We start from the raw sequence: 57,671 nt of genomic DNA on the forward strand, positions 1-57,671 counted from the left end.
CGAGCCGGTCGACGAACACGCGGTAGCCGCGGTCGGTCGGCACACGCCCGGCAGACGTGTGAGGCTGGTAGATGAGCCCGGCTTCCTCAAGCACCGCCATGTCGTTGCGGATCGTCGCCGAGGAGACACCGAGCCCCCCGGCGGCAATCGCCTTGGACCCGACGGGCTCGCGGGTGGCCACGTACTGGGTGACGATGGCACGCAGGACGTCAAGGCGGCGGTCCTGTGCACTCGTGCGTGTCATGCCGTCTCCCTCCCTGCTTGGCACTCATGCTTCCTGAGTGCCAATGCTACCCCCGGTCCTTCGCGAGAGGCGAGCGTAGTGCGCAACGACTCGTGCGCCCTGCGCGAACCTTCACGCGGGGCAGTCGCCATCACATCGCAGGGCGCCCCTTACTGCGCCCAGGGCACCGTCACGAAGTCGATGAGTTCCTCCACTCTGCCCAGCAACGCGGGTTCAAGGTCGCGATAGGTGCGCACGGTCGACAGGATCCGCTTCCACCCCATCGCAATGTCACGCTGGTCGGCATGCGGCCAGCCAAGGGCGTCAAGCGTCCCATGCTTGATATCGGTACCGCGCGGAATATCCGGCCAACGCTCAAGGCCCACACGGGCCGGCTTGACGGCCTGCCAAATGTCGACGAAAGGATGACCGAGGACGAGAACCGCGCCCGGCCAGCGAGCTGACACGGCCTCGGCGATGCGAGACTCCTTCGACCCGGGGACCATATGGTCGACGAGAACACCCGCACGCGCCGTATCAGTCGGCCCGAAGACCTCCAAGACCGCTTCGAGGTTGTCAACGCCTTCGAGCAGCTGAACGGCAATCCCGGCCTCTGCCAGGTCCTCGCCCCACACGTGCTGCACGAGCTCTGCGTCATGACGACCCTCCACCCAGATGCGCGAGCGCTTGGCAACCTTGGGGCCACTCGACGCGGGGGCGAACGAACCGGAGTTCGTGATGCGGCGTCCCGACGCACTCACCTGCGGGCCGGACGAGGCCTGGGCAGGAGTAGGGCGCGGCGGTAATGCCTCGACTGGGCGCCCCTCAAGCCAAAAACCAGGGCCGAGAGGGAAAGAACGACGCACACCACGCCGGTCCTCCAGCTCCACGAGGTGAATACCACCGGACTTTTCCACACGCGTCACAGCGCCGACCCAACCGGAGGCAACATCCTCCAGCACCATGCCGATCTCAACATGGACGGCCTGCGAACGCGGACGCCTCGCCCCCGGCCCGTCGCGGTGCGGGTCATGGGCGAAAATATTGCGGCCGTAGGGATCTGAGCTATTCACCCGGCTTACTCTAGCGGCACAACCGCTCAGTGCAGGCTCACGGCGTGAATGAGCATCGACACGAGGGCGGCCAGAATCCACGAGGACACCGAACCAATGAGAAACTCCTCAGCCTTCTCCCCTGTCGAATCCTGCGAGATCTCAGGGAAACGAATCACACCCTTGGCCGCGACAACCGCCGCAATCGCTACCTCTGCGCCAGCCCCAGCCAAGACGATGATCAGCAGACGCTCAAGCGGGCCGATCCAGCGGCCACCACGCAGTGCCGTCACTTCGCCCTCATCCTCTGTGCGACCGGCGACGATGGGCAACGCACCCGAGATCAGGGGAGGCTCGACGGCGTCCGATTCCTCGCGCGCTCCCTCATCATCCTCCGGCGCCGACGCGGGCATCGCCGGCAGGACGGGCGCATTAATCCACCCGGGAACCGGATCGGACCCACGCCCACGCGCGCACTGCAAAATGGCGGTGATGAGGTGATTGACCGGACCCGTCACGAGGAAGAGCACCGCGATGATCAGGTCGATCGGACGTCCGGAGCGCAGCGAGAGCATCGGAAACTCGGTCGGTTCCGCACTCAGGAGCGCGACGAAACCGACGGAGGCCAACGCCCAGCGGGCGATCACACCCCGCGCGGAGGGGTCAACAAGGTCCCACGCGAACCATATGATCGCGAGCGTCGCGCCGAGCGCATTTGCTAGCGCGCTGACGCCGAGGATGAACCACGCGTAGCAGATCACAGCGAGGAGCAGCGTCAGAAAGAGCGACAGGCGCCGCGACCAACGTCGAGGGTCTGACGTGAGGAGGACGGTCAGCTCCGAGGCAGCGATGCCCAGGAGAAGGACTTCATGCACGTGCGGCCTCCGCAATGATGAGTGACGACTGGATCAACCCCACCCCCGTGCCCCGGGCGAAGTCAGAAATGGCCTGCTGCGAGAGCTTCTCAGCCCGAGCGATCTCCACCTGGGTCTTGCCGAGAAGCAGCGCAGCGGTGATGCGGCGATGACGCGCGGAGAGCTTGAGGATCGCATGGTCACGCAGGCTCAGCAGCGCATTGATGCAGGTCTGGCAATGGCTCGGGAAGGACGACTCGACAGAGGCATGCGCCATGAACCAGGTGCGGATGAACGGATTCGAGGAATCTTGCACGTCATGCGCACGGTTGATCGCAGCGCGGGCCGCCCACCAAGCTGAGCCATCCTGAAGCTGCGCCGGCTCCGTACCACGCAACCGCGCCGGAGCCTGACGATGAACACCCGAGGAGAACTCCTCAATTCGTCCCGCACCAATTCCAAAGCGAAGCTGAAGCTGTGAGGGAAGCAGAAGCTGCGCGCGCAGCGTCAGGAGAAGAGCATCCTCCAGCGTGTACGCCGCAGCCTGGAATTCGTCACCGACCGTCGGGTAAGGTGCCTGCAGTAGCGCGAGCCCCTCACTCGCATCCCCAAGAGCAGCCTCATAGATTCTCTGAGCCTCTGCACGATTGGTCAGCGTACGAGAGCCCACGATGTCAGCAATGACGGCGTAACGAAGAGTCACAGTACCACACTTTTCCTTGTATACGGCTCTTCACAAGCCCCCTCATGGAGGAACCCTGCAAATTACTCAGCTTCACATGACACATCTAGGCAAACATATTTCAACCATGATGTCAACAGTATTGCGACGTAATGCTAGCTTGTCACATCGCACACGCCAACCAGGTGTCAAACAGCAGATAACCATTTCCACAGATTGACTTGTATCATGCGATGTACAAGTTCCATCGTGGATCACGGGGTTGCGCAATAATGTTTACCACCAGACGCATATTCCGCCACACAGGCAGTAAATGACCGTCAATAGCCCATAATTTCGCGGGTCACGTAATCCGCGAGGAGACGGCCGCGCAGCGTGAGGACAACGCGCCCGGAGAGAGCGCAAGCCCCATCGATCAGTCCATCCGCAATGAGTGCAGCGATACGCCCATCGGAGGAGCCACGCGCTCCATCGGGCAGTGACAGACCCGGCAGTCCTTCGATCTCAATGCCTTCGGACGTACGTACGCCCAGCATGACGCGCTCCAGCTCGCGTGCATCTGCGTCAAGAACCTCACCTGCGTAAGCGGGAGACTGTCCAGCATTCAGACGCCCCGCGTAGGCTCCCGGGTTCTTCACGTTCCACCAGCGCGTGCGCCCCATATGGGAGTGTGCCCCCGGCCCGAAGCCCCACCAATCCCAGTCCCGCCAGTAGGCCAGGTTATGGGCGGAGGCATGCTCATAGAAAGTCGATGGCCGTCCCGAGGCACGATCGGTCTCGGTGACGCGCGCGAAGTTCGAAATCTCGTACCATGCGTACCCAGCCCCGCCGAGCAGATCATCGGCGAGCTCGTACTTGGCAGCCTCGTCGTCAGGATCCGGGGTTGGTAGCTCGCCCCTGGCCACCTGCGCCCCCATCTTGGTCCCCTCCTCGACAACAAGCGCGTAGGCGCTGATGTGGTCGGTCTCGTACGACAGGGCAGCACGCAGGGATGCTTCCCAGTCCGCCAGGCTCTCCCCGGGTGTTCCGTAGATAAGATCCACCGAGGTCGACAGGCCAGCCTCCTTCGCCAACTCAACGACGAGGGGCACACGCTCGGGAGTATGCGTGCGATCCAGGGTCGCAAGAATCTCGGGCACCGCAGACTGCATACCGAACGACACCCGCGTAAACCCAGCGTCAGCCAGTTGCGCGAGTCCATCACGCGTCACCGTATCGGGGTTGGCTTCGAGGGTCACCTCCGCGCCCGGCGCAATACCGATGCGATCACGTAGGCCCGTCAGGATCTCAGTCAACTCGGCAACATCCAACATCGTCGGAGTACCGCCACCGAAAAACACCGTCCGCGCCTGGCGCGTGGGGAGCCCAGCCTCGGACATGACCCGAGACGCCAGAGCAGCCTCGGCGAGAACGGAGGGCGCATAATCCCCCACCTGCGCGCCCGGACCGAAACCGACCGTGTACGTGTTGAAATCGCAGTATCCGCAGCGCACGCGACAGAAAGGGACGTGAACGTACAGGGAGAGGGGACGACCGCGATCCGCCTCGACGAGGCCGGGGTCAAGCGATCCGTCGGCCGACCAGCGCTCACCCTCGGGCTGGGCGGGGCTCACCGACGCACTCCACGTCTCACGGCGTCAGCCACGCGGACGACGAATGCCGACGATGTCATGGGCGTGGCGGCCCGCATCGATGCCTCGGGTCTCAAAGTGCGTGACGACGCGCCCTGAGAAGCGCGGGGCGAATCCCCCACGCTCAGGCTGCGGATCCTGCGGGTCCGGACGTTCCCCGGCGTACGGGTTGTCAAACAGCTCGCAGGCTTCGACCACATCGCGCATCTGCCAGGCGTAGTCATCCCAGTCGGTGGCCAGGCGCCACGCTCCGCGATCGCGCAACAGGCGCGCCACCTCGAGGGCAAACGAATCGGAGACGAGGCGACGCTTACGATGCCGGGCCTTGCGCCACGGATCGGGGAAGAACGTCCAGACCTCGTCCAGGCACGCGTCCCCCAGCATGATGGGAAGCGCCTGGGCTGCGTCGGCCTCGATCACGCGGATGTTGTCCACCCCTGCGTCGACCGCCTTGGAGACGAGCTTCGCGATACCCGGAACCCACACCTCAAGGGCCAGGAAGTCGCGCTCAGGATGGGCGGCCGCAGCCGCGACGATCTGTTCGCCCGTGCCCGAGCCGATTTCGAGCGTCACGGGAGCGCGGCGTCCGAACAGCTCAGCCAGATCGAGCGTGAAATCCTGCGCGACCGTCGTGTAGCCAACGCCGCGACGCGGCTCAACCACATAGAGGTGCGCGTGCGCCTCCCATGTGCGCGCAAGGTTCGCGGGTAGTTCGCGCGTGCGCCGCGTGAAAGACTTCGTACGGCTCATGAAGACCGTGCCCTCGGGAGCCTCACCCGGACGACGACCCCCGGCCTCGTTCATCCGATCCTCGCTCACTTTTTACCCGTCGGAACGTCGGAAGTCAGCGCAGCGATAAAGGCTTCCTGCGGCACGTCAACGCGGCCGATGGACTTCATGCGCTTCTTGCCTTCCTTCTGCTTCTCGAGCAGCTTGCGCTTACGGCTAATGTCACCGCCATAGCACTTGGCGAGCATGTCCTTACGCAGCGCCTTGATCGTCTCGCGGGCGATCACGCGCGCACCCACCGCCGCCTGGACCGGGATCTCGAACTGCTGGCGAGGAATCAGTTCCTTGAGGCGCTTCGTCATGCGTTGACCGTAGTTGTAAGCCGCGTCGCGGTGCACGATCGCACTGAACGCGTCCACGCGATCACCGTTGAGCAGGATGTCAACCTTGACGAGGTCGGCACTCTGCTCGCCGCTCTCCTGGTAATCCAGGGAGGCGTAGCCGCGCGTGCGGGACTTGAGCTGATCGAAAAAGTCGAAGACGATCTCGGCCAGGGGCAGCTGGTAGTGCAGCTCCACGCGGTCCTCGCTCAGGTAGTCCATGCCCCGCATCGAGCCGCGACGCTCCTGACACAGCTCCATGATGGTGCCCGTAAACTCGGTGGGCGTCAGAATCGTCGCGTTGACGACAGGCTCGCGCACCTCAGAGATCTTGCCTTCGGGGAACTCGCTCGGGTTGTCGACGCGCACCTCGGTGCCGTCCTCAGTAATGACGCGATACACGACGTTTGGGGCCGTCGCGATGAGGTCGAGGTTGAACTCGCGCTCCAGACGCTCACGGATGATCTCGAGATGAAGTAGTCCCAGGAAGCCACAGCGGAAGCCAAACCCGAGGGCCGCCGAGGACTCCGGCTCAAAGGTCAGCGCTGCGTCGTTGAGCTGAAGACGCTCGAGGGCGTCGCGCAGGTCCGGGAAGTCAGAGCCGTCGACCGGGTAGATGCCGGAGAACACCATGGGGTTGGGGTCACGGTAGCCCTCGAGTGCCTCGGTAGCGCCTCGTACCTGGCTCGTCACCGTGTCACCGACACGGGACTGGCGCACGTCCTTCACGCCCGTAATCAGGTAACCCACCTCGCCAGCGCCGATGCCCTCTTCGGGCTTCGGCTCCGGCGAAATCACTCCCAACTCGAGGAGCTCGTGGGTGGCGCCCGTGGACATCATGCGCACGCGCTGGCGGGTGGAGAGCACGCCGTCGACGACACGCACGTAGGTGACGACGCCGCGGTACGTGTCGTACACGGAATCGAAAATCATCGCGCGCGTGGGTGCCTCGGGGTCGCCCTCGGGGGCGGGGACAGCCTCGACGATGCGGTCGAGCAGCTCCTCGACACCCTCACCGGTCTTGCCGGAGACCTTGAGAACTTCGTCCTCGTCACAGCCGATCAGCTGGGCAACCTCATGGGCGTACTTCTCGGGCTGAGCACCCGGCAGGTCGATCTTGTTGAGGACCGGGATGATCGCGAGGTCATTCTCGAGGGCCAGGTACAGGTTCGCGAGTGTCTGCGCCTCGATGCCCTGCGCGGCATCGATGAGGAGGACCGCACCCTCACATGCCGCGAGAGAACGAGAAACCTCGTACGTGAAGTCCACGTGCCCAGGCGTATCGATCATGTTGAGCGCGTAGGGGGTTCCCTCGTACGCCCACGGCATGCGTACGGCCTGGCTCTTGATCGTAATGCCACGCTCGCGCTCGATGTCCATGCGATCGAGGTACTGGTCGCGCATCTCGCGGGCCTCGACGACACCGGTCAGCTGGAGCATGCGGTCCGCGAGCGTCGACTTCCCATGATCGATATGGGCGATGATGCAGAAGTTACGGATCTGCCCCTGCGGGGTGTGGGCCGGGCGAATCTGCGCCTGCTGCGCGGGCGTGGGGATGGGCACGTGAACCTCCGTGAAGTCGTTAACCTCCTTATCGTCCCATTGTCGCAGGCGTTTGTGCCAGTTCAGGCGCGGGAAGTCGCGCACAGTGGCCACGGCTCACAGCCCTGACGCGCCTCCCATTTCCCCCTGAGCAACGATGGAAATCGCCTCGGTGAAGTCGCAGTCTTCCCAGTCATCGGGATGATCATCGCGAAGTTTGCGCGCGATGGCCTCGGCACGTTGGTCGTCACCGCGCATCGTGGCCAAGGTGAGCAAAATGGTGCGGATACGCGCCGTAAGCGGATCCCGATCCCCCAGGTATCGGCGGCAGTCTTCTGCCAGAACCGTCCACAGATCCTCGCCGGCATCCCGATCGCCTCCCATCCAGGTATTGCGAGCGATCTCGTTGCGCAGGCGCAACACCCGCCAGTCACCGCGTTCAACGACCGTCAGCAGCGCGTCCATGTTGTGCTCGTAGAGCGCGATCGCCTCGTCGTAGTGTCGATCGGCTGAAAGAACCTCAGCGAGGTTGTCGCGTACCGTCAGCAGCGTCATGTCGGCCTCGTCGCGAGTTTCTTCCATGTCCGCGAGGAGCTCACGGTAGACGCGGGCCGCCCTGTTCCACTTCCCCGTGTTCTTCCACGGCATCGCCGAATTATTGCGAATCGCGAACGCAATCTGAGGGTCGAGGCCTCGGCAGGCCTTTACATCAGCGACGAGCGCCCCGAAGCGGCGGGCCGCCATATCGTTGAACCCCAGAACCGACAGCCAGTAGGCTTCCGAGTTCCTCAGCATGAGGACAAGGGGATGGTCACGCTCCAAAGCCCTCGCTCCGAGCCGCGCGGCATCACCCGCCACGCGTCGGCACCGGTCGTAGGATCCCCGCGCGCTATGCCAGTCGACACAGAGTTTGGCCGCTTCGAGACGCAGCTCGATCGCAACCTCCTCGTCCTGGTACACCCCCGTCGCACATTCAAGGGCTCGCTCCAACGCGCCGCCAGCGGCGCTGCTCAATGCATCAGCCAGGCACGCGCGCGCCCGGGCGTCGGGTGAGTCAGGGGTGGAGGAGGCCAGGCCGAAAGCATCGAGGGATACAATCGGACCGTGAATCGTTGCAGTGGACATCGTCGTCACCTTTCATCGTTGAGGGTTCATCTGCGAACACATCCAGAATGAAACAGACAACCGCGCACTGTCACGCAGAGAAACGACCCCTGTGGATAACCTGGCCGCGCGCAGAACCCCTGTGGATAAAATCGGGCGAATCCTCCCCTGCCGTATGCTGGTCCCATGAATTCATTCGTCAGGGGCCTGTTCAACTTCCTCATCAGCGTCATCTCCGGCACCGCCGAGGAATCACAGTCGAACACCACCAAGCCATCGCAGCGTCAGCCGACCAACAAAACGACACCAAAGCCGCGCTCATCGGCGTCGCCCAGCGCACATACCGGCTCCCACCACCGCTACGAGGACCCGGCTACGTCGGGCCGTCCCCAGACGTCCATCCGCGAAGCGAGCATCGCCGACGCGCTCGCCAATGCCTCGTACACACCCATCATGGATGGGGACGCCGACCCCGGTGAAGTCGTGTGGACCTGGGTTCCCTATCAGGAGGACACCTCCGTCGGAAAGGACCGCCCCGCCGTCGTCATCGGCGCGCAGGGCGAGGGCGTATATATCCTGCAGCTGACGAGTAAGGACCACACACGCGATGCCGCCCAGGAGGCGGCCGCCGGACGCTACTGGTTCAACATCGGCTCAGGCGAATGGGATTCAAAGGGCCGCCCCTCCGAGGTCCGACTCGACCGCGCTCTGTGGGTGAAGGCCACCGACGTGCGGCGCGAGGGCTCCATCCTGCCCAAGTCGACCTGGCAGCTCATCGTCGACGCACTCGAGGAGCACTACCGCACGCACGGAGAATGACCCCGCGACACGTGACCGACCTTACGACGCCGGACAAGCACCAGGAATATGACGACAAGGCCCTGCCCTGGTATGATCGGTCGTTGGACTCCCGGCCTGGTCGGGCAGGGGGTCTGGTTAGGACCGTTTGCGGGTGTCCCCACGCCTAAGTCCCGGTCTTGACACAGCCCTCACCGACCCTGTCAGACATACATCAAGGAGAAATCCGACTGTGGCAAACATTAAGTCCCAGAAGAAGCGCATCCTCACCAACGAGAAGCGCCGCGTTCGTAACCAGTCCGTGAAGTCCGAGCTGAAGACCCTGGTCCGTCACACGCGCGAGGCCGTTGAGGCCGGCGACAAGGACAAGGCTCTCGCCGCTCTGCGCATCGCTTCGCGCAAGCTGGACGTCGCCGTCTCCAAGGGCGTCATCCACAAGAACCAGGCCGCGAACCGCAAGTCCAAGCTTGCTCGTCGCGTCGCCTCGATCGCTGACTGATCAAACGCACGTTTGACATGAAGCGGGTCGCCCACTGGGCGGCCCGCTTTCGTATACCCACTCCCCCGTGCTTGCCCATGGTCGAGGCATGCCCCGACCCGTTCCACACTCGGGCACGTCACGCGCATAGCTGAGCCCCGACCTCGTTGAAACGAGGCCGGGGCAATACTGCGACCCACCAGCGCTTACTCGAGCTCGAATGCGCCCGTGTACAGCTGGTAGTACACGCCCTTCTGCGCGATCAGGTCGTCGTGGCTGCCGCGCTCGATGATGCGACCGTGGTCGAGGACCATGATCGCGTCCGAGTTACGCACCGTCGACAGGCGGTGGGCGATCACGAAGACCGTGCGCCCCTCCATGAGGTTATCCATGCCCTGCTGCACGTGGGCCTCGGTGCGCGTATCAATCGAGGAGGTTGCCTCGTCCAGGATCATCGCAGGCGGGTCGGCCACGGCGGCACGCGCGATCGACAAGAGCTGGGCCTGGCCCTGCGAGAGGTTCGAGCCGTTGCCCGTCAGCATCGTGTCGTAGCCCTCGGGCAGGCGTCGGATGAAGGAGTCCGCATTGGCCAGCTTCGCGGCGGCAATGCATTCCTCGTCCGTGGCGTCCAGACGGCCGTAGCGGATGTTCTCCATGACCGTGCCCGTGAACAGCTTGACGTCCTGCAGGACGACGCCGAGCGAGCGACGCAGGTCCGGCTTGTGGATCTTGTTGATGTTGATGCCGTCGTAGCGGATCTTGCCGTCGGCGATGTCGTAGAAGCGGTTGATCAGGTTGGTGATCGTCGTCTTTCCAGCACCCGTAGCGCCCACAAAGGCGATCTTCTGGCCGGGCTTGGCCCACAGGGAGATATCGTGCAGGATCTGCTTCTCGCCGTCGTAGGAGAAGTCGACGTCCTCCATGACCAGCTCGCCGCGCAGGCGCGTGTAGGTGACGGAGCCGTCGGCCTTGTGGGGGTGACGCCACGCCCAGATTCCCGTGCGTTCCTCGGTCGGCTCGAGCGAGCCATCGGGCAGCTCGCGCGCACGCACGAGGGTCACGTAGCCCTCATCCTCCTCGGGCTTCTGGTCGATGAGCGCGAACACGCGGCCCGCACCCGCCATGCCCAGGGCAATCATGGGGACCTGCATCGACATCTGGCCGATCGTCTGCGAGAAGTTACGGACCATACCCAGGAAGGAGACAACCACGCCGACCGTGATGACATCGACGCCGACAAGGTGAATGTTCGGCGTCTGTTCCAGGATCATGACGCCGCCGACGATGGCGATGACGACGTACATGATGTTACCGATGTTGCCCAGGGCAGGCATCAGCACGTTGCCGTAGATGTTCGCCTTCTGCGAGGACTCGAAGAGCTTCTGGTTGAACTCCACGAATTCATCCTTGGCATCCTGCTCGTGATTGAAGACCTGGACAACCTTCTGGCCGTCCATCATCTCTTCGATGAAGCCTTCTTCGTCAGCGAGAGCCGCCTGCTGCGCCTTCATGAAGCGGCCCGACAGGCCTCCAAGCTTGCCGGTCAGGAAGGCCATGAGCGCACCCACGAGGAGCACAACGAGGAACAGCCACACGGAGTAGTAGAGCATCGTGCCAACCAGCACGATGATGGTCAGGCCCGACTGGATGAGCGTCGGGATCGACTGGCCGATCAGCTGGCGGATCGCGTCCGTATCGTTCGTGTAGGTCGACATGATCGCGCCGTGCGGGTGCGTGTCGAAGAATCGCAGGGGCAGGCGCTCCATCGAGTCGAACATGTCGTCACGCATATGCTTGAGTGTCCCCTGCGTCACGATCGCCATGGCACGCGTGTAGATGAAGCTGCCAATAACGCCGGCACCGAAGATGACAGCCATCGTGACGACGAGGCGTACCAGGGTTCCTCGCACCGCATCGAAGCCGCTCTCCAGGCCCGGGGTCACGACGTTGTCGACGATCTGCTGCATGAAGATTGAGCCGACGGCCGAGGCCACGGATGCGAGGATGATGCACACAATCGTCAGGCAGATGCGCACCGGATAGTGCCGGAAGACGTAGGCCATCAAGCGGCCGAAGGGACGCTCAATACCCTCGAGCTTGTCAGCGTCGTCGATTCGGGAGTTGCGCGTGCGTGCCATGTCAGGCCACCTCGCTTTCGCTCGCGGCGTTCTGGGAATCGTAGATCTCTCGGTACTCGCCGCCCGCTGCCATCAGCTCCTCGTGAGTCCCACGTTCCGTGATACGACCGTCGTCCAGGACGATGATCTGATCGGCATGGCTCACCGACGAGAGGCGCTGGGCGATGATGATCGTCGTCGTGCCCGGGATCTCGGTCTCAAAAGCATTGCGAATCAGCGAGTCGGTCTTCGTATCCACCGCGGAGGTCGAGTCGTCCAGGATGAGGATCTTGGGGTTCTTCAGCAGTGCACGGGCAATGCATAGGCGCTGCTTCTGGCCACCCGACACGTTGCTGCCGCCTCGGGAGATCACGTAGTCGTAGCCCCCGGGCAGCTGCTGGATGAACTCGTCGGCCTGCGCGAGCTTGCACGCATGCTCGATCTGTTCGTCGGTGGCCTCGGGGTTACCCCAGCGCATGTTGTCTTTAATCGTGCCGGAGAACAGAACGTTCTTCTGCAGGACGACGGCGACCGCGTCACGCAGGGCGCTCAGATCGTAGTCGCGCACGTCGCGACCGCCAACCTTCACGGATCCCTCGGAGACCTCGTAAAGGCGACAGATCAGCTGGATCAGCGAGGTCTTGGAGGAGCCCGTGCCGCCCACGACGCCGAGCGTCGATCCGGATTCGATGCGCAGATTGATGTCAGACAGGGCGTTCTCTTCGGCGCTCGCCGAATACTTGAAGAACACGTCCTCGAAGACGACGGAACCATCCGCAACGTCGGTCGCGCCGTTCTCGGGTGACGTGAGCGACGGCTCGTGGTTGAGAACCTCGGCGATACGGTGCGCGGACTCTGCGGCCATCGTCGTCATGACGAAGATGAAGGCGAGCATCAGCATATGTGTCAGGATCTGGATGCCGTAGGTGATGAGGGCGGTAAGCCCGCCCTTCGTCAGCTCGGTCGCACCCGAGTTGATGATGATCGAAGCGCCAACGTAGTCGACGGCCACGATCGCTGCGAAGACAAAGAACATCATGACGGGACTGTTGAGCGCGATGAGCTTTTCAGCGTTCGTGAAGTCCTTGCGTACGTCCTGCGATGCCGCGCGGAACTTCGTGGTCTCGTAGTCCTCGGTCACGAAGGACTTCACCACGCGGATCGCCGCGACGTTCTCCTGCACGGAGTTGTTCAGGGCATCGTACTTCTTGAAAATACGACGGAAGATCGGGAAGGCGATGAGCACGATGGCTGCCAGGATGATGGCGAGCACCGGCACCATGCCGAGGAAGATGAGGGCCATCTGGACGTTGATACGCCACGCCATGACGATGGAGAAGACGATCATGAGGGGCACGCGCACAGCGATGCGGATGAGCATGCCGAAGGCGTTTTGCACGTTGGTGACGTCCGTGGTCATGCGAGTGACCAGAGAGGACGTCGAGAAGCGGTCGATGTCCGCAAACGAGAAGTCCTGCACCTTAAAGAAGAGGTCCTGGCGCAGGTTCTTTGCCAGGCCCACCGAGGCGGTCGCGGCGAAGCGCGCAGAGAGGATACCGCAGGCCAGCGAGGCGAAGGCCAGCCCGGTCAGGATCAGGCCCAGGCGCATGACGGGGCTCAGGGACACGCCGTCGAGCGCATCCACGAGCGAGACCATGGTCAGCGGGATCAAGCACTCGAGGATCACTTCACCGATGATGAACAGCGGGGTCAGGATCGAGGCGGTCTTAAACTCGCGTAGCCTCCCCACCAGCGTGCGGATGGTTTTCATATATCTCTTCTTCACTCCCTACGGGCGTCCGATAGACGAGGCCGGGGCGCGCATTCAGCGCCCGTGCAGCCTGCAGATGGTAATAATTGCTCTTTCGATGGCGCGCTCGGGGTCCCGCGACGCGCCCTTTGTTTCGGCGTCTGCCGTGGCGATGGCACCGAAGGCTCCCGCCAGCGACGCATCGGACCAGCCACGCAGCTCGCGCCTCGCACGGTCCACCTGCCAGGGCGCCATCTTCAGGGTGGACGCCGAGCCACCAATCGATACTTTCGCCATGGCGCGGAACTTCATGGCCAGAGCGCTGACGAGCAACTGCGGGGCAATGCCGGTCGCGAACGCGTGCCGGGCGAGCGTGAGCGCCTTCGCCGAGTTCCCCGCGACGGCCGCGTCGGCGACGTCGTATCCCGTGGCCTCAACGCGTCCCGCCTGGTAACGCCGCACGTCCTCCAGGGTGATGCGTCCGCTCACGTCGGAGAGAAGCTGCGCCAGTGCGCCCGCCATCGCGCGAGGGTCGTTACCTAGCGCGTCCACGAGGGCTTGCTGGGCCTCGGTGTCCATCTGCCGACGCGCGGCCCGCACATCGGAGGCAATGAGGGCCAGCTTGTCACGGTCATTTTTCAGCGGATCGGCGGGGATCACGGGCCATTTGGCCTTGGTGATCGTGTCGATGACTTTCTTGCCCCGAGCGTTTCCACCGGGATGGGCTAGGAACATCCACACGTCGGGGGCGGGTGCCGCGCAGTAGGCGATGAGGTCGCTGGCGAGTGCGTCGCTCATGGTCTCGAGGTCTCGGATGATGACCATGCGAGATTCGCCAAAGAGCGAGGGCGAGGCGATCACGTCGAGCTGTCCGGCCTGGTAGGTGGCCGCGTTGATGTCGGTGCGTTCGAGGTTGGGGTCGGCCTCGTGGGCGAGGGCGCGTAGCCGGTCGAGGGCACGGTCGACGAGGAGGCCTTCGGGGCCTTTGATCAACACGATGGGTGCCAGCGTTATCTCGGCTGGGGCCGCCGGGCGCGAACCGCGTGCTGCCACGTCTTCCTGCCTTTCCGCTGTGATAGTAACTCCCTAAGTCTGCCACTCGGAGGGCCCATCTGCGTCCCTCTTTGCCCACGGCGGACAATAGTCGTGGCAGGTGTCACGACGGTTTGACGGCACCCCCATAGTGGCGTCTTACTCCTGCCCTGACGTTTCACTCTCGTCAATGAGCTCGCTCTCGTCGATGAGCGGAGTTCCCCACCGCACCCACGCCCGCCAGGCAAGCCATCCGGCGCAGCCGCACGCATATATGCTCACAACGGTCGCTGCCCCGCCGGGCACGGCCACCCCATTTCCCGGTAGATCCGAGCACAACCGAGCAACACCCGCGATCCACGCCGTCGCCCACGAGGAAACGCGCGCACATGCCGAGGCGACTGGGATGCTCAGCGGGGCGAGGAGAGCGCCCGCAATCCCCGCGATCGTCGCGATGGGAACGGCGGGCTCGGCGACGACGTTAGCGATAATTCCCCACACCGGCACGGTTGACGAGAGTGACACGATGAGGGGCGCGGTCGCGAGTTCCGCGAGGGCGGGCACGCAGACCATCTCCACGAGACGACGCAGCGTCCGCCCCGCGCGCGTGTCTGCGCGAATGCGTCGGCGCGAGCGACGGATGAGCGCAGACGACGGGCCGACGACCGCGAGCGCGGCGAGCGCGGAAAGTGCGAAGCCGTAGGAGCATGATGCCCAGGGGTCGATGAGGAGCGTGGCGATGACGACGGCGCTCAGGGCGGCGATTGATTGGCCGTCGCGTCCGAGGATGAGTCCGAGTGCGGCGACAGCTGCGACGCAGACGGAGCGCACCACTGAGGCTTCGGGGCCGACGAGGATGAGGATTGTGCCCAGGACGAGGATGGTTGCCCCTAGGCGCAGGGGTTTTCGTGCGGGGACCACGAGGGTGACGGTGGCGAGGATGATGACGATGTGGGATCCGGAGACGGCGGTGAGGTGGGTGAGGGAGGTCGTTCTCATGGCTTGGGCGAGGTCTGCGGGCATGCCTCGGTCGTCCCCGATCGCCATCCCGGGCACGAGGGCGCGCGCGTCCCTGGGCAGGGAGGAGCATGCGCGCGCGAAGGTTTCGTGGGTGGTGCGCCTCCAGCCCGCTAGACCGTCGGGCCGCTCGATCAGGCGGGATCGTCTGACGCGGATCGCACCCACCGACGGCGCGTCTGACGCGAAGGTGGCGTCCAGGCTCCCCCAGACCTCGTAGATGTCACCGCGCGCGCCGCTGCCCCACCCGGAAGCGTTCACGAGCGCGGTCGCATGTGAGGGTATCCATTCCTTCCCCGCTGCGACGGCCTCGATGCGGGCGTGGGCGCGGCGTGTGGTGGAGAAGCCTGACGAGGCCGGGGCTGGGTCGGTCTGCAGGCGTACGCGCGCGTGGATGGGTCCGGAGTCGCGGCGGGCGGGGTCCCAGTCGTATTGCTTGCGCGCGACGGACCCAACCGCGAGCGCGCAGGACATGCACGCGAGGAGCAGTGCGAGGCCGAGCCGGAGTGATCCGGGTGGGGTGAGGGCATGCCGGGGGGCGCGTCGGCCTCGTCGCGAGCACGCGTAGGAGGCCGCGCAGGCGAGGGCGAGGATGGCGCACGCACTCATGGCCTCCCAGTGCACGCGATGACCTGTCGCCCACCACGTGGCAGCCCAGGTGGCGGCGGCTGCAGGCGCGAGGCGCAGGTCGATCATGCGGGGAGCGCATTGTGTGTCGTTCATCCGCATACCCCGGGTCGTATCTTCTCGATGAGTGAGGGGCCGATGCCGGGGACGTCGTCGAGTTCGTCGACGGATGTCAGGCGCGGGTGCGTGGATCTGTAGGTGACGATGCGCTTGGCGAGGGCGGGGCCGATGCCGGGTAGCGTCTGGAGTTCTGTCTCGGTGGCGGTGTTCAGGCGGACGCAGGCTCCGGCGGACGTGTTTCCTTCGGGTGATGAGGGCGGGGGTGACTCCCCTGCGACGCCGACCCGTATCTGTTCCCCATCAACGAGGATGCGTGCGAGGTTGATCGACTCCAGATCGGCCTCGGGCAGAGCTCCTCCCGCTGCGGTGATGGCGTCGATGACTCGGGAGGAGGCGGGAAGGGTGAGTACTCCGGGAGAGGCAACCGCTCCGGAGACGTAGACAACGACATCTGTGGCTTGGTCCCCCACCGACACGGACGGAGGTGCGGACGCGGCTGGGGGCGCAGTAGCTGCCGTGGCGCCGCTCTCCTGTCGCTCTGGGGAGGATTGCGCGAGGCTGTCGGCGCGTTCCTGCGTGGCGGCGTGTCTCCATACGCCCACGGCTGCGATGAGCACGACCACGACGATGAGGGCGGCGACGCTCGCTCCTCCGGGGAGGAAGCGGGCGACGCTCGGTTCGGCGGGTTCGTCATCCTCGCTCAGGGCACTGTCGTATACGGCTTTCGTCAGCGCCGCCATGCGCCGACGCGCCAACCATCGTGACACGTTCATGCATGCACGCTAACCCCGACGCATGGGCTCAGAACACGCGAAATGACACCCCTGTGGATAACTGCAGTGGGCACACGGGGGCTGTGGACAAATCACACACCCACTCCACTCACGAATAACTCGCAGGGGACCGCAGTCCCAAGGGATACTGTTCCGGTAACGTCGAAGTACAGTGGCGCACCGCGCCCAGAGCCGAAAGACCACACCATGAGCGAGAACATCGAGGATCTGAAGGCGCAGCTCGCCGCAGCGGAAGCCGCGGCAAAGGCCGCCGAGGCTGAGGCCGCCCGCGCGAAGGCAGAAGCCCTGCGCCTCCAGCTCGAAGCCGCCGGATCCGCGGCCGCGCAGGAACCCGCCGTGCAGGCCGAGGCTGAGGCCGCTCAGGCCGCAGATGCGCGCGCCACAGCCGACGCGCTGCGCAGCCAGGTGGAGGCCGCGCAGGCCACCCCCGCCACCGACGCTCCCGCCGCCGAAGCACCCGAGGCCGCCCCGGCCTCGTCCCCCGCACCGAGCGGCGAACTGTCGGCCTTCGCCGCCCAGATCCAGGGTGCCTACTCCTGGGACGTCCCCACGGTCACGATCGGCACGCTCATCGATGGTGGTGCGCGCGTTCCCGGCGTGGCCGCCAAGATGCCGCTGCCCATGTTCAACCGCCACCTCCTGGTCGCCGGAGCGACGGGCACCGGCAAGACACGTACTCTCCAGCTCCTGGCCGAGGGCCTGTCCGCGAACGGTTCCTCCGTGCTCCTGTGCGACGTCAAGGGCGACCTGACGGGCCTGGCCGAGGCCGGGGCCAGCTCCGAGAAGCTCCTGAGCCGTACCTCGGCCAACGGTCAGGACTGGGCACCCGCCTCATTCCCGACCGAGCTGCTGAGTCTGGGTGGGGCGGATTCGCAGTTCCCGGGCGTGCCCGTTCGCGCCCAGGTCTCCGACTTCGGCCCGATCCTGCTGGCCCGAGCCCTCTCGCTCAACACGACGCAGGAGCAGGCACTCCAGCTGATTTTCGCGTGGGCGGACGGCCAGGGCCTCGAGCTCGTGGATCTGCCCGACCTGCGCGCCGTTATTTCCTTCTTGACCTCGGACGAGGGCAAGGACGAGCTGGCGACGATCGGCGGCGTCTCCAAGGCCACCGCCGGCGTCATCCTGCGCGCCCTGACCGCGCTCGAGTCCCAGGGCGGCGGCCAGTTCTTCGGAGCCCCCGGCTTCGACACGGCTGACCTCATGCGCATGGATTCGACGGGCCGCGGCATCATCTCACTGCTCGGCGTCGGGGACATTTCCTCGCGCCCGGCCCTGGTCAGCGCGGTCATTATGTTCCTGCTCGCCAACCTCTTCTCCACCCTGCCCGAGGTCGGCGACGTCGAGCGTCCCAAGCTCGTGTTCTTCTTCGACGAGGCACACCTGCTGTTTGCGGACGCCACCAAGGAGTTCGAACGTCAGGTCGTCCAGACCGTGCGCCTCATCCGTTCCAAGGGCGTGGGCGTCGTCTTCGTGACGCAGACCCCCAAGGACGTCCCCTCCGACGTCCTGGCCCAGCTCGGTTCGCGCGTCCAGCACGGCCTGCGCGCCTCCACGCCGGATGACTTCAAGAAGCTCAAGGCCACGGTCCAGACCTTCCCGAAGACGTCCCTGGAGCTCGACGAGGTCCTCACGACCCTGGGTACCGGCGAGGCCGTCGTCACCGTCTTGGATCCGAAGGGTAACCCCACCCCGGTCACGCCCGTCGGCATCTGGGCACCCGCCTCCGTCATGGGCCCCGCATCCGCCGACACGATCGCGCGCATCAACCAGTCCAGCGTCATCATGGGCCGCTACCGCGACGCCGTGAACCCGGACTCGGCCGAGGAGAAACTCGAGCGCCGCGCCGCCGAGGCCCAGGCCGCTCGCGAGGAAGCCATCGCGCAGGAGGAGGCCGCCAAGGAGGCCGAACGCGCGCGGAAGGAAGCTGAGAAGGAAGCCGAGCGCGCCGCCAAGGAGGCCGAGAAGGCCGCGGCCAAGGAAGAGGCTGCACGCGTCAAGGAAATGGAGCGGCTGCGCCGCCAGGTTGAGAAGCAGCAGGAGAAGGAGGAGGCCGCCCGCCAGCGCGCCGCCGAACGCCGCACCCGCCAGGTCGAAAACGTCCTCGGGTCCGTCCTGCGCACCGCCGGCCGCGAGATTACGCGCTCCATCTTCGGCACGCGCAAGCGCTGACACCCACGATGTCGGCACGAGGCCGGGGCGCCGAACTCCTTGCGGGAGACCACGCCCCGGCCTCGTCTCACAGTGCGACCACTACACCAAGAAACGGCAAAGCGGAGTAGACTGCATCGCAATTAACCAATTCCTCGTGGGAGACCCTGATGCGTATCGGATTCATCGGAACGGGAGCCATGGCCCAGGCCATTGCTCGCGGTGCCGTCGCGTCCGGCGTCGATCCCGCGACACTGGTCTTCTCCAACCGCACGGCTGCGAAGGCCTGCGATTTCGCCGACGAACTCGGCGCGACCGCCGCTTCCTCGAATGCGTCCCTGGCCCGCCAGGCCGACATCATTTTCCTGGCCGTCAAGCCCAAGGACCAGCGCGCAGTCGTCAAGGAGATCGCCCCCATTGTGGTCTCCCGACCCGACGCCTGCGTCGTCTCCCTGGCGGCCGGACGCACCCTCGACCAGATCACCACTGACTTCGGCGCGGGCATCCCGCTCGTGCGCGTCATGCCGAACGTCGCGGCCACCGTCGGGCAGTCCATGACCGCCCTGACGGCCACGCGCGCCACAGACGCACAGGTAGCAGCCGTCCGATCCCTCATGGATTCGGTGGGCCGCACCATCCTCATCGACGAGGACTATTTCCCCGTGTTCCAGGCCCTGGCCTCGTGCTCTCCAGCCTGGTATTTCCAGATTGTTGATTCGTTCGCCCGCGCCGGTCTCAAGTACGGACTGTCCAAGGACAGCGCCGTCGAGATTGCCGCGCAGGCGATGGCGGGAGCCGCTGCTCTGCTCCTTGCCGAGCGCGAGGCGGGCACGATCCCCGCGCAACTCATTGATCGGGTGACGAGCCCCGGCGGCACCACAATCGCAGGATTGTTGGCCGCCGAGGAAGGTGGTTTGTCGACCGCACTGGTAGGTGCCGTCGACGCATCCATCCACGCCGATTCCCATCTCGGCTGACTCCACCTGCCGCGTCGCGGCTTACCTCCCCTTTATTTGGCGCACCCGCGCACCCTCAACACAGGAACACACATGTTGCTCTTCAACGCAGTCGTGCTCTCCGTGCTCGTCATGCTGATCCTCAGCATCGCACGCGTGCACGTCGTCATCTCCCTCTTCGTGGCCTCCCTCGTGGGCGGCCTGGTCGCCGGCATGGGCATGTCCGGCACGATGGTCGCCTTCCAGGATGGCCTCGCCGGCGGTGCAAAGATCGCCCTGTCCTACGCCCTGCTTGGCGCGTTCGCGATGTCGGTGGCCCACTCGGGCCTGCCGCGCCTGCTGGCGAACTGGATCATCAAGAAGCTGCGCAACGCCGACGAGTCGAACTCGGCGCGCGTAGCCCGCTCCGCCAAGTGGGGCATCATCGGCGGCGTCCTCGTCATGGGCGTGATGAGCCAGAACCTCATCCCGATTCACATTGCGTTCATTCCGCTGCTGGTGCCCCCGCTCATCGGCGTCATGAACGAACTCAAGATGGACCGCCGCCTGATCGCCTGTGCGATCACCTTCGGTATCGTCACCACCTACATGTTCGTACCGATCGGCTTCGGCCGCATCTTCCTGCACGACATCCTCTACAAGAACATTGAGGACGCTGGCCTGCCGGTTGAAGGCATCGTCAACCCGATGGCCGCCATGGCGATCCCCGCAGCCTCGATGGCCGTGGGCTGTGCAATCGCACTGCTCGTCTCCTACCGCAAGCCGCGCGAATACGAACAGCGCGAGACCTCGTTCAGCTCCAACAGCGACAAGCCCATCGACATGAAGAAGGTCTGGGCCGCGGTCGCTGCCCTCGTCGCCTGCTTCGTCATCCAGGCCGTCATGACCAAGATGGATTCCGAGGCCGACCCGCTGCTCGTGGGTTCCCTGGTGGGCCTGTGCATGATGCTTGCGATGCGCGTCGTGCCCTGGCAGCAGGCGGACGACGTGTTCAGCGGCGGCATGAAGATGATGAGCCTCATCGGCCTCATCATGATCACCGCGCAGGGCTACGCGTCGGTCCTCAAGGCGTCCGGCCAAATCGAGCCCCTCGTCCAGCAGACCTCCGCGATGTTCAACGGCTCGAAGGCGCTGGCCGCCATGATCATGCTCGTGGTCGGCCTGATCATCACAATGGGTATCGGCTCGTCCTTCTCGACGCTGCCGATCATCTCCGCGATCTACGTGCCGCTGTGCGTGGCGCTCGGCTTCTCCCCCATCGCGACCGTGTCGATCATCGGCACGGCGGGCGCGCTGGGCGACGCCGGTTCACCCGCGTCCGACTCGACGCTCGGCCCGACATCTGGTCTGAACGTCGATGGTCAGCACGACCACATGCGGGATACGGTCATCCCCGAGTTCATCCACTACAACATTCCGCTGTTGATCGGTGGGTGGATCGCGGCGATGGTCCTCTGATTCCGTCGTTCACCTTGACGAGGCCGGGACCGGGTTGCACGAATACGTGACCTGGCCCCGGCCTCGTGTGAGCGACGCGCCGGGAGCTCACAGGCCCAGCATTGGACCGAAATGCCTGGGGAAACGTAGGCTAGTGGGGCAAACAGTCCACGACTCGGATGGAGACAACTCAATTATGGCCATGAACACCCGTGCGCAGGCGCCTCGCGTGCCCGACCGCGCCGCACCCGAAGGCCTCGAAGCCAAGTGGGGTGAGGCCTGGGAAAGCCAGGGCACCTACGCCTTTGACCGCACCGCGACGCGCGAGCAGGTGTACTCGATCGACACTCCCCCGCCGACGGTGTCCGGCTCCCTGCACATCGGCCATGTTTTCTCCTACACGCACACTGACGTCGTGGCCCGCTACCAGCGCATGATGGGCAAGTCCGTGTTCTACCCGATGGGGTGGGACGACAACGGCCTGCCCACCGAGCGCCGCGTGCAGAACTACTTCGGCGTGCGCGTGGATGCCACCCTGCCCTACGACCCCAACTTCGAGCCCCCGCACGTGGGCGGCGACGGCAAGTCGATCAAGGCTCGCGACCAGAAGCCGATTTCACGTAAGAACTTCGTGGAGCTGTGCGAGCGCCTCACGCAAGAAGACGAGGCTCAGTTCGAGGCGCTGTGGCGCTACCTGGGCCTGAGCGTGGACTGGAAGCAGAACTACCAGACGATCGGCGCGCGTGCGCGCAAGGTCGCCCAGGCCGCGTTCCTGCGCAACCTTGCGCGCGGCGAGGCCTACCAGGCCGAGGCCCCGGGCCTGTGGGACGTCACCTTCCAGACGGCGGTCGCCCAGGCTGAGCTGGAGAGCCGCGAGTACCCGGGCTTCTACCACCGCCTGGCCTTCCACATCACGGACGCCGAGGCCGCCGCGAAGGCTGCCGCCGCTGGCGCGCCCGTCGAGGACGGCGTGGACGTGTGCATTGAGACGACGCGTCCCGAGCTGCTGGCCGCCTGCGTGGCCCTGATCGCCCACCCGGACGACGAGCGCTACAAGCCGCTGTTCGGCACGACGGTCGCCTCCCCCGTGTACGGCGTCGAGGTACCGATCCTGCCCCACCCCGAAGCCGAGATGGACAAAGGCGCGGGCATCGCCATGTGCTGTACCTTCGGCGACACGACCGACATCGACTGGTGGCGTGACCTGGAGCTGCCGCTGCGCGCGATCTTGCGCAAGGACGGCCGTATCATCACCGAGACCCCCGAGTGGATCACGACGGACGCGGGCCGCGCGGCTTTCGAGGAGATCACCGGCAAGACGACGTTCTCCGCGCGCGAGGCCGTGGTGGCCGCCCTGCGTGAGTCGGGCGAGCTGAAGGGCGAGCCGACCAAGACGATGCGTCAGACCAACTTCTTCGAGAAGGGCGACAAGCCCCTCGAGATCGTCACCTCACGCCAGTGGTACATCCGTAACGGTGGCCGCGCGTGGACGAACCCGGCCTCGGGAGCGGACCTGAACGAGGAGCTCATCGGCCGCGGCCGCGAGCTGGAGTTCCACCCCGACTTCATGCGCGTGCGCTACGAGAACTGGGTGAAGGGCCTGAAGGGCGACTGGCTGGTCTCCCGTCAGCGCTTCTTCGGCGTGCCGTTCCCGCTGTGGTACCGCGTGGACGCGGACGGCCAGGTCAACTACGACGACATCATCACCCCGTCTGAGGATCAGCTGCCGGTCGATCCGTCGACGGACGTTCCGGAGGGCTACACGGAGGATCAGCGCGGCGTGGCCGGCGGCTTCGTGGGCGAGCTGGACATCATGGACACGTGGGCGACGTCCTCGCTGTCCCCGCAGCTGGCGTGTGGCTGGCTGGATGACGAGGACCTGTTCGCTCGCACGTACCCGATGGATCTGCGCCCGCAGGGCCAGGACATCATTCGTACGTGGCTGTTCTCCACCGTGGTGCGCGCGGACCTGGAGTTCGGCGCGCTGCCGTGGAAGCACGCGGGCCTGTCGGGCTGGATCCTGGATTCGGACCACAAGAAGATGAGCAAGTCCAAGGGCAACGTCGTGACCCCGATGGGCATCCTAGAGAAGTACGGTTCGGATGCCGTGCGCTACTGGGCGGCGTCGGCTCGCCTGGGCCTGGATGCGGCGTTCGACGAGCAGCAGATGAAGATTGGTCGCCGCCTGGCGATCAAGGTGCTGAACGCATCGAAGTTTGCGCTCACGATGGGCGGCGAGGGCGCGGCGATCGATCTGGATCCGGCGCTGGTGACGGTGCCGCTGGATCGTTCGGTGCTGGCGGCGCTGGCCTCCGTCATTGACGAGGCCTCGGCTGCTCTGGCGTCCTACGAGCACTCGCGTGCGCTCGAGGTCACGGAGTCGTTCTTCTGGACGTTCTGCGACGACTACCTGGAGCTGGTCAAGGAGCGCGCCTACAACCGCGATGGCGCGTGGGACGAGGCCTCGGCCGCGTCTGCCCGTGCGGCTCTGGCGATCGTTATTGATAACGTGGTGCGCCTGCTGGCCCCCTACCTGCCGTACGTGACGGAAGAGGTGTGGAGCTGGTACCGCGAGGGAAGCGTGCACACCGCCCCGTGGCCGGTGGTGGCGGACCTGGCTGGCGTCGAGGGCGATCCCTCGGTGCTCGAGGCCGCGTCCTCTGCGCTAATCGCGCTGCGTCGCGTGAAGTCTGAGGCGAAGGTGTCGCCGCGTACGCCTTTCCTGGCGGTGACGGTGCGCGCCCCGCAGGCTCAGGTGGAGGCTCTGGAGTCCGTGAAGGGCGACCTGGAGGCCGCGTCCAAGGCCGTGGGTGCCCTGACCGTGGCTGCCTCCGACGACGCTGAGGCCACCGAGGCCGTGGTCGAGTCCTTCGAGCTGGGCGAGGCTCCTGCCAAGCGCAAGGGCTGATCGTTAGGCTGCTGGGGGGCCGCCCGTGGAACACCACGGGCGGCCCCCTTTTGTATGCCTGTGTTGCACCGACACAACACGGGCAGCACCACTGGGACCCACCAGACTTCATCTTGTACTTATCAGACAAGTGCATAACGCGGGCGGAAAGGATTAATCGTCATTAGGCTACAACTGTCAAGACGCAACCCAAAGGAGGGCACATGATCAGAAAAGTAGACCTGAGCGGAACCCCATGCTTCGCGCCGGGAGCAACGCTTGAAAACCTTAAGAAGGTAAACTTCATCTTCGGCCCGAATGGAACAGGTAAGACATCCATTACACGAATATTGAGCGAAGGACCCGATGACGACAGGATCACGCTCGCCGACGAATCATCGACCAGGGAGATTCTCGTCCTTAACTCGAAGTACATCGAGGAGACCTTTCAGGAGACCGAAAATGGCATCTTCTTTCTCGGGAAACAGAGCATAGCGAATCAAAATGATATCGAGAGCAAAAAGAAGGATCGAGAAACGCTCAGCGAGGAGATTGAACTTCTAAAATCAAAAAAGCGAAGTGCTGAGGATGAGCAGTCAGAGGCCGAGAAAGCCCTACTGAGCAGGATCTGGAGCAATAGAAAGATCGTCCCTGACCAGCTTTCATCATGTCTGGATGGATACAATGGAAGTAGAACGAAGCTGCGCGATAAGGTCAAAGATATTCGACAGAACCCTCTACCGCCTGAGGACACATTCCCAACAACTCTCGACGAACTTGCCGCGCAAGAAAAGGGACTCCTCACCACTACCCTTGAAATAGCTTCACGAGTACGCGCCATCCCACAGATTCCGCAAGACCTCAAGGACCTTCCTGACTTACTCCGCACGCCACTGATACCGGCGGCGGATTCGCCGCTGTCCGAACTCATTTCACAAATTCAGCATTCTGATTGGGTTCGTGAGGGCAAACAAATTATGGAGGCCCATCAGGATGCACTCGATGATCGTTGCCCCTTCTGTCAGCAGCAGACACCGCAAGATTTCAGCGAGAATCTTGCTAAGCTTTGGGACCGATCATATGACAACGCCGTCGCTCAACTCCGCTCACGCCTTACGTCTCTAGAGTCATCGCTAGAGCAGCTGTCCAGTTTCAAGGGCGAGATTGGCAAACATCAGCTCAAAGACGTCGCGGAGTATTCGCGGAACGCGCAGCTTGACACAATAGAGAAGGCCCTCTCCACATCACACACACTCCTCAAACAGAAACTGGACAAACAGTCGCAGAGCTTCGACCCGCCAGAAGAATGGGACATCGACAGCTTCAACAGCACACTTCGCCAGCTGGGTGAACAACTGAACGCGCTCATCGGCGAACACAACGCAAAGGTCAACGATCAGGACAACCTGCAGAAAGAGTTTCGCGATAAGTTCTGGATCATCTATTCCCACCACACATGCCATGATGCCTTCACGGCTTTCGACTCGATTGTCGGAGGAGAGACAGGGACAACAGCACGAATCGTCGCACTAGAAGAACAAATTGCCGAGAAAGATGAGAAGCGGAAGGAGCTAACCGATCTTATTAAAGTGGCAGAGCAGAGTCGCAGGGATATCCATCCTGCCATTGAACACATCAATCGTGCACTGTCCGGCATTGGAATGACCAGCTTTGAGCTCGGAGCATCAACGGACGACTTCATCACCGGACACCTGCCAAATGCCACTCAACGCGACGGCTATATTCTCCTTCGAGCAAACAAGTACGGACGAAAGGAGCGAACAGATGTGACGACACTTTCGGATGGCGAGCGCAACCTAATCTGCTTCCTATATTTCTTCCATCAGTTCCATAAAGACTCGGATCACACAGACAAGAAATTTACTGTCGTGATCGACGATCCGGTCAACGCCATGGATGGACTCAGCAGCTTCATCACATCCGGATATATTCGTGAATTGATTAGTGAGGTCCTTGTACTAGGCAAACATAAGGCCCATAAGTACGTCGATCAGTTAATTATTCTCACGCACAGCACACGCTTTCACATGGAAGCTGCCTATAAGATTGAGAAGGCAAACACGGATTGCGCCTTCTACACAATTGAACGAGTCTTATCACCCGCAGACCACGACAGACATGCGAAGTCTGTCATTAGCGGCCCCTTCGACGATAGCAAGATTCACAGCGAATACGCTCTCCTGTGGGAAGAGGTTCGACGTGCTTGGGATATTCTTAACTCGGCCCCCGCTGACGCGAAACCCACTGGTGACCCTCGTGCGCAGATCTCCCCACTTATTGGAAACACAATGAGACGCATCATTGAGTCTTATTTGATTCACCTCTGTGGCATCGGAAGTATTACAGAGCTGGGAGAATCAAGCGACGCAGCTACACGCGCCCTCATGGCGTTCACCAACAATAATTCACACGACGCCTTCGACATGGACCTCCACGCGGTACATAACTTGACGATTGACCAGCTCTTCCATGCATTCGAGCAAATCTTCGCTGAGCACGGCGCAGCGGACCATTACAACATGATGATGCGAAAGGGCGCAACGATCGGTGTTGACGCCTAGACGCTACTAGCGTCACTGTTCGTTGTGGGCCGCCCGTGGGGAACCACGGGCGGCCCCCTTGTCTGTACCCGCGTCGAAAGACACAGTGCTATACACGGCTGACCCGTATGCTTGTCACCTAAGGTGAAGCCATGGCAATCAAGACGCTCGATGCGTTCTTGGCGACCATCCCGAATGACGACAGCCGAGCGCGGATGGTGGAGGTGTTGGGCTGGGTAGCGCAGCACTACCCGGAGCTGGAGCTGCGCATCGCATGGAACCAGCCGATGTTCACCCACCACGGGACGTACATCATCGGATTCTCGGCCGCGTCCAAGCACATGGCGATGGCACCCGAGCGCGCCACCATGATCCGCTTCTAGCCGGTCATGCGTGAGCGAGGCACGGACTTCGGAAAGATGTTCGCCCGCCAGCCCTGGAACAAGCACTTCGACTACGAACTCCTCGATGCCTTCATCCAGCATCAGCTCGCAGAGAAGCAGGACATCACCTCGTTCTGGCCCCCGAAGTCATGAACATGCCACCACGAAACACCACGCAACCTCCTAACAACTTGTACAATTAGTACATGTCAACCGCTACGCTCTCCGATTTTCGCCAGAACCAGGCCCAGTACATCGCCGCCGCACAAGTCGAACCCGTCGAGCTTCGCTCACGCGGCGCACAGACCCGCGCTGTCCTGGTCTCCCCTGCTTTCTACGAAGAGGCAGTCGCTGCCCTCGAAGCACGGCGGGAAGCCCGCGAGCGCGAGGAATACGAGACATGGCTTCGTGAGAATGCTCTACCCGCCCTCGAACACTACCTTGAGCACCCAGAAACTGCGCACACCCTCGATGAGCTGACTGCTGCATGGGGACTGAAGTAGTGGCACCCCAACGGCGCCTTGCTATTGGCGATACTGCATACCATAACCTCGTCAACTTTCGCGGCGAGCTCCTGACCCTCAGCGGCTCAGAACAGACAACCGATGCTTACCTTGCTGCTCTACGCGATTTTCTGTCCCGTCTCGCTGAGTTCCCTCATCGCGGTGAAGCGCGTCCCGATCTTCACCCGTCAATCCGGGTGATAGGTTTTCGCCAGCGGCTTCGCATCGTTTTCGCCGTAATGGAGGATCAGGTACTGATACTCGCCGTGCAATCTGCGAGGCAAGGGCGAGTTACCCTACCTGAATCTGTCTATCAGTTCCTTGAGGCCTTTGACGGTGACGTCAGGTAGCAGAGACAGCATCCTCAGTTTGAGGGTTTTACTCCCCCACCCTACGGGAGCGTAGGATAGGGGAAGCAACCGCAGCGCCGCCGGCCCGCGGACCGCAGCGCACACCGCCCAGCGACCAGGGAGCACGCATGACCACGAAGGAAACCCCGGCCTCGTCCAACGACGACGAGACGACGCAGGCGCAGACGCCCACCGACGTCACAACCGACGCGCCTACCGACTCTCAGGAAGCAACCCCCGCGACCGAAGCCCTCGAGTGGCACGCGCCCGTCCTGGTGCGCATCGACGAGCACACGACGATCCCCCACCTGCTCAAAGAACGCGTGCAGCGCGGCGCCACCCGCCCCCTCATTCTGCGCAAGGTCGGCATCGGCGACACCTGGCGCTCCATCACGGCGCGCGAGTTCTACGACGAGGTCCACGCGCTCGCCGCCGGCCTCATCGCGCGCGGCCTCGAGCCCGGCGACCGCGTCGCAATCATGAGCCGCACCCGCTACGAGTGGACGCTCCTCGACTTCGCGTGCTGGGCGGCCGGCCTCGTCCCCGTGCCCATCTACGAGACCAGCTCCATCGACCAGGTCGCCCACGTCCTCGTCGACGCGGACGTCCACCTCATCATCACCGAGACCGTGTCCATGGCGGAGATCGTGCGCGCAGCCGCCGAACGAGAAAACCGCGACAACACGCACGTCCTCTCCCTGGATTCGGAGGCCATCGAAACCCTCATCGCGGAGGGCTCGGCCACCCCGCGCGAGCGCGTCCTCGCCCGCTCCGACGCCCTCACGAAGGACGACATCGCCACCATCGTCTACACGTCGGGCACGACGGGCACTCCCAAGGGCACGGTCCTGAGCCACGAGAACTTCACGAACCTGTGCCTGAACGCCCACTCGTGGATGCCGGAGATCGCGGCGGGCAAGGACTCGCGCCTGCTGCTCTTCCTGCCCCTCGCCCACGTGTTCGCGCGCTTCCTGCAGGTCTTCCAGATCAGCGGCAACGGCGTACTCGGCCACGCCTCCAACATCAAGAACCTGCTGGGCGACCTGGCGTCGTTCCGTCCGAGCTACCTCCTGGTGGTCCCGCGCGTGCTGGAGAAGATCTACAACTCGGCGGACACGAAGGCCTCCGGCCCCAAGCGCAAGATCTTCCGCTGGGCGGCCAAGGTCGCGATCGCCTACTCCCAGGCCCTCGACACCGAGGAAGGCCCGTCGGCGTCGCTCAAGGCCCAGCACGCACTGGCGGACAAGCTCGTCTACCAGCAGATCATCCGCCTGGTGGGCGGCAACGCGGACTACATCGTGTCGGGCGGTGCACCCCTGGCCCCCTGGCTCGCGCACTTCTACCGCGGCGTCGGCATCCCCGTCCTGGAGGGCTACGGCCTGACCGAGACGGTCGGCCCGGTCTCCGTCAACACGCCCCGCCTGTCCAAGATCGGCACCGTGGGCCCGGCCCTGCCGCCCATGTCCTTCAAGATCAGCGACGAGGGCGAAATCCTCCTCAAGGGCTCGAGCGTCTTCCAGCGCTACCACAACGACCCCGAGGCCACCGCCGCCTGCTTCACCGAAGACGGCTGGTTCCGCACGGGCGACCTGGGGTCCCTGGACCGCGACGGCTACGTATCCATCACGGGCCGCGCGAAGGAGATTATCGTGACGGCGGGCGGCAAGAACGTCGCCCCGGCCGCCCTCGAAAATCCGATGCGCTCCCACCCGCTCATCTCCCAAGTCCTGGTCGTGGGCGACCAGCGGCCGTTCATCGCCGCACTCATCACGCTGGACGCGGAGATGCTGCCCGATTGGCTCGCCGCCCACTCGCTACCCCCGATGAGCGTGGCCGAGGCGGCCACGAACGTCGAGGTCCTGGCCTCTCTGGAGAAGGCGGTGGCCTCGGCGAACGAGCACGTCTCGCGCGCCGAGTCGATCCGCAAGATCAAGGTCCTCACGACCGACTTCACGGAGGCGAACGGCCTGCTCACCCCCTCGCTGAAGGTCAAGCGCCTGGAGGCCACGCGCCGCCTCGCGCCCGTCATCGACGAGATCTACGGCGGTCCCGTGCAGAACTGACGCGCCCACGACCGAGACGCCCATGAACGAGGCCGTGGCCGGCTCGCGCTCTCCCGCTCGGTATCGGGGTTGGCGAGCCGGCCACGGCTTTTGTGGGCGGGAAACCTACTGCGAGGCGAGCGCCGCTGTGGGCGGCGTACGGGCCGCTCGGATCGCGGGGTAGAGCCCGGCGACGGCGCCGATGAGGAGAGTCGCGCCGAGGCCTGCGGCGATCACCCACCAGTGCAGGGTGGGCGGCCAGCCGTACGCGTAACACATGCCCCAGGTGACGCCGGCACCGATGAGGCATCCGGCCAGGCCGCCGAGGAAGGACAGCAGCAGAGCTTCGGCCAGGAACTGCACGGTGATGTGTCCCCTCTTCGCGCCCAGAGACCGGCGCAGGCCGATCTCCTTACGGCGTTCCAGGACGGAGATGATCATCGTATTGGCCACGCCGATGCCGCCCACCAGCAGGGCGATCGAGCCGACGCCAGCAAGCAGGGTCGTGAGCGTCTGGTCGGCCGCATTCTGTGCGGCCAGCGCGTCGGAGGGGCGCGAGACCTTCAGGCCGGTGGCCCCCTGCGGGGCGAGGGTGGGTCCGAGGAGCTCGCGCACGTTCTCCACCTGGTCCTCGGAGGAGCGCTCGTAGATCGTCGTGGGAGTCTTGCCCGCGTCGAAGTACGTACCCGCGGCGGACACCCCGATGAGCGCGGCGTTGTCGAGTTCCTCGGCCAGTGGAGCCGGATCCATGATGCCCAGGACGGTGAAGGACATGCCGCCCAGCCACACCTGGGTGCCCGGCTCGACGACGCCGAGCAGCTGCGCGGCCTTCGAGCCCAGGACAACGCCCGGGTACTTCGCGGTGGCATCGTTGAGCCACGCCCCCTTCTTCATAGTCCCGGAGACAACCTTCAGGAGGTTCGTGTCGGCCGCCATCGTGATGATGCCGCCGGTCGCGTTCGGGTCGGACAGGCGCGAACGGTACACGGAGACACCGCTCAGCGTCGAGGTCGAGGCCGCGTCGGTGACGCCCGGGATCATAAGGGTGCGACCCACGGAGTCCTCGGGCAGGATGAGGTCCACGCCCGACAGGTCGGCACCGCTGCGCGCGGTCAGCATGTTGGTGCCCAGCGCCCGCAGCTGTTCTTGCAGGCGGGCCTGCGAGGAGGCGGAGACGCCGACAACGCCGACCATGGCCGCGATGCCGATCGCGATGCCCAGCGCCGAGAGGATAGCGCGCATGGGGCGGGCCCGCAGGCCGGTCAGGCCCAGGCGCGCGACGTCCGAGAGGCGCAGCGCGGAGCGGCCGGTATCGGCGTTCTTCTTACTCGCCATGGTCACCTCCCGGGTGCGCGGAGTCGGAGACGATCTCGCCATCGCGGATGGCGATCTGCCTGGGCAGCGAGGCCGCGAGGTCGTTGTCGTGGGTGATCACGATGATGGTGGTGCCGGCCTCGTTGAGCTCGCGCAGCAGGGCGACGATGGACGCGCCCGAACGCGAATCGAGGTTGCCGGTGGGCTCGTCGGCGAGCAGCAGGGCCGGGTGCCCGATAATGGCCCGGGCGATGGCGACGCGCTGGCGTTCACCGCCCGACATCTGGTGGGGTTTGTGGTCCATGCGGTGCCCGAGGCCCACGCGGGTCAGGGCCTCACGCGCGGCCTCGCGGCGCTTGGCGCGGGGCACGCCCCGGTAGAGCAGGCCGTCCGCTACGTTGTCGAGGGCGGAGACGCCGGCCGTCAGGTGGAACTGCTGAAAGACGAAGCCGATCAGCGAGGAGCGCACACCCGACAGCTCGGCGTCTCTCAGGGAGGACACGTCGGTGCCGTTGATGAACACGCTGCCAGAGGTGGGCCGGTCGAGCGTTCCGATGAGGTTGAGCAGGGTGGATTTGCCGGAGCCGGACGGCCCGACGATGGCGACGAACTCGCCCTCGTCGACGGCCAGGGACACTCCGTTGCAGGCGTGCACGGGCGGGCTGCCGAAGGACCGGTGCACGTCGGTCAGTTCCAGGATGTGGCTCATCGGTTGGGCACCACCACGCGCTGGCCTTCGGCGATCTCGTCGCCGCTCACTTCGACGCGGTCTCCCGCGAACAGGCCGACGGTGACGGGAACCCGACGAATCTCGCCCTTCTCATCCACGACCTCGACGCCGAATTGGTCGGAGCTGAGGGCCACGAGCGCGCCGAGGGGCACAGACAGCACACCCGTGCGCGTCTGCGACGTCAGGCCGAGAGAGACCGAGGCCTCCTGCAGCCCATCGAGGGCGGAGGTGTCATCGGGGGTGACGGTGATCGGAATGATCCGTTCCTTGGTGGTCTCCTTGGAACCCTCCTCGCCATCCTTCTCGCGCGGCGGCTCGACGGAGGTGATCGTTCCGGTCGTCGTCGCGGCAGAGCCGGGCAGGCGCACGGTCACGGAGTTCCCGACGACGCCGAGGGCCTGGTCAGAGAGCTTCAGGTTCGCGGAGATGACCTGCCGCGAGGACGAGGCTGTGAAGAGCTCCGTCTCCATCGTTGCGTTATCACCGACGCGAGCCTTGAGCGCACCAATGCGCAGGTCCTCTGGTGCGAAGAGGACCGTGCCCAGGGGCAGGGAGCCGCTCTGGGTGAGCGTCAGGGCCTTCTGCCACTTCTTGATGGCCGCAATCGTGCTCCAGTCGAAGTGGGCGTTGGGCGTGGCCTCGAAGTAGCCGAGCTCGGAGAGCGCCGTCTCCAGCTGGGTGACGTCCTCGCCGTCGCTCATGCCCTCCTCGAACGTGCGCCAGGCCGGGGTGGAGCCGTGGAGCAGGTACGTGTTGTTGCCGGCGACGGTGTACACGTGCGATCCCTGGGTGAGGGTCGTGCCGGGCGTGGGCAGGGCGGTAACAACGCCCTCGAAGGCGCTCTTGAGGGTGTAGGAGTCGGCGTAGTGGAGCGTTCCCTGGACGGTGGTCTCCCCTACCAGGTCGCCGCGTGTGACGGTCGCCGTCGCCCCGTCAAAGGACTGGGGAGCTTCGGCGTCCGCGTTGGTGCCCGAGCATGCGGACAGGGTCAGCGCGCCGATCGCGAGGATTGCGAGCGTGGCCGCGGGGCATGGGGTTCGCGGACGCGTCACTTGGAGGCCCCTGACTGCTGGAAGCACTTGTTGAGCACGTCCTCGGGGATGTCCTTGACGCTGATGCCTTCGCCGGCCTGCGGGTCCTTGACGTCGTAGCCGGCCTCGCGCAGGCACTGGGCGGCCTTGACCATGGCCTCACGCGCGGCGGGGTCGTTCGCGACGTTGTCCTCGCCGGTCATGCCGGAAACCTTCACCATGCACTCGTTGAGCGCGTTGTTAAACGCGTCGGAAGTGTCCTTCAGGTTCTCGGGCGTCAGGCCCGTGTCGGGCACGTCGAAGCCCTTCTCGCGCATGCACTGAGCGAACACCAGGTTGGGGTCGTTGCTGGCCGCGTTGGTGGCCGCCGCGCTCGGACTCTTCGAGCTGGACGGGGACGAGGCAGACGATCCGGTTGACCCGCAGGCGCTGAGGGCCGCCGCCAGGGTGATGGCAATGACGGCAAGGGCGCGCGTCTGTGCGCGATTCTTCATCGAAAACTCCTTGAGGAATGCTTATCGGCAATGGTTCTCACTACCTGACTAGATTACATCCCACAAGACTGAAAGCTACCTGAAAACTATCCGGGAGCCTGCGCAGAATTTCATCAGACAACCCTGAGAGCGCAAAAAGAGGCGGGGGACGCTCGCACATCCCCCGCCTCTGACCCGATACTCCTCCTCATCGGGCGCTTATTCGGTTAGTCTTCGCCAGCCTCGGAGCGAGCAAGGTTTTGCTCCAGGAGGGACACAATCTCTCCGTGCTTGACCTCGGTCAGGGTAACCTTCCGCGCAAAGACGATGAACGCCAGGACGATGACCGCAAGAGGAGCGTAGAAAGCAGCCGTCTTGAAGGTCTCAATGTTGCCGGCCGTCAGCAGGGAGGGGTCAACATCGTTGGTCATGGCGGCCGCGATGGCGACGAAGCCGACGATGGAGTTCGACAGGGCACCAGCGATCTTATCGAGCATGGGACGCACCGAGAGGGTGACGGCCTCGTTACGCTTGCCGGTCTTCCACTGCCCGTACTCAACAGAGTCGGTGATCGTCAGAATCGCCGTCATCTGAATACACGTGGCAGGAAGGTAGAACAGGACCAGGGCGACAAAGACGACAATGAGGTTCGACGAGAAGAGAATGAACAGGACGTATGCACTCGCCATGAGCACCATGCCACCAAGGTAGAGGTAGCGACGGGGCAGGCGGCGGTTGATCGCCGGGTACAGGGGCGTCACCGCCAGGCCGATAACGAAGGCGATGATGCCAACCACCGAGTAGATATCGGGCTTCTGGAGCACGAACTTAAACAGGTAGATCATGAAGCCCGTCGTCGCAACATTCGCAATCGAGTAGAGGACGTACGAGAGGGAAGTCCACAGCAGCTGATCATTGCGCGCGATCGCCTGGAACGCCTGCAGTGGGTTGGACTTATCGGAGGGATCGCGCAGGACGCTCTCCTCCTCACGAGTACCAAAGGCGACCGCGAGACAGGTGACGATGCCGAGGATAGCGATAACTGCACCGAAGCCCGTCCATCCTTCCTGACTCTCAGAACCAGCTCCCGCAAGAGCACCGAAGAATCCAACCACGGGAACGACGATCGCGGTGACGCCGTTGTAGCCGATGGAGCCCGTGAATGTTCCGAGAGCGGTGTACACACTGCGCTCCTGCGAGGAGGAGGACAACGCAGGAATCATGCCCCAGTAGGAGATGTCACGCAGGGAGTACAGGACGTCAAGGACCACGAAGACGATCACAAAAACAACAATGAACACTCCTTTGTTGACGTTGACGAGGCCGAAGAGTCCGGTGAAGATCGCAAAAAGAAGGATGGATGATCCAACGCCGCCAATGACTTGCCAGGGCTTGAATCGCCCGAAGCGCGAGGTTGTATTGTCCACAAGGTTCCCCAAGAGTGGATCAATGAAGATCTCGACGATCCGAATAATGAAGACGAGGGCAGTGATGATCGCAATCATCGCCTTGGCCTCGGAGTCCTCATAGTCGCGGAACAGGGTCTGCGCCGCATAGTAGGTGACAAAGAATGTTGAGAGCGCGTTGTAATACGCAGCCTGCCCCAGATTGCCGATCGCGTAGCAGATTCGCGACACCCAGCTCTTGTGTACGTTTTCTTCGTGTGCCATGGTCCCTCTCCTTCGAAGCAACTCTTGCTCGGACACAACTAAGTTAACGCATTTACCTGAGAATGCCAATGCTATCTAGATCACATAAGCATATCTGCGTAACTGTATTGCATTGATTCGATCAACAGGATACTCTGACCTCAGAGCACGATCGCTCCACCGCAACGTCGCACATTCGGAAGGTCACCATGTTCCACACACCCACCGCCTCCACCCCCACATCGGCATGGCTCAGCGATCCGCAGACCTTTGCTGTCAATCGACTTCCCGCACGCAGCACACACCGCACGAACGCCCCGACACAGAGTCTTGACGGAACCTGGGAGGTAGCCGTTACGTCAAGCTCGCGCGTGACTCTCGATTCCCCCACCACCACATTCGACCAGGAAGCAGTCCACACCCTTCCCGTTCCCTCAACCCTCGAAGCTGAGGGGCTATGGCCTCCGGCGTACGTCAACATTCAGATGCCGTGGGACGGCCACGAGAACCCTCAGGCTCCCAAACCACCAGAGGAGTGCCGAGTTGCACTCTACCGGCGCACCTTCACCCTGCATGATTCCCTCCAGGAGTCTTTGAGAAAGCAAGGACACGCACGCCTACGCTTCGAGGGTTTTGCGACGGCTCTCTACATCTGGGTGGACGGCATCTTCGTCGGCTACTGCGAGGACGGGTACACGGCGAGCGAGTTTGATATCACGTCAGCACTGACGCACTCCCAGGACCACGAGATTGTCGTCGCCTGCTACGAGCATTCCAGCGCCTCGTGGCTGGAAGGACAGGACTCCTGGCGTTTCCATGGCATTTTCCGTTCCGTATCACTGGTAGCTCTGCCTGCCTGCCACGTCGCCCACCTCGCAACCAACGCTGACTACGACGCCGACTCTGGCATGGGAATACTCAATGTCACGGTCGATCTGGAGGGAACCAAGGCCGACAGTACCGCAAGCGCCCAGCTCACCGATTCGAGCGGCACTGTTGTGTGGAGTGAACGCGTGCCCGCGAACGCTCCCAGCATCACGCTTCGGGGTGAAGTAGACGGCGCACACCCGTGGACGGCAGAGGATCCGGCCCTGTATACGCTGAGCCTCACGATTCACGACGCCGATGGGAACGATTGCGAGACCGTGACTCAGCGAGTGGGCTTCCGCCGCTTCGAAATCATCAACTCTGTCTTCATGCTCAACGGCCAGCGCCTTATCTTCCGCGGCGTCAACCGTCACGAGTTCAGCCCCTGTACAGGTCGCACAATGTCCATGGAGGACATGGTGACGGACGTGCGCCAGTGCAAGCAGCTCAACATCAATGCGATCCGCACAAGCCATTACCCCAATGACACCCGTTTCCTAGACCTGTGCGATGAGTACGGTCTGTACGTCATTGACGAGGCGAACCTGGAGACACACGGATCGTGGTGCACGCCGGGTGACATCCCCACCCCAGCCACGGCGATCCCGGGATCGAAGATGGAGTGGGAGGGCACCTGCGTGGATCGCGTCGAGTCAATGGTGCACCAGGATCTCAATCACGCCTCCGTGTTGATATGGTCGCTGGGTAACGAGTCTTTTGGCGGCGAGGTGTTCCGCTCCATGTACCGACGCTGTCACGAGTTGGACGATTCTCGCCCTGTCCATTACGAGGGTGTCACGTGGGATCGAGAGTTCGACGATGCCTCGGATATTGAGTCACGCATGTACGCGCTGCCTGACGCGATCGAGGAGTACCTGCGCGATAACCCCGCGAAGCCCTATCTGTCGTGCGAGTACATGCATGCAATGGGGAATTCTGTTGGCGGCCTCAGCCACTACACGGACCTGGAGCGATACCCCGCGTACGGTGGCGGCTTCATCTGGGACCTGATCGACCAGGCCCTCTACCATGAGCCGACCGCTGGCTCGGATGGTGAGTTCCTGGCATACGGTGGCGATTTCGAGGATCGCCCCTGTGACTGGGAGTTCTCCTGTGATGGCATCCTCTTCGCCGACCGCACACCCAAGCCCTCGGCCATGGCGGTCAAACAGCTCTACTCCCCGGTCACTCTCACGCCGAGCATCGATGGAATCCTTATCAATGCCGTTGTCCTCCCGGTGCCGCTTGCTGACCTGTGTGTGCGTGCCCGAATCCTTGCTGACGGCGCGGTTGTCTGGGAGAAGGAGATCGCGGCAACAGGCATCTCCCGTGGGCGCAGCACCGTCAGTGCGGGATGGCCGTCTGAACTGCTAGCCAACACAAAACAAGAGATCGTGTTGGAGGCAGCACTTGTCATCTCCTCCGACACCGCGTGGTGCGAGGCTGGGCACATAGTCTCCGTGGGCCAGACAGTGTTCTCCTGCCCCGAGCAGGCCGACACGACACCCAGTGGCCACGCCACATTCACCGTGGGCCGTTGGAACATTGGTATGCGTGAGGGCGAGAACGAGGCTTTGCTGTCGCGTACCGCAGGTGGCATCGTCCAGTGGCGTCGCGCTAACAAGGCCATGGTCCTCTACCCGCCCAAGCTGACAACATTCCGACCGCTAACGGACAATGATCGAGGCTGTGGGCACGGTTTCGACCGCGCGTGCTGGACGACGGCTGGAGCCTACGCACGATGCGTGAACACCACCGTCGAAGAGACCGGCGAGGGTGTCGTCGTTACCTACGACTACCGTCTTGCGGGCATTGCAGATGTCACCGTGCCTGTGCGCTACGAGCTGCGCGCCGACGGCACGATTCGTCTAACGGCAACCTACCCGGGTGCGCATGATCTCCCAACGATGCCATGCTTCGGGATCGAGTGGGCACTCCCCTCGTCGATTGACCGCCTGAGTTTCTATGGCCTCGGCCCCGTCGAGGCCTACGCGGACCGCCTGGCCGGAGCAACCCTGGGCGTGTGGTCCCAGAGCGCAGCCGAAGGGCTGGCCCCCTACGCGGTACCGCAGGAGTGCGGCTTCCACCCCGGCATTCGCTGGTGCGAGGTAACGGACGACGACGGACACGGCCTGCGTGTTCAGGCACACGGCGATCTCGGGGTCTCGCTCCTGTCCTACTCCTCCGCGCACATCGAAAATGCTCGACACTGGTGGGAGCTACCGGATCCCTCCCAGCGGCCCGCGACCTACCTACGTCTGCTAACTGCACAGATGGGTGTCGGCGGTGACGATTCGTGGGGTTCGCCGGTGCATGACGAGTACCAGATTGATGCGACCCAGAAGCAGGTCCTGGACGTGACGTTGTCTCTCATGTGAGAGACATTCAGCGGCGGCGGGTGTGAGGCAACTCCCCCGCCGCCGTTATGCGTTCACGCCCGATCACTGTGCGGTGGCGCCGTGCGCGGGAATAAAGCTCTGTCGCACAACAAGGCGGGTGGACAGTAGAACGTGATGCTTATGCATGAAACGGCCCACGATCGCGTCCGAGAGGAGCATGAGTGCGGTCTCGGCCAACTCGGAGCGCTCGATCGCATAGGAGCTGAGCGTGGGAGCCGTGTACTCGCAGACCTGAAGATTGTCGATGGAGACGACGGCAATCTGATCGGGTACACGGAGCCCATGGGCAGCAAGCACCTGAATGACGCCAACCGCCAGCGGATCAGCCGCGACAAGGACAGCGTCGGGCAGATCATCCACGCACGAATCAAGTAGTGCTTCGGCCTGACTACGTCCATTCTCCACAGTGAAGGGGCCAGAGGCGCAGACGTAGCCATCAGTGGGCATGTCGAGGAGGTGCGCCCACTCGTTGAAGGCGACGGTACGCGGGTCTTGCGCGAAGACATGAGAGCCCATCATGTGCCCGGAGCCGCCGATAAAGGCGATACGCTGACGACCCTGCTCACGCAGCGTGTAGATCGCGTCGATGACCGTTTGCTGCAGGTCGGGGCGCACAGAATGAAAGAGCGCGGGCGCGGGGTTGATGTCGATAAACACGCCGTGCGCGAGCGCCTCATACAAACGGTCGAGGTCATCTTGCGCGATCGGCGCGGGACCGATAGACACAAAACCAGAGAACTCGTCCGCAGCATCGATGAGCGCATCCACGGTCGGGAAGAACGCCAGGCTCATCATGTTCTCCACCGCACGCTCTCGCAGTGCCTCACGCACGTCGGAAAAATAGGAATCCTGGGGCCCATTCGAGGGGTCGAAGTTCTCGAGCACCGCGATGATCTGAGGGACGCCGGCGCGCGATGTGCGCAGCGCGTAGCCGAGCTCGTTGGCTACTTGGATGACACGGTGGCGGGTCGATTCCTTCGCGGTAAAACTGGGGTCTCCGGAGAGGATGCGAGACACCGTCGCCTTCGAGTAACCCGTCGCCTTGGCAATATCACCGAGATTGACCATCGATCCCCCTCCCAAAACTCCCTGTGTTCAGCTTATTCAGTCTAGCTGACTCACAGCTCGCTCAGCGGGATCAACGCCGCATCGCTCGGGTACGCAACTGACGAGGCCGGGGCTTGACCCTCCCCCAGCGTGCAGTTTAGAGGCACGAACCCTCGTCGTACTCAGCCTTAATGTCCTCGTGGTGGCGAATGACCTCGCGGACCATAAAGCCCAGGAACTTCTCGGCGAAATCGGGGTCGAGGCCGGAGGACGCCGCCAGGGTACGCAGGCGCTCGACCTGGCGAGCCTCGCGATCCGGATCGGCGGGAGGCAGGTCCAGGCGGGCCTTGATGTGCCCGACACGCTGGGTGCAGCGGAAGCGCTCGGCGAGGATGTGCACAAGGGCAGCGTCGATGTTGTCGATCGTTGCGCGAGCCTCCGCCAGCTCGGCGGGGATACCGCTCACGCCAAGGTCCGCAGAAGCGGCCACCGAGGCCTCGTCACGCTGTGCCATTGTTCCTCCCGGAAGGTCTCAACTGACCTCAGTGTAGCGGGCGGGCTCAGGCGCTGCGCTTACCTTCCGAGGAGCGTTCGGGATACAGCTCGGCCTCGCCCACGCCCTCGACCAGGTCGCGGGTGACGACCACGCGGGCGACGTCGTCGCGGCTGGGCAGGTCGAACATGAGGTCCGACAGGGTCTGTTCCATGATCGAGGACAGGCCACGGGCACCCGTCTTGCGCTCGTTGGCGCGCGCCGCGATCGCCAGCAGGGCCTCGTGCGTGAACTCCAGGTCCATACCGTCCAGCTCGAAGAGGTGCTGGTACTGGCGCACGAGCGAGTTCGACGGCTCGGTGAGGACGCGGACGAGGTCCTCCTCCGTCAGCTCCTTCGTGGAGGTCAGGATGGGCAGACGGCCGATGAACTCGGGGATCATGCCGAACTTGTGCAGGTCTTCGGCGGACACGGCCTCGTAGAGGTCGCCCATCTCGGAGGTGCTCTTCAACTCCGAACCGAAGCCCGTCGAACGGCGACCCAGGCGCGCCTTCACGATGTCCTCGATGCCCGCGAAGGCGCCGGCGGCAATGAAAAGGATGCCGGAGGTGTCGATCTCCAAGAACTGCTGGTGGGGGTGCTTGCGCCCACCCGTGGGAGGCACGGACGCGACCGTGCCCTCAATGATCTTCAGGAGGGCCTGCTGCACGCCCTCGCCCGACACGTCGCGGGTAATGGAGGCGTTTTCGGCCTTGCGGCCAATCTTGTCGATCTCGTCGACGTAGATGATGCCCTTCTCGGCCTTCTTAATGTCGCCGTCGGCCTCCTGGATGAGGCGCAGGAGGATGTTCTCGACATCCTCGCCCACGTAGCCGGCCTCGGTCAGCGCGGTCGCGTCCACGATCGCGAAGGGCACGTCGAGGAGACGGGCGAGGCAGCGCGCCAGGTGGGTCTTACCCGTGCCCGTGGGGCCCAGCAGGAGGATGTTGGACTTGGTGCCCAGCATGTCCTCAGCGTTGCCGGCCTCGCGCGAGCGCACGCGCTTGTAGTGGTTGTACACGGCCACCGACAGGGCGCGCTTGGCACGGTCCTGGCCGATCACCCAGGTGTTCAAGAATTCGTTGATTTCACGCGGCTTTGGCAGCGGCGTCGTCGACGAGGAGGGCTGCTGCGAACCGAGTTCCTCCTCGATGATCTCGTTGCACAGCTCAATGCACTCGTCGCAGATATATGCGCCGGAGCCACCGATGAGCTTACGCACCTGCTTCTGGCTCTTCCCACAGAAAGAGCACTTGAGCAGTTCCGCGCCATCAGTCAGACGAGCCACGAGACCTCCAAGGTGTTGAACGTTTTGCCGTTCGGTCGGATGTGCTTTCGCACTTACTAGCAAATAACGTAGTGCACGCGAGGTATATTCCCGCGTAGCCACGCCTATTGTTATGAAAAGTTCACCCGTAGCCGACAATTGTCAGCGCGGCAGAGGCCTGACCAGGCAGATAGCAACGAGGCCGTGGCACCCCACACACATCAGCGCGGGAAGGCCACGGCCTCGTCAGTGACGAAAAGGCGTCACAGAGCCTTGCGGGACTCCAGCACCTGGTCGATCAGGCCGTACTCGGCGGCCTGCGGCGCGGTGAGGATCTTGTCGCGCTCAATATCGCGGCGCACCTGCTCCACCGGCTTGCCCGAGTGCTTCGAAAGCGTGTCCTCGAGCCACACGCGCATGCGGTCGATCTCGTCGGCGACGATCTGAATGTCCGAGGCCTGCCCCTGCATGCCCTCCATCGCGGGCTGGTGGATGAGAACGCGGGCGTTGGGCAGCGCCAGGCGCTTGCCGGGCGAACCAGCAGCCAGCAGCACGGCCGCAGCGGAGGCGGCCTGGCCCAGGCACACCGTCTGGATCTGCGGCTTGATGTACTGCATCGTGTCGTAGATGGCGGTCAGCGCCGTGAAGGAGCCGCCGGGCGAGTTGATGTACATGGTGATCAGCGAATCAGGATCCTGGGACTCCAGGACCAGCAGCTGCGCCATGACGTCGTCCGCGCTGGCGTCGTCCACCTGCACGCCCAGGAACACGATGCGGTCCTCGAACAGCTTCGTGTAGGGGTTCTGGCGGCGGAAACCGTAAGCCGTGCGCTCCTCGAAGTCGGGCAGCACGTAGCGGGCCTGCGGCATCTGGCGGGCGACCGCCTCAAAGTAGGGCTGGGTGCTCATCAGTTCTCTCCTCGCGTTCCGATCTCCTGCGGGCTGTCGATCACGCGGTCAACGAAGCCGTACTCGAGGGCTTCCTGCGCCGTGAACCAGTGGTCACGATCGCCGTCGGCCTCCACCTGCTCGACGGTCTTACCCGTGCGAGACGCGGTGATGGCAGCGAGTTCCTTCTTCATACCCAGGATCAGATCCGCGTTGATGCGGATCTCCGTCGCGGAGCCGCCGGCGCCGCCCAGGGGCTGGTGCAGCAGAACGCGAGCGTGGGGCGTGATGTAGCGCTTGCCCGGGGCACCCGCGGTAAGCAGGAACTGGGCCATCGACGCGGCCAGGCCCATGCCGACCGTCACGACGTCCGGCTTGATGTACTGCATCGTGTCGTAGATGGCCATGCCGGCCGTCACCGAGCCGCCAGGCGAGTTGATGTACAGGTAGATGTCGCGGTCCGGGTCCTCGGCCGCGAGCAGCAGCAGCTGCGCGCAGATCGCGTTCGCATTCTCATCGCGAACCTCGCCACCCAGCCAAATGATGCGCTCCTTGAGCAGGCGCTGGTAGACCGAGTCGCCCAGTCCCAGCTGCGAGCCTTCGCCGGCAGCCCCGGTATTGTGCACGCTCACGCGTACCTCCTCGTCTGTTCGCGGGCCCAGTCGGCCCCATTGATGTCAACCGTACCCGCTGCGCGCCCGCTCGTGCGCGCGCCGGGCCGTCGTTTCGCTGTCGGCACATGCGTTGAGCACGCGCTCAACACATGCACTGAGGGGGCGAGGCTCGCGCCCCACCCCCTCAGCTGAGAGTTAGTCACTCGTCAGCGGGTATACCCGCCGCGGTTCACTCCTGCTCGTCGGCAACCTCGGTGATGATCTCCGCGCCCTCTTCGGTGGCGGGATCGGTGCCGAAGAACTTGCTCAGGTCGACGTCGGCGCCGTTGGTGTCCTTGACGGTGACGACCTTCAGGGCCTCGATGAGGGCCTTGGAGCGACCCAGGTCGGCCACGACGTTGGCCATCTGCTGGGAGGAGGAGAACAGCTGGTTGATGTCGATGCCGAAGTTCTGCGACATCTGGATCGCGTAGTCGATCAGCTCCTGCTGGGAGACCTGCACGTCGAACTTCTTGGCCAGGGCCTCGGAGAGCAGCTCGGTGCGCATTTCCTTCTCAACGGCCTCGCGGGCTTCCTTCTTGGCCTTGGGCTTGGCGTCCTCGCCGACGCGGTGCTCGACCTGGTGGTCGACCGCGGACTCGGGCAGGACGATCTCAACCTTGTCCAGGAGGAGGTCAATGAGGGCGTCGCGCGCGGCGAGGGCCTGCTGGGACTCCTTGGACTGGGCGGCCTGCTTCTTCAGGTCTTCCTTGAGCTCATCGATGGTGTCGAACTCGGAGACCATCTGAGCGAAGTCGTCGTCAGCCTTGGGCAGCTCGCGGGTCTTCATGGCCTTGATGGTGATGGTCACCTCGGCCTCTTCACCCTCGTGGTCGCCGCCCTTCAGCTTGGAGGTGAAGGTGACCTCTTCGCCGGCCTTGGTGCCGCGCAGGGCGGTGTCCTGGCCGTCGAGCATGGAGCCGGAGCCGATCTCGTAGGAGACGTCGGAGGCGGAGTCAACCTGCTCGCCGTCGATGGTGGCGACCAGGTCGATGGTCGCGAAATCGCCGGTCTTGGCCTTGCGGTTGATGGTCTTGAGGGTCGCGAAGCGGCCGCGCAGGTCCTCGAGTTCCTTCTCGACGTCCTCTTCGGTGACCTCGGTGGGCTCAACCTCGACGACGAGCTTCTCGTCGATCTCGGGCAGCTCGAAGGCGGGGACGACGTCAACCTCGGCGGTGAAGACGAGCTGGCCGCCCTGGGCGCCGGTCACGTTGGGGATCTCGGTGACGTCAACGGTGGGCTGAGCCATGGGGCGCAGGTCGTTCTCGTTGACGGCGTCGGAGTAGTGGCCGGGCAGGACCTGGTTGACGACCTGCTCGATGACGGCGGCGCGGCCGAAGCGCTGGTCGATGATGCGCGGAGGCACGTGGCCCTTACGGAAGCCGGGGATGTTGACCTGTCCGGCGATCTCCTTGTACGCCTTGTCCATTTCGGACTTCAGTTCCTCGAAGGGAACCTCAACGGTCAGACGAACCTTGGTGGGCTCGAGGGTTTCAACGGTGCTCTTCACGTGCGTACGCTCCGTAGTCTACGAATTCGGGAACGCCCATTTCGGGCGCATAACAACTCGCTTAGTGTACGCCACGACCCCGCTGATGTCCTCATTCGCAGGCGTTAAGTGGGCATATCCACCCCTCTTTCGTCGCTACGAGTGCGCAATGCCACACACCAGCGCGCTTCGCTCCCCCATTGACGAGGCCGGGGCCGCCCACGCTCAATGGCGCACTCAGGGGGCGAGGTAGTGGGAGCGTCCTCGCACGACGGCCGCCAGGCGGGCGCGGGGCACGTCAGCGACGAGGCGTACGGCGCTGGTGATTTCACGGTGGATGGCACGGGCTTCAGCGTCGTCTGTTGCGGTGAAGCGCGCGGTGACGCGCGGCTGACCGGAGGCAATGGCGATATCCCAGGATTCGAGCCGAGTGACGGATCGCGCGGCGGCCTCGACTTCTTCGGGGGCCCGACCGGGCGCGAGGGTGGTGACCGTCATGATGGTGCGATAGGACGGCATGGACTCCCCCGGTTCGTATGAAAAAAACCGCGGCGCTATGGCCGCGGTTGGTCGGGGTGACAGGATTTGAACCTGCGACCCTCTGCTCCCAAAGCAGATGCGCTACCAAGCTGCGCTACACCCCGTGGACTACTGCCCGCTGCCCCATCATACGGGAGGAGAGTATAAATGTCGCGCACGTGGACAATACCCGCTAGGATCTTCGTGTCCCCTTCGGGGGTACGCGGATGTAGCTCAATGGTAGAGCCTCTGCCTTCCAAGCAGATCACGCGGGTTCGATTCCCGTCATCCGCTCCAGCACTGGGAAAGCCCCGGGCCAAGTGGCCCGGGGCTTTCCTGTCACTCCATCACACTCACACGGTCTCGGGGAACGTGGAGGTGTCGATGACGTAGCGGTAACGCAGACACCGGTCCAACACGACGATCACAAGTTTGCGTCGATGAGAACCTCACGCGGCATGTCCCCGTATTTCTTGGGCGTCGCAATGCCATACGCAAGCAACGGATTTTCCTGTAGCAAGGGTTCAATGACGGTTCCAAGCCAGTTTTCACAGAGCCCAGCACGAGTCGCTAAATCATGGAGAGCGGCGAGAATCTGGTAGGCCGAGTGTTGATCGAAGGGGCGATACGTGCGTTGTATTCTGCGCTTAGTGTTCTTCTGCATAGCCGGCTCGTCTGTCACGGCAGTGTTCCAGAGTCTGCCATAGTGCGAACACCGATTGCGCAAGTACACGAAAGAACGAACTTGCGAGGGAAGAACAGCGCGTGAGGTATTCAGCGACTCTGCCATGTCATCGAGAACTCCTGAGTCTCCGGAGGCCGTGATCATACGCGACAGGCACCCAAAGCTCAGAACCTCAACTGCGACCCATATCGGCATCCTGTCATAGGCCGCAGGCAGATACGTTGCGCGTTCCTTGATGTCGTCGCGGTAGTGCGCAATGAAGGCATCCGTACTGCGATTAAGGTCAGATAAAATCCGCTCATCGACGTGAGCGATTTTTTCGGATGGCGGCCTAGTGAAGCCAACGCCCCGAGCAAAAGTTCCAACGGGACCAACATGGGTTCCGTAGTAGTAAGCGAACCGCGTTCGTAGGACGATTTCACACGTGGCCAATAGATCTTGACAGGCAGCGGCGAGTGCTCGCTCCGCCACATATAGCTGATAAATCCGACTAAAGCTGGTTCCCGGAATGAAGTTGTTGTCACCATACTCCGGGTCTTTCTGCCAGTAACGGAAATACCCCGAGAGCCTGTAGTAGCTGACACAAGACAAAACCTGAACAGCACTGCGCTCATCCTCGATACGCATACCACGCCCCGCGAGCAGTTCCAGCTGCTCGTCGAAGCTGAGCCAATCTTTCTGCATCAACAGCATCCTCGCTGATAAAAATGGCCCCGGTCATTTGTGCATTGCTGATGCAAGAGGCCTGACCGGGGATCTGTTACTGGAAGGTTACAACACTCCCCCACCATGAGCAAGTAGGTGCAGCATGATCTCGGGCTAGCCGTAGCACAACATACTTCAACAACAGAACACAGGTAGGTGATGCCCGCGAATGCAAGAATGTCCGGGCAGACAATCGCCAGAGAATCGGAAAGCCCCGGGCCACTCGGCCCGGGGCTTTCGCGTTACACCCTCACGCTCACGCGCTCTCAGGGAACGTGGAGGTGTCGACGACGTAGCGGTAGCGCACGCGCGAGGCAACGACGTTGTTGTAGGCCTCGGTAATCTCCTCACCGGTGATCATTTCGACCTGTGGAATGATGCCGTGCTCGGCGCAGAAGTCCAGCATCTCCTGGGTCTCGGCGATGCCGCCGATCTGGGAGCCCGCGAAGGACTTGTCGCCGTTGACGAAGGCGCGCAGCGGCAGGGAAACGGGCTCGGTGGGCAGACCCACATCAACAAAGACGCCGTAGGGGCGCAGGGCGGCCATGTATCCGGCGTAGTCGAGGCCGTCGGCGGACACGGTGCACAGGATGAGGTCGAAGGAGCCGCGCAGGGATTCGAGGGTCCCCTCTTCGCTGGTCGCGTAGAAGTGGTCGGCACCGAAGCGGCAGGCGTCGGCTTCCTTGGAGCGGCCGTGAGAGATAACGGAGACCTCCGCGCCCATGGCCTTGGCGATCTGCACGCCCACGTGCCCGAGGCCGCCCATGCCGAGGACGGCCACGCGCGAGCCGGGACCCACCTGATAGTGCTTCAGCGGCGAGTAAGTGGTGATGCCGGCGCACAGAAGGGGCGCGCAGGCCGCAAAATCCAGCTCCTCCGGGATATGCAGGGCGAAGTCCTCGCGCACGGTGAAGCCGCGCGAGTAGCCGCCGGTCGTCGGGTTACCGTCAGCGTCGGCACGGTAGGTCCACAGGGTGCCCGGCGTCGAGGTGCACCACTGCTCATAGCCGGATTCGCACATCTCACACGAACCGCAGGATCCGACCAGGCAGCCTACACCCACGCGGTCCCCCACCTTGAACTTGGTGACGCCGGGGCCGACCTTGGCGACGGTGCCGACGAACTCATGGCCGGGCACGAGCGGGTAGACAACGGGACCCCATTCGCCGCGGGCAGAGTGAATGTCGGAGTGGCAGATGCCCGCATAGGCGACGTCGAAGTAGATTTCGCCCTCGCCGGGCTCGCGAATGTCGATCTGCAGGGGGTGGAACTGGGTGGTGGCGTCGTCGCATCCGTAAGCGATCACGCGGGGCATGACAACTCCTTTGTCCGGTCAATTAAAGATGCTACAAGCATACTGCAGAAACAAAAACCCCGACGCGTAAGCGCCGGGGCAATGGGGTGGCTGACGGGACTCGAACCCGCGACGTCCTGGACCACAACCAGGTGCTCTACCAACTGAACTACAGCCACCATCGCGTCGCCATGAAGGTAACGGATAGAGCTTAGCACTACCCATCCGAGATTGAAAACTCGAGCACTACCCTCACGGCGGTGGCGTGCGTCACCAGTGGGCGCGAGCGGAGATCGCGTCGGCGAAATTACCGAGCGCGTGGGGGGTGGCGCCCAGGTACAGGTCGGCGTCCACGAGGGAGACCTCCATGACCAGGAAGGAACCCTTGCCGTCCGGGACCAGGTCCACGCGGTTGAACAGGAACTGCTCATCGTGGCCCAGACGGGAGCGCACATAGCCGTGCAGGACGCGGCGGATCTCCTCGCCCCACTGCCACGCGACGGAGTCGGCGGCTTCGGCGGTGACCACAGCCTCGTGCATCTCCGGGTTGGTGACGGAGGCAGGGTGCAGCGCCGAGCGCTTCTCGACCGCGTGGGAGACCAGGCCGTTGAAAAAGACGAGGGAGATCTCGCCGTGCAGGTCGATTTCCTCAACGTAGCGCTGGATCATGACCGAGCGGCCATCACCCAGCAGCCCCTGCACCTGGCGCATGGCGGCCTGGCGCTGGCGCGTGTCCACGGTCGTGTAGCGGCCGATGTCGCGTACGCCGGAGGAGACCGCGGGCTTGACGACGAACTCGCCGAAAGCCGGGAAGCGCGTGTGGATCTGGTGCTTGGAGAGGTTCTGCTCGGGCTCGAGCCAATTCGTGGGAATCGTCGGCATACCGAGAGCTGCCAGATCCCTCAGGTAGTGCTTATCCGTGTTCCAGTTGAGCACGTCCTTGGAGTTTTGCACGCGGGTCAGCTGACGGGTCCAGTCGAGGAAGGCCTGGCGGTCGGATGCGTAGTCGGACACGGAGCGCACGACAACCATGCCGGCCTCGGACCAGTCGACGTCGGGATCGTTCCACACCTTGATCTGCGGGTCGCAACCGCGCGACGCCAGCTCATCGAGCAGGCCCTCTTCGCCGGGGAAGAGGTGGGGCATGGACGAGCAGGTCACCAGGGTGACTTTGGGGTGATCCGTCATAGTTATCTTTCTATCGTGGGGTTAAGGAATTAACGAGGCAGTGGCTGGGAACTCACCGCAGGCCGAGCGGACGCTGCGCGGCCTCGGTGAGGAGTTCGGTCAGCAGATCCGAGTAGGAGACGCCGGCGGCCGCCCACATCTGCGGGTACATCGAGATGGGGGTGAAACCTGGCATCGTGTTCACTTCGTTGATGATGACGGTGTCGGTGGCCTCGTCGAGGAAGAAGTCGACGCGGGCCAGGCCCTCGCATTCGAGCGCGTCGAAGGCACGCCACGCGGTCTCACGGATGCGATCGGCGTACTCAGGCGACACGTCGGCCGGGCAGGACAGGCCCACGACATCGTCGACGTACTTGTGCTCGTAGTCGTAGAACTCGCCCTCGGGGATGACAATTTCGCCCAGGGGCGCGGTGCCACTGCGCCAGTCGGAGCGCGATCCGAGGACACCGCACTCGACCTCGCGGCCGGAGATGGAGGCCTCGACGATGATGCGCGGGTCGTGGTTCGCAGCCTCCTTGATGGCCACGGGCAGGTCCTCGCGGCAGGTGACGCGCGAGATGCCGACGGAGGATCCGGCGCGGCAGGGCTTAACGAAGACGGGGAATCCGAGGCGCTCGATGCGGTCCATGCACGCGGAGGCGTCAGCATCCCACTGACGAGCCGTAACCAGCTCCCAGTGGCCCACGTCAATACCGGCGGCCGCGAGCACGGTCTTGGTCAGGTGTTTGTCCATCGACACGGCCGAGGAGGTGACGCCGCAGCCCACGTAGCGCACGCCGGCCATCTCGAAGAGGCCCTGAATGGTGCCGTCCTCGCCGTAGGGGCCGTGCAGGAGCGGGAAGACGATGTCCACGTGCCCCAAATCCTCCACGCCGACGACGCGCGAATCCGGCGCGTCCGGGTTGCCGTCATAGGTGAGTTCGACGAGGTTGCCCTCGCCCGGGGTCAGGGCGACGCGGGTGGTTCCAGCGGTGACGGACTGACCCTTCCCGTCCTTGAATTCCAGCGCCGACGGGTCATCGGCGACGCGCACCCACTGGCCGTCACGCGTGATGCCCAGCGGGATTACGTCCCACTTGGTGCGGTCGATGGCGGTGAGGATGCCGGCGGCGGTCGAGCAGGAGATTTCGTGCTCGGAGGAGCGTCCACCAAAAACGATGAGGACACGAGGACGAGAAATTGCAGTCATGGGTCCAAGACTACCGCGCGGGAGGCATGTCCCGCCCGCGTGCACACCGTTCAGACGAGCTCGATTTTCCAGCCGTCCATCTTTTGCGGGCGAGCCAGCAGCATGCGGCCCATATCCTCGATACTCGCGCGCCCTTCGACGACCTCGACGACGGCACCCGTGATCGGCATGTCGACGCCGACAGATGCCGCGACCTGCAGGATCGGGGCGGCCGAGGCGACGCCCTCAACGACGCCCGGGGACAGCGCCAGGGCCTCAGCCAAGCCCATTCCGGAGCCGAGGCGGTGGCCGAGGGAGAAGTTACGCGACAGTCGCGACGAACACGTGGCGACGAGGTCGCCGATACCGGACAGGCCCGCGAAGGTCGCGGGGTCCGCGCCGAGCGCCGTACCCAGGCGCGTCATCTCCGCCAGGCCGCGGGTGATGAGGGTCGAGCGCGTGTTGATGCCCAGGCCCATGCCCTCGGCCGCGCCGATAGCGACAGCGATGACGTTCTTGGTAGCGCCCGCCATCTCGGTACCCACAACGTCTGTGGACACGTACGGGCGGAAGTAGGGGTTGTGGCAGGCCTTCGCGATCTCCTTGGCGAGCTCCACGTCAGATGCGGCGACAACCGTCGCCGTGGGCTGACGCTCCGCAATCTCGCGCGACAGGTTCGGGCCGGACAGGACCGCAATACGATTCTCGGGCACGCCCGAGGCCTCGGCGATGATCTCGTCAACGCGCTTAAGGGAGCCGAGCTCGAGGCCCTTGGCGAGGGACAGTAGGGCGACGCCGGGCGCAAAAGCCTCGCGGGCGGCGCTCAAGGTGGCACGCACGGCCTTGACGGGCACGGCAACGACGACGAGCTCGCGATCGGCCACGGCCTCGCTGATGTCGGCGGTCGCACTGATGCGATCCGACAGCGCGATACCCGGCAGGTACGTCGGGTTCTCTCCCCCGTTGATGAACGCGATGGTGTCGGCGTTACGCCCCCACATCGTCACGCTTACGCCCGCGTCAGCGAGCACCTGCGCGAACGTCGTTCCCCACGCGCCCGTTCCCAGCACGGCTGCTGTTGTCATACTCATCGAGACCTCCCTGTCGAGGCCATTCTACTAGGATTGAAACAACCGACCCTACCCGGAGGAACTGTGTCTCACCGTCGAGCCCTCGCCGCGAGCGCGGCCGCCTCACTGCTCCTGTTGGGTGCGTGCACGCCCGGAGCCCCAACGAACGTGCCTCAGTCAGCCGAGGCCTCGCCGAGCGCCTCCTCCCCCGCGGCGTCTGCGAGCGCGAGCGTGGCACCCGAGACAACGCCGACGCCAGATCCTGGGCTTGATGGCACGCGGCCAATCAACGCGGATAACTGGATGTCGAGCGTGGAGGGGTTGCCGCCGGTGCGCTCGGATGATCCGGCCAAGGCCCTGGCGCTGACGGGGATCCGCGCGGCGGCGCACGAGGGTTTCACGCGCGTGGTGTTGGAGTTTTCGGGCGAGGGGACGCCAGGGGTCCGCACAGCCGCGTGGACGGACGAGGCCGTCGAGCAGGGCCGAGGCCTGCCCATCCAGGTTGAGGGCGGGGCGGTCCTGGATCTGGTCATCGATGGCACCCCCATGACGGCCTCCGACACCCCCTACCCGAGCGGGACCCATACGCGCGCCGGGGATCTTGACGTCGTTTCAGACGGCTCCTTCGAGGACAACACGCACATCGTCATTGGCGCGCCGACCGCGCGCGAGTTCCAGATCGGATTCTTGTCCAACCCGGTGCGCATGGTGATCGATATCCGCGATTAGCCCTTCTTACGGGCCTTCTTCGCTTTCTTTGCCTTTTTGGCGAGTTCTTCCTCCCACCAGGGACCGGCCTGCGTGGCAGGATCCCAGACCTTCTCGGGGACGGGCAGACCACGCAGCTTGCCCACGCCCGCGCGAACGGCGTCACTGATGCGCTTGGTCGCCTCGTTGACGGCCTCGTGATCCTCGGACCCGGCGGGACTCATCAGGTCGGAGAGGTCGACCGGCTCGCCGAAGTGGTAGGAGACGGGGCGCCCCGGGCGCATGTCCATGCCCTTGGCGTTGTAGGGGGCCATGATGTCCTGCGGTCCCCACTGCGAGACGGGAATGACGGGCACACCCGTGTCGAGGGCCAGTCGGGCGGCACCGGACTTGAACTCCATCGGCCACTGGTCGGGGTCGCGGGTGAGAGTGCCTTCCGGGAAGATGCCGACGACCTCGCCTGCGTTCAGGGCTTCGCGGGTGGGTGCCAGGACGGCCGAGGGGTTGGAGTCACGGTTGACGGGGATCAGTCCCATTCCCTTGATGATCCAGCCGAACACGGGCACGGAGAACATCGACTTTTTCGCGAGGAAACGCACGGCGGTGTCGCGCTTCATGAAGTACCAGCACAGGCACAGCGGGTCGACGTTGGACAGGTGGTTGGGGACCAGGAGAAAGCCGCCCTCGGTGGGCAGATTCTCTTCACCGCTCACGGTGAACTTGATCCAGGGCGTCATGATGGGCGTCAGGACGCCCTTCGCGAAGGTATAAAAGCCGGAGACAGCACTCATGGCTTCATTCTACGGGGGCCGCTCCCTGGGCGCCCACGCCCGCATGGACCTCACACGAGGACGGAGACGACTCCCGGGGCGACGTCCACGGTGAAAGGAATCGAGGCGACGCGATCCCCATCCGCCATAGCGATGGTTCCCACGGGGGCAGCAAAGGAGACGACGCGCGCACTCTCCACTTCAATGGCGGGATGCGTCTTCGCCCGTCCGGCGACAACCCTGGCGAGCACCGGCAGGGCACGAGACAGCGGCAGGGGGCCGACGTGGCACACCTCGAGGACGCCGTCGTTCATGTCGGAGGACTCCACCAGGGTGATGCCGCCGCCGAAACGCCCGGAGTTGGACACCGACGCGATCCAGCCGCTCATGTTGCGCTCGCGCCCATCCACAGTCGCCACAATGTCGGTAGGTTCGTGCGAGGCCAGGGCCGCGAAGGCCCCGTAGCCGTAGGCCAGCGGTCCAGACGTCAGCGAGGACTCGTTGGCGAGGATGTTCGCGCGGGCATCCAGACCGATCGAGACGACGCCGAGGGCGAGGCGCACGCCTTCGCGCGAGCGCACCCACATACCGTCCAGAGGACGCACCCGGGAGGTCAGGGAATCGGAGGAGAGCGCCCCGGCCTCGTCGGACGTCAAACCGAGGCGCGCCAGGGAGCGCGCACGGGCTAGCGGATCTGTGCCGATGCCCAGCGCGCGGCACAGGTCGTTTCCACGCCCGCCCGGCATGGGGACGAAAATTGCGTCAGACTCGTGGCACCCGCGCGCAACCGCGCCCAGGTACCCGTCACCGCCCAGAGCCGCGACGAAGGAGCCAGACGCGACCTCGCCGGCGATCGCCGCCGGGTCGTCGCCGGGAGTCGTCAGGCGAACCGCGACCTCCCAGCCGCCACCGCGCAGGATACGCACGATACGCGGGCCCAGGCGCACGCTGCGCCCGCCCGCCGACATCGACGAGACCAGCAACAAAATGCTGCGTCGCGCGCCCGATGCGCCCGATGCGCCCATGATCTCAGGCGTCCAGGTAGCGCACGCGCGCATCGAGCTGATGGAGCTTGCGCGTGAAGTGCTCGTAGCCGCGCGAAATCACGTCGATACCCGACACGGTGGACGTGCCCGTCGCGGTCAGGGCTGCGATCAGGTGCGAAAAGCCACCGCGCAGATCCGGGACCTCAATATCCGCGCTGTGCAGCGGGGTCGGCCCCGAGATGACCGCCGAGTGGTAGTAGTTCTTCTGGCCAAAACGACAGGGGGTTCCACCCAGGCACTCGCGGTAGACCTGGATGTTCGCGCCCATCTTGCGCAGCGCCTCGGTGAAACCGAAACGGTTCTCGTACACGGTTTCGTGCACGATCGACAGGCCCTCTGCCTGGGTGAGCGCCACGACGAGGGGCTGCTGCCAGTCCGTCATAAAGCCCGGGTGCACGGCGGTCTCCAGGGCGATCGAGTGCAGCGGCTCGCCCGGGTGGTAGAAGCGGATGCCGTCGGCGTCGATATCGAAGGCGCCGCCCACCTTGCGGAAGGTGTTGAGGAACGTCGTCATGTCGGGCTGGTGAGCGCCGCGCACGTAGATGTCGCCGCGGGTAGCCAGGGCGGCCGCCGCCCACGAGGCGGCCTCGATGCGGTCCGGCAGAGCCGTGTGACGGTAGCCGGTCAGCTTCGCGACGCCCTCAATGCGGATCGTACGGTCGGTGTCCACGGAGATGATCGCGCCCATCTTCTGCAGGACGTTGATGAGGTCGAGGATTTCCGGCTCGATGGCCGCACCCTTCAGGGTCGTGATGCCCTCGTTGCGCACGGCCGTGAGCAGCGTCTGCTCGGTCGCGCCCACCGACGGGAACGGCAGCTCGATAATCGCGCCGTGCAGGCCGGAGGCGGGGCGCTTGATGTGCACGCCGTCGGGCTGCTTGTCGACGATCGCCCCGAACTTGCGCAGCGTCTCCAGGTGGAAGTCGATGGGACGGCCACCGATCGCGCAGCCACCGAGCTCGGGGATGAATGCTTCGCCCAGCTGGTGCAGCAGCGGGCCGCAGAACAGGATCGGAATGCGCGAGGCACCCGCGAGCGTGTCGATATCCGAGCGCGACGCAACCTTGACGTTGGAGGGGTCCATGCGCAGCGTGCCGCGATCCTGATCGAAGTCGATCTGGACGCCGTGCAGGCTCAGCAGGTCCGAGACCACGTCCGTGTCGCGGATCAGCGGCACGTTGTAGAGCTCGGAGGGGGTGTCAGCGAGCAGCGACGCGACCATCGCCTTGGGGACGAAGTTTTTCGCGCCGCGCACCGTGATCTCACCGCGCAGCGGATGGCCGCCCTCAACCTGAAGGATCGATGACATGAGTGCTCCTCACTATGACGTAACTGGCCCCTACTCTAGCTAGGTAGGGGCCAGTATGCGCAGTGCTTTCAGTCGCGAGCGGACACAACGTCTTCCTTGGGCAAGAATTTCGCTGGGAGCGTGCGCGGCTTGAAGGAGGGACGCTTCGCCTCGTAAGCAGCGATCTCGTCCTCATGGCGCAGGGTCAGGGCGATATCGTCCAGGCCCTCCATGAGGGTCCAGCGCACGTAGTCGTCGATCTGGAAGGTGCCCGAGATCGCACCGGCGCGCCAGGTCTTATCCTCCAGCGACACGGTGACCTCGGTGCCGGGCTCGGCCTCGAGGAGCTTCCACAGGGACTCGCAGTCTTCCTGTGAGATGATGCCGGTGACCAGGCCCTGCTTGCCGGAGTTGCCGCGGAAAATGTCGGCGAACTTGGGGGCCAGGACGACGCGGAAGCCGTAGTCCTTGAGCGCCCACACGGCGTGCTCACGCGAGGAGCCGGTGCCGAAGTCGGGGCCGGCGATCAGGACGGAGCCGTTCTTGTATGCGTCCTGGTTGAGGACGAACTCCGGGTCGTTGCGCCAGGCTGCGAAGAGGGCATCCTCGAAGCCCGTGCGGGTCACGCGCTTGAGGTAGACGGCGGGGATGATCTGGTCGGTGTCGACGTTGGAGCGGCGCAGCGGGACGCCGATGCCGGTGTGGGTGATGAACTTTTCCATGGGTACGTCAGTCTTTTCTTCCGTGGGGGACGAGGCCGGGGCCCTCCCCCGCTGTCGGGTGGCGGAGGGGCGTCAGAGGTCGGCCGGGGAGGACAGGGTGCCGCGCACGGCGGTGGCGGCCGCGACGAGCGGGGACACCAGGTGTGTGCGGCTGCCCTTGCCCTGGCGGCCTTCGAAGTTGCGGTTGGAGGTGGAGGCCGAACGGTCTCCCGCGTTCATCGTGTCGGGGTTCATGCCCAGGCACATGGAGCAACCGGCGTTGCGCCATTCGGCGCCGAAGTCGGTGAAGATCTTGTCGAGGCCCTCAGCCTCGGCCTGCAGGCGGACGCGGGCGGAGCCGGGCACGACCATGACGCGCACTCCCTCGGCCTTGTGACGGCCCTTGACGACGCTGGCGGCGGCGCGTAGGTCTTCGATGCGGCCGTTGGTGCAGCTGCCGATGAAGACCGTGTTCACCGCAATCTCGCGCATCGGGGTGCCGGCTGTCAGGTCCATGTATTCGAGGGCGCGCTCGGCGGCCGCGCGGGCCGTCTCATCCGTGAAGTCCTCGGGGGCGGGGACGGTGGCCGAGAGCGGCACGCCCTGGCCGGGGTTGGTACCCCAGGTGACGAAGGGCTCAATGTCGGCGGCCTCGAGAATCACCTCAGCGTCGAAGACAGCGTCCTCATCGGAGGCGAGGGAGGACCAGTATTCGACGGCGCGATCCCAGTCCTCGCCCTCGGGGGCGTGGGGGCGTCCCTTGATGTAGTCGAAGGTCGTCTGATCGGGGGCGATCATGCCGGCGCGGGCACCCGCCTCGATCGACATGTTGCAAATCGTCATACGGCCCTCCATGGAGAGCTCGCGAATCGCCTGACCGCGGTACTCCAGGACGTAGCCCTGACCGCCGCCGGTGCCGATCTTGGCGATGACGGCGAGGATGATGTCCTTGGCCGTCGATCCCTCAGGCAGGGACCCGTTCACCGTAATCGCCATGGTCTTAAAGGGGGCCATCGGCAGGGTCTGGGTGGCGAGCACGTGCTCAACCTGGCTGGTGCCGATGCCGAAGGCCAGCGCGCCGAACGCGCCGTGCGTGGAGGTGTGGGAGTCGCCGCACACGATCGTCATGCCGGGCTGGGTCAGGCCCAGCTGCGGGCCAACGACGTGGACGATTCCCTGGTCGGCGTCACCCAGGGAGTGCAGGCGGATGCCGAACTCCTCGGCGTTCTTACGCAGGGTGTCGATCTGGGTGCGGCTCGTAATGTCCGCGATGGGCAGGTCGATGTTGACCGTGGGCGTGTTGTGGTCCTCGGTCGCGATCGTCAGATCGGGGCGGCGAACCTGTCGTCCCGCGAGGCGCAGGCCCTCGAACGCCTGCGGGCTCGTCACTTCGTGCACGAGGTGGAGGTCGATGTAGAGCAGGTCGGGGGCACCATTTTCCCCCTTGGACACGATGTGGTCTCGCCACACCTTTTCTGCCATCGTTCCGCTCATTGTTCCTCCTCTGGTCCCCACTTTGGAGACACGGTGTCATTCATACGTCGCAATCAATGGAACCGCCTTATCCGCCATGCGACCCGCTGATCTCACGTCTCGGACGCACCTTTGATCTGTTTCACTATCCGACAATTTGCTATCTCAAAAGCTGAGATATTAAATAGTTGTATGGAAGAGCAAACATCCAGTGGCGTCGGCGTTCTTGACAAAGCTGCGCTGGTTCTCAGCGCTCTTGAGGCAGGACCCGCCACCCTCGCCCAACTCGTTTCCAGCACGGGGCTCGCACGCCCCACCGCCCACCGACTGGCCGTTGCCCTCGAATACCACCGCATGGTCGCCCGCGACATGCAGGGGCGTTTCATCCTCGGCCCCCGCCTCCAGGAACTCTCCTCCGCAGCCGGCGAAGACCGCCTCCTCCAGGCCTCCATGCCGGTCCTCCAGGCCCTGCGCGATCACACGAAGGAATCCTCCCAGCTCTTCCGCCGCCAGGGTGATTACCGCGTGTGCGTGGCCGCCTCCGAACGCGAGATGGGCCTGCGCGACTCGATCCCCGTGGG

50 protein-coding genes and 3 tRNA genes (2 of these 53 running past the window's edge) are annotated in these 57,671 nt (G+C 64.2%); 16 read left to right on the forward strand and 37 right to left on the reverse strand.

From position 1 onward, the window contains the following. The 8 genes from hrcA to O3684_RS00830 all read right to left on the reverse strand — a co-directional run. A protein-coding gene (hrcA, locus tag O3684_RS00795; RefSeq protein ID WP_500064370.1) for a heat-inducible transcriptional repressor HrcA crosses the window boundary here: on the reverse strand, window positions 1-244 show its 5' end (the start). The gene continues 800 nt to the left of window position 1, outside the view; only the first 244 of its 1,044 coding nucleotides appear in the window; its start codon is at window positions 242-244; its stop codon lies beyond the left edge, outside the window. 149 nt (window positions 245-393) lie between these two features. After that, a complete protein-coding gene (locus O3684_RS00800) occupies window positions 394-1,296 on the reverse strand; it encodes a DUF3097 family protein (protein WP_500064372.1) in 903 nt (300 codons plus the stop codon). 26 nt (window positions 1,297-1,322) lie between these two features. Then, window positions 1,323-2,150, reverse strand: coding sequence for a hypothetical protein (locus tag O3684_RS00805; protein ID WP_500064374.1), 828 nt, complete (start codon window positions 2,148-2,150; stop codon window positions 1,323-1,325). Then, window positions 2,143-2,832 carry a SatD family protein gene (locus tag O3684_RS00810; RefSeq protein WP_500064376.1) on the reverse strand — a complete coding sequence of 230 codons (690 nt, stop codon included), beginning with the start codon at window positions 2,830-2,832 and terminating at the stop codon, window positions 2,143-2,145. The genes O3684_RS00805 and O3684_RS00810 overlap by 8 nt, the downstream gene beginning before the upstream one ends. 299 nt (window positions 2,833-3,131) lie before the next feature. Further along, on the reverse strand, window positions 3,132-4,424 hold the full coding sequence (hemW, locus tag O3684_RS00815; RefSeq protein ID WP_500064378.1) for a radical SAM family heme chaperone HemW: 1,293 nt from the start codon (window positions 4,422-4,424) through the stop codon (window positions 3,132-3,134). A 24-nt stretch (window positions 4,425-4,448) separates the two neighbouring features. After that, window positions 4,449-5,246: a tRNA (guanosine(46)-N7)-methyltransferase TrmB gene (gene trmB, locus O3684_RS00820; protein ID WP_500064566.1), complete on the reverse strand. Its 798-nt coding sequence runs from the start codon at window positions 5,244-5,246 to the stop codon at window positions 4,449-4,451. Window positions 5,247-5,257: 11 nt separating this feature from the next. After that, window positions 5,258-7,114, reverse strand: coding sequence for a translation elongation factor 4 (gene lepA / locus O3684_RS00825; protein ID WP_500062218.1), 1,857 nt, complete (start codon window positions 7,112-7,114; stop codon window positions 5,258-5,260). A gap of 96 nt (window positions 7,115-7,210) precedes the next feature. Further along, a complete protein-coding gene (locus O3684_RS00830; protein WP_500064379.1) occupies window positions 7,211-8,227 on the reverse strand; it encodes a hypothetical protein in 1,017 nt (338 codons plus the stop codon). A 156-nt stretch (window positions 8,228-8,383) separates the two neighbouring features. Here O3684_RS00830 and O3684_RS00835 point away from each other — a divergent pair, with 156 nt between their 5' ends. After that, complete coding sequence (locus O3684_RS00835) at window positions 8,384-9,016, forward strand: type II toxin-antitoxin system PemK/MazF family toxin (RefSeq protein ID WP_500064381.1); 633 nt, start codon at window positions 8,384-8,386, stop codon at window positions 9,014-9,016. Between the two features lie 211 nt (window positions 9,017-9,227). Further along, entirely contained in the window at window positions 9,228-9,494 is a 267-nt protein-coding gene (rpsT, locus tag O3684_RS00840) for a 30S ribosomal protein S20 (RefSeq protein WP_016461197.1), read from the forward strand. A 185-nt stretch (window positions 9,495-9,679) separates the two neighbouring features. Here the strand turns inward: rpsT and O3684_RS00845 are convergent, their stop codons facing one another. From O3684_RS00845 to O3684_RS00865, 5 genes are all read right to left on the reverse strand, one after another. Further along, a complete protein-coding gene (locus O3684_RS00845; RefSeq protein WP_500064383.1) occupies window positions 9,680-11,611 on the reverse strand; it encodes an ABC transporter ATP-binding protein in 1,932 nt (643 codons plus the stop codon). Between the two features lies 1 nt (window position 11,612). Beyond that, window positions 11,613-13,361 carry an ABC transporter ATP-binding protein gene (locus tag O3684_RS00850; protein ID WP_500064384.1) on the reverse strand — a complete coding sequence of 583 codons (1,749 nt, stop codon included), beginning with the start codon at window positions 13,359-13,361 and terminating at the stop codon, window positions 11,613-11,615. 54 nt (window positions 13,362-13,415) lie between these two features. Next, the gene (gene holA / locus O3684_RS00855) at window positions 13,416-14,393 is read right to left on the reverse strand and encodes a DNA polymerase III subunit delta (protein ID WP_500064385.1); all 978 of its coding nucleotides are present in this window, start codon (window positions 14,391-14,393) and stop codon (window positions 13,416-13,418) included. A gap of 138 nt (window positions 14,394-14,531) precedes the next feature. Continuing rightward, a complete protein-coding gene (locus O3684_RS00860; protein WP_500064386.1) occupies window positions 14,532-16,112 on the reverse strand; it encodes a ComEC/Rec2 family competence protein in 1,581 nt (526 codons plus the stop codon). Continuing rightward, window positions 16,109-16,849, reverse strand: a complete 741-nt coding sequence (locus O3684_RS00865; protein ID WP_500064388.1) for a helix-hairpin-helix domain-containing protein — start codon at window positions 16,847-16,849, stop codon at window positions 16,109-16,111. Before O3684_RS00865 ends, O3684_RS00860 begins: the two co-directional genes overlap by 4 nt. 207 nt (window positions 16,850-17,056) lie before the next feature. Here O3684_RS00865 and O3684_RS00870 point away from each other — a divergent pair, with 207 nt between their 5' ends. The 10 genes from O3684_RS00870 to O3684_RS00915 all read left to right on the forward strand — a co-directional run bounded on the left by O3684_RS00870 (window position 17,057) and on the right by O3684_RS00915 (window position 30,158). Next, window positions 17,057-19,039 carry a helicase HerA-like domain-containing protein gene (locus O3684_RS00870; RefSeq protein WP_500064389.1) on the forward strand — a complete coding sequence of 661 codons (1,983 nt, stop codon included), beginning with the start codon at window positions 17,057-17,059 and terminating at the stop codon, window positions 19,037-19,039. A 149-nt stretch (window positions 19,040-19,188) separates the two neighbouring features. After that, entirely contained in the window at window positions 19,189-19,995 is an 807-nt protein-coding gene (proC, locus tag O3684_RS00875) for a pyrroline-5-carboxylate reductase (RefSeq protein WP_500062196.1), read from the forward strand. A gap of 72 nt (window positions 19,996-20,067) precedes the next feature. Further along, window positions 20,068-21,432 carry a Na+/H+ antiporter family protein gene (locus tag O3684_RS00880; protein WP_500064390.1) on the forward strand — a complete coding sequence of 455 codons (1,365 nt, stop codon included), beginning with the start codon at window positions 20,068-20,070 and terminating at the stop codon, window positions 21,430-21,432. A 175-nt stretch (window positions 21,433-21,607) separates the two neighbouring features. Beyond that, window positions 21,608-24,319 carry a valine--tRNA ligase gene (gene valS / locus O3684_RS00885; RefSeq protein WP_500064392.1) on the forward strand — a complete coding sequence of 904 codons (2,712 nt, stop codon included), beginning with the start codon at window positions 21,608-21,610 and terminating at the stop codon, window positions 24,317-24,319. A 203-nt stretch (window positions 24,320-24,522) separates the two neighbouring features. Then, on the forward strand, window positions 24,523-26,880 hold the full coding sequence (locus O3684_RS00890; protein ID WP_500064393.1) for an AAA family ATPase: 2,358 nt from the start codon (window positions 24,523-24,525) through the stop codon (window positions 26,878-26,880). Window positions 26,881-27,011: 131 nt separating this feature from the next. After that, the gene (locus tag O3684_RS00895) at window positions 27,012-27,242 is read left to right on the forward strand and encodes an iron chaperone (RefSeq protein ID WP_500064394.1); all 231 of its coding nucleotides are present in this window, start codon (window positions 27,012-27,014) and stop codon (window positions 27,240-27,242) included. Window positions 27,243-27,248: 6 nt separating this feature from the next. Continuing rightward, a complete protein-coding gene (locus O3684_RS00900; protein ID WP_500064396.1) occupies window positions 27,249-27,395 on the forward strand; it encodes a hypothetical protein in 147 nt (48 codons plus the stop codon). 53 nt (window positions 27,396-27,448) lie between these two features. Continuing rightward, window positions 27,449-27,745, forward strand: a complete 297-nt coding sequence (locus O3684_RS00905) for a toxin-antitoxin system antitoxin subunit (protein WP_295921404.1) — start codon at window positions 27,449-27,451, stop codon at window positions 27,743-27,745. After that, window positions 27,730-28,095, forward strand: coding sequence for a type II toxin-antitoxin system RelE/ParE family toxin (locus tag O3684_RS00910; protein WP_500064397.1), 366 nt, complete (start codon window positions 27,730-27,732; stop codon window positions 28,093-28,095). The genes O3684_RS00905 and O3684_RS00910 overlap by 16 nt, the downstream gene beginning before the upstream one ends. Window positions 28,096-28,223: 128 nt before the next feature. Beyond that, window positions 28,224-30,158, forward strand: coding sequence for an AMP-dependent synthetase/ligase (locus O3684_RS00915; RefSeq protein WP_500064398.1), 1,935 nt, complete (start codon window positions 28,224-28,226; stop codon window positions 30,156-30,158). 105 nt (window positions 30,159-30,263) lie between these two features. Here the strand turns inward: O3684_RS00915 and O3684_RS00920 are convergent, their stop codons facing one another. From O3684_RS00920 to O3684_RS00940, 5 genes are all read right to left on the reverse strand, one after another. Beyond that, window positions 30,264-31,472 (reverse strand): ABC transporter permease, encoded by a 1,209-nt coding sequence (locus O3684_RS00920; RefSeq protein ID WP_500064399.1) that lies wholly within the window; start codon window positions 31,470-31,472, stop codon window positions 30,264-30,266. Continuing rightward, the gene (locus O3684_RS00925; RefSeq protein ID WP_500064400.1) at window positions 31,462-32,160 is read right to left on the reverse strand and encodes an ABC transporter ATP-binding protein; all 699 of its coding nucleotides are present in this window, start codon (window positions 32,158-32,160) and stop codon (window positions 31,462-31,464) included. Before O3684_RS00925 ends, O3684_RS00920 begins: the two co-directional genes overlap by 11 nt. Continuing rightward, window positions 32,157-33,233, reverse strand: a complete 1,077-nt coding sequence (locus O3684_RS00930) for a peptidoglycan-binding protein (RefSeq protein WP_500064402.1) — start codon at window positions 33,231-33,233, stop codon at window positions 32,157-32,159. The genes O3684_RS00925 and O3684_RS00930 overlap by 4 nt, the downstream gene beginning before the upstream one ends. Continuing rightward, window positions 33,230-33,706, reverse strand: a complete 477-nt coding sequence (locus O3684_RS00935; RefSeq protein WP_500064403.1) for a hypothetical protein — start codon at window positions 33,704-33,706, stop codon at window positions 33,230-33,232. The genes O3684_RS00930 and O3684_RS00935 overlap by 4 nt, the downstream gene beginning before the upstream one ends. Window positions 33,707-33,912: 206 nt before the next feature. After that, entirely contained in the window at window positions 33,913-35,355 is a 1,443-nt protein-coding gene (locus tag O3684_RS00940; protein ID WP_500064404.1) for a glycoside-pentoside-hexuronide (GPH):cation symporter, read from the reverse strand. Between the two features lie 188 nt (window positions 35,356-35,543). Between O3684_RS00940 and lacZ the strand changes: the two genes are divergently transcribed. Then, on the forward strand, window positions 35,544-38,579 hold the full coding sequence (gene lacZ, locus O3684_RS00945) for a beta-galactosidase, LacZ type (RefSeq protein WP_500064405.1): 3,036 nt from the start codon (window positions 35,544-35,546) through the stop codon (window positions 38,577-38,579). 63 nt (window positions 38,580-38,642) lie between these two features. On the opposite strand, the gene O3684_RS00950 is transcribed toward lacZ, so the two are convergent. The 8 genes from O3684_RS00950 to O3684_RS00985 all read right to left on the reverse strand — a co-directional run bounded on the left by O3684_RS00950 (window position 38,643) and on the right by O3684_RS00985 (window position 45,119). Further along, a complete protein-coding gene (locus tag O3684_RS00950; protein WP_500064406.1) occupies window positions 38,643-39,668 on the reverse strand; it encodes a LacI family DNA-binding transcriptional regulator in 1,026 nt (341 codons plus the stop codon). Between the two features lie 136 nt (window positions 39,669-39,804). Beyond that, window positions 39,805-40,161, reverse strand: coding sequence for a chorismate mutase (locus tag O3684_RS00955; RefSeq protein ID WP_500064408.1), 357 nt, complete (start codon window positions 40,159-40,161; stop codon window positions 39,805-39,807). A gap of 46 nt (window positions 40,162-40,207) precedes the next feature. Beyond that, window positions 40,208-41,467: an ATP-dependent Clp protease ATP-binding subunit ClpX gene (gene clpX, locus O3684_RS00960; protein WP_500064410.1), complete on the reverse strand. Its 1,260-nt coding sequence runs from the start codon at window positions 41,465-41,467 to the stop codon at window positions 40,208-40,210. Window positions 41,468-41,709: 242 nt separating this feature from the next. Beyond that, entirely contained in the window at window positions 41,710-42,354 is a 645-nt protein-coding gene (locus O3684_RS00965) for an ATP-dependent Clp protease proteolytic subunit (protein ID WP_048776489.1), read from the reverse strand. After that, entirely contained in the window at window positions 42,354-42,965 is a 612-nt protein-coding gene (locus O3684_RS00970) for an ATP-dependent Clp protease proteolytic subunit (protein ID WP_500064412.1), read from the reverse strand. The genes O3684_RS00965 and O3684_RS00970 overlap by 1 nt, the downstream gene beginning before the upstream one ends. A 211-nt stretch (window positions 42,966-43,176) precedes the next feature. Further along, the gene (tig, locus tag O3684_RS00975) at window positions 43,177-44,496 is read right to left on the reverse strand and encodes a trigger factor (RefSeq protein ID WP_500064414.1); all 1,320 of its coding nucleotides are present in this window, start codon (window positions 44,494-44,496) and stop codon (window positions 43,177-43,179) included. A 216-nt stretch (window positions 44,497-44,712) separates the two neighbouring features. Then, window positions 44,713-44,994, reverse strand: coding sequence for an FMN-dependent dehydrogenase (locus tag O3684_RS00980; protein WP_500064415.1), 282 nt, complete (start codon window positions 44,992-44,994; stop codon window positions 44,713-44,715). 48 nt (window positions 44,995-45,042) lie between these two features. Beyond that, window positions 45,043-45,119: transfer RNA gene (locus O3684_RS00985), tRNA-Pro, on the reverse strand. Between the two features lie 98 nt (window positions 45,120-45,217). Here O3684_RS00985 and O3684_RS00990 point away from each other — a divergent pair. After that, a tRNA-Gly gene (locus tag O3684_RS00990) sits at window positions 45,218-45,291 on the forward strand. A 127-nt stretch (window positions 45,292-45,418) separates the two neighbouring features. On the opposite strand, the gene O3684_RS00995 is transcribed toward O3684_RS00990, so the two are convergent. The 6 genes from O3684_RS00995 to O3684_RS01020 form a co-directional block, all read right to left on the reverse strand. Beyond that, window positions 45,419-46,363, reverse strand: a complete 945-nt coding sequence (locus tag O3684_RS00995) for an Abi family protein (RefSeq protein WP_500064417.1) — start codon at window positions 46,361-46,363, stop codon at window positions 45,419-45,421. Window positions 46,364-46,640: 277 nt separating this feature from the next. Further along, window positions 46,641-47,699, reverse strand: a complete 1,059-nt coding sequence (locus O3684_RS01000; RefSeq protein ID WP_500064418.1) for an NAD(P)-dependent alcohol dehydrogenase — start codon at window positions 47,697-47,699, stop codon at window positions 46,641-46,643. 82 nt (window positions 47,700-47,781) lie between these two features. After that, window positions 47,782-47,857: transfer RNA gene (locus O3684_RS01005), tRNA-His, on the reverse strand. Between the two features lie 91 nt (window positions 47,858-47,948). Then, the gene (locus tag O3684_RS01010) at window positions 47,949-48,866 is read right to left on the reverse strand and encodes an ATP-grasp domain-containing protein (protein ID WP_500064419.1); all 918 of its coding nucleotides are present in this window, start codon (window positions 48,864-48,866) and stop codon (window positions 47,949-47,951) included. A 52-nt stretch (window positions 48,867-48,918) separates the two neighbouring features. Further along, window positions 48,919-50,055, reverse strand: a complete 1,137-nt coding sequence (locus O3684_RS01015) for a D-alanine--D-alanine ligase family protein (RefSeq protein ID WP_500064421.1) — start codon at window positions 50,053-50,055, stop codon at window positions 48,919-48,921. Between the two features lie 50 nt (window positions 50,056-50,105). Next, window positions 50,106-51,125, reverse strand: a complete 1,020-nt coding sequence (locus O3684_RS01020) for an NAD(P)H-dependent glycerol-3-phosphate dehydrogenase (protein WP_500064422.1) — start codon at window positions 51,123-51,125, stop codon at window positions 50,106-50,108. A 63-nt stretch (window positions 51,126-51,188) separates the two neighbouring features. On the opposite strand from O3684_RS01020, the gene O3684_RS01025 reads away from it, so the two are divergent. Further along, window positions 51,189-51,833, forward strand: a complete 645-nt coding sequence (locus tag O3684_RS01025) for an AMIN-like domain-containing (lipo)protein (protein ID WP_500064423.1) — start codon at window positions 51,189-51,191, stop codon at window positions 51,831-51,833. On the opposite strand, the gene O3684_RS01030 is transcribed toward O3684_RS01025, so the two are convergent. The 5 genes from O3684_RS01030 to leuC all read right to left on the reverse strand — a co-directional run bounded on the left by O3684_RS01030 (window position 51,830) and on the right by leuC (window position 57,111). Continuing rightward, window positions 51,830-52,603 carry a lysophospholipid acyltransferase family protein gene (locus O3684_RS01030; protein WP_500064425.1) on the reverse strand — a complete coding sequence of 258 codons (774 nt, stop codon included), beginning with the start codon at window positions 52,601-52,603 and terminating at the stop codon, window positions 51,830-51,832. The genes O3684_RS01025 and O3684_RS01030 overlap by 4 nt on opposite strands. A 50-nt stretch (window positions 52,604-52,653) precedes the next feature. Continuing rightward, window positions 52,654-53,607, reverse strand: a complete 954-nt coding sequence (locus O3684_RS01035) for a diacylglycerol/lipid kinase family protein (protein ID WP_500064427.1) — start codon at window positions 53,605-53,607, stop codon at window positions 52,654-52,656. Between the two features lie 4 nt (window positions 53,608-53,611). After that, window positions 53,612-54,937, reverse strand: coding sequence for a UDP-N-acetylglucosamine 1-carboxyvinyltransferase (gene murA, locus O3684_RS01040; RefSeq protein ID WP_500064429.1), 1,326 nt, complete (start codon window positions 54,935-54,937; stop codon window positions 53,612-53,614). Between the two features lie 68 nt (window positions 54,938-55,005). Next, window positions 55,006-55,638 (reverse strand): 3-isopropylmalate dehydratase small subunit, encoded by a 633-nt coding sequence (gene leuD / locus O3684_RS01045; RefSeq protein ID WP_500064430.1) that lies wholly within the window; start codon window positions 55,636-55,638, stop codon window positions 55,006-55,008. Between the two features lie 72 nt (window positions 55,639-55,710). Next, window positions 55,711-57,111 (reverse strand): 3-isopropylmalate dehydratase large subunit, encoded by a 1,401-nt coding sequence (leuC, locus tag O3684_RS01050; RefSeq protein WP_500064431.1) that lies wholly within the window; start codon window positions 57,109-57,111, stop codon window positions 55,711-55,713. 171 nt (window positions 57,112-57,282) lie between these two features. On the opposite strand from leuC, the gene O3684_RS01055 reads away from it, so the two are divergent. Further along, window positions 57,283-57,671: the 5' portion of an IclR family transcriptional regulator gene (locus O3684_RS01055; RefSeq protein WP_003793025.1), read on the forward strand. It continues 349 nt past the right edge of the window; the window shows 389 of its 738 coding nt (coding positions 1-389); its start codon is at window positions 57,283-57,285; its stop codon lies beyond the right edge, outside the window.

The organism is Pauljensenia sp. 20925_1_27 (genome assembly GCF_041432835.1).
Lineage (GTDB): Bacteria > Actinomycetota > Actinomycetes > Actinomycetales > Actinomycetaceae > Pauljensenia.

Excerpts from the sequence above, each read along its gene's own strand:
- O3684_RS00905 (WP_295921404.1), top strand. The coding sequence starts at position 27,449 with ATGTCAACCGCTACGCTCTCCGATTTTCGCCAGAACCAGGCCCAGTAC.
- leuC (WP_500064431.1), bottom strand. The coding sequence starts at position 57,111 with ATGAGCGGAACGATGGCAGAAAAGGTGTGGCGAGACCACATCGTGTCC.
- O3684_RS00850 (WP_500064384.1), bottom strand. The coding sequence starts at position 13,361 with ATGAAAACCATCCGCACGCTGGTGGGGAGGCTACGCGAGTTTAAGACC.
- O3684_RS00915 (WP_500064398.1), top strand. The coding sequence starts at position 28,224 with ATGACCACGAAGGAAACCCCGGCCTCGTCCAACGACGACGAGACGACG.
- O3684_RS00860 (WP_500064386.1), bottom strand. The coding sequence starts at position 16,112 with ATGAACGACACACAATGCGCTCCCCGCATGATCGACCTGCGCCTCGCG.
- lacZ (WP_500064405.1), top strand. The coding sequence starts at position 35,544 with ATGTTCCACACACCCACCGCCTCCACCCCCACATCGGCATGGCTCAGC.
- O3684_RS00950 (WP_500064406.1), bottom strand. The coding sequence starts at position 39,668 with ATGGTCAATCTCGGTGATATTGCCAAGGCGACGGGTTACTCGAAGGCG.
- O3684_RS00920 (WP_500064399.1), bottom strand. The coding sequence starts at position 31,472 with ATGGCGAGTAAGAAGAACGCCGATACCGGCCGCTCCGCGCTGCGCCTC.
- O3684_RS00955 (WP_500064408.1), bottom strand. The coding sequence starts at position 40,161 with ATGGCACAGCGTGACGAGGCCTCGGTGGCCGCTTCTGCGGACCTTGGC.
- O3684_RS00995 (WP_500064417.1), bottom strand. The coding sequence starts at position 46,363 with ATGCAGAAAGATTGGCTCAGCTTCGACGAGCAGCTGGAACTGCTCGCG.
- O3684_RS00835 (WP_500064381.1), top strand. The coding sequence starts at position 8,384 with ATGAATTCATTCGTCAGGGGCCTGTTCAACTTCCTCATCAGCGTCATC.
- murA (WP_500064429.1), bottom strand. The coding sequence starts at position 54,937 with ATGTCATCGATCCTTCAGGTTGAGGGCGGCCATCCGCTGCGCGGTGAG.
- O3684_RS01000 (WP_500064418.1), bottom strand. The coding sequence starts at position 47,699 with ATGCCCCGCGTGATCGCTTACGGATGCGACGACGCCACCACCCAGTTC.
- O3684_RS00965 (WP_048776489.1), bottom strand. The coding sequence starts at position 42,354 with ATGAGCACCCAGCCCTACTTTGAGGCGGTCGCCCGCCAGATGCCGCAG.
- O3684_RS00910 (WP_500064397.1), top strand. The coding sequence starts at position 27,730 with ATGGGGACTGAAGTAGTGGCACCCCAACGGCGCCTTGCTATTGGCGAT.
- O3684_RS00865 (WP_500064388.1), bottom strand. The coding sequence starts at position 16,849 with ATGAACGTGTCACGATGGTTGGCGCGTCGGCGCATGGCGGCGCTGACG.
- valS (WP_500064392.1), top strand. The coding sequence starts at position 21,608 with ATGGCCATGAACACCCGTGCGCAGGCGCCTCGCGTGCCCGACCGCGCC.
- leuD (WP_500064430.1), bottom strand. The coding sequence starts at position 55,638 with ATGGAAAAGTTCATCACCCACACCGGCATCGGCGTCCCGCTGCGCCGC.
- O3684_RS01010 (WP_500064419.1), bottom strand. The coding sequence starts at position 48,866 with ATGACGGATCACCCCAAAGTCACCCTGGTGACCTGCTCGTCCATGCCC.
- O3684_RS01035 (WP_500064427.1), bottom strand. The coding sequence starts at position 53,607 with ATGGGCGCATCGGGCGCATCGGGCGCGCGACGCAGCATTTTGTTGCTG.
- O3684_RS00845 (WP_500064383.1), bottom strand. The coding sequence starts at position 11,611 with ATGGCACGCACGCGCAACTCCCGAATCGACGACGCTGACAAGCTCGAG.
- O3684_RS01030 (WP_500064425.1), bottom strand. The coding sequence starts at position 52,603 with ATGAGTGCTGTCTCCGGCTTTTATACCTTCGCGAAGGGCGTCCTGACG.
- O3684_RS00980 (WP_500064415.1), bottom strand. The coding sequence starts at position 44,994 with ATGCCGTCCTATCGCACCATCATGACGGTCACCACCCTCGCGCCCGGT.
- O3684_RS01015 (WP_500064421.1), bottom strand. The coding sequence starts at position 50,055 with ATGACTGCAATTTCTCGTCCTCGTGTCCTCATCGTTTTTGGTGGACGC.
- O3684_RS00900 (WP_500064396.1), top strand. The coding sequence starts at position 27,249 with ATGCGTGAGCGAGGCACGGACTTCGGAAAGATGTTCGCCCGCCAGCCC.
- O3684_RS00925 (WP_500064400.1), bottom strand. The coding sequence starts at position 32,160 with ATGAGCCACATCCTGGAACTGACCGACGTGCACCGGTCCTTCGGCAGC.
- O3684_RS00940 (WP_500064404.1), bottom strand. The coding sequence starts at position 35,355 with ATGGCACACGAAGAAAACGTACACAAGAGCTGGGTGTCGCGAATCTGC.
- O3684_RS01020 (WP_500064422.1), bottom strand. The coding sequence starts at position 51,125 with ATGAGTATGACAACAGCAGCCGTGCTGGGAACGGGCGCGTGGGGAACG.
- O3684_RS00890 (WP_500064393.1), top strand. The coding sequence starts at position 24,523 with ATGATCAGAAAAGTAGACCTGAGCGGAACCCCATGCTTCGCGCCGGGA.
- trmB (WP_500064566.1), bottom strand. The coding sequence starts at position 5,246 with ATGAACGAGGCCGGGGGTCGTCGTCCGGGTGAGGCTCCCGAGGGCACG.
- O3684_RS00870 (WP_500064389.1), top strand. The coding sequence starts at position 17,057 with ATGAGCGAGAACATCGAGGATCTGAAGGCGCAGCTCGCCGCAGCGGAA.
- O3684_RS00935 (WP_500064403.1), bottom strand. The coding sequence starts at position 33,706 with ATGAAGAATCGCGCACAGACGCGCGCCCTTGCCGTCATTGCCATCACC.
- proC (WP_500062196.1), top strand. The coding sequence starts at position 19,189 with ATGCGTATCGGATTCATCGGAACGGGAGCCATGGCCCAGGCCATTGCT.
- O3684_RS00880 (WP_500064390.1), top strand. The coding sequence starts at position 20,068 with ATGTTGCTCTTCAACGCAGTCGTGCTCTCCGTGCTCGTCATGCTGATC.
- O3684_RS00895 (WP_500064394.1), top strand. The coding sequence starts at position 27,012 with ATGGCAATCAAGACGCTCGATGCGTTCTTGGCGACCATCCCGAATGAC.